Raw genomic sequence first — 56,604 nt, forward strand, 5'->3', positions numbered from 1 at the left:
CAGCGGCCTCGGCGCCGGGCTCACCGCGAACGTCAACATCACCGTGCCGGTGCTCACCCTGATGGGTAAGAGTGAAGAGCCCGGCGAACTCGAAGGCTACGGGCCGATCGACCCCGAAACCGCCCGCAAGCTGGCCGGCACCGCAACAAGCTTCCTGCGCGTCCTCACCCACCCGCACACCGGCATCGTCCTCGACGTCAGCGCCGAACCCTTCCGAGTACCCGCCGCACTAAAGAAATACCTCCGCCTGCGCGACGGAAGCTGCCGCTTCCCCGGCTGCAACCGCTCCGCCGGGCACAGCGACCTCGACCACACCATCGACAAACAATTCGGCGGCCCCACCACCGCCACCAACCTGCACTTCCTCTCCCCCGCCCACCACAACCTCAAACACTTCAGCAACTGGACAGTCACCGCCGACCCCGACGGCACCCTCCACTGGACCAGCCCAGCCGGCAAACACTACGCCACCGACCCCGCCACCCGAATCACCCCACCGCCGCAACAAGCACCACCAACACCCCCACCACCAGCCACGCCACCACCACCCGTACCGGACCCCTGGACCTCCGACAGGGCCGCCTCCGGCTCGGACACCACCGACACCCACCCGTTCTAGCGCCGCGCGGTCACCTGCGCGGCGGGGAATGCCGGGTGCAGAATGCTGACCGGCGGGCGGGGCATCCGCTGAGCCGCTCGTCCGCAACACTATTGCCGAGGGCAGCTACCGGGTGTAGATATGGGGCATGGTCGAATGCCTGCCCCATTTCATCGGATCAAAGTCCATTCCCGGCGCTCAAATTTCGGATCCTCTCGCGGTGTGCAAGATCTGCGGGGGAATCACCTGCAACGAGCACGGCCAGCGCGACCCGGCCGTGCCGGAATTCGTCTGCGTACTTTGCGATATTGCCCCTCTCAATCACAGCGCCGGCGGCGGTGGTGACGGCGGCCAACCATCCTCCTCCAGCCGCTTCGCCTCGTGGGAACAGTTCCTGGAACGGCAGCCATCGTATCCGCAGGACTGGCTGGCCGAGGGCCTGTACCAGTGGACCAACGAACCCGGCCTTCTGATCGAGTACGTGGGACCAGACCCGGCGGCCCAGAAATTGCTCGCGGCAGCCGCCGCACTCGGCTCTCTGTTGGAGATCCCGCCCGAACACCTGCCGCAGCGGGTGGCGCTGATGCTCGGTTTCGGACCCCAGCTGCTGCTATGACCGTTCCGGCCGTCGCGCCCGCCTTCGACTACGAGATCCGCTGCCGCGACGATGTGGCCGAGGGGACCCTCAGTATCCCGGAACGCTCCGACTGGTGGAGCCTCCCGTCCAACGTGAGTTCTGACATCGTTCGAGTGGATGTGGGTGGTCGCGTCGATTTTCTGCGCGCCACCCAGCGAAAGTTCGGCCAGTCGAACGAGGCCTTAGTGGTCTGCGGCACCTCGCACCAGCTGCGCCTGCATCGGCTGCGCACCTCGACCGATGGGCGCCTGGCACTGTTCGGGCTGGCGCTGGCGATCATCGCCGAGGGCATCAAACTGTCCCTCACCATCGGTCAGAGCACTCCGCTCGTGGCCATCGGAGCGGTGGGCGTGAGTGTGCTCAACGTTCAGGCCGTGCTGCTGACCGCGATCGGCCTCGTGCTCGTGGTCTGGAAGCGCGTGCTCGCGGCACGGGGTTGAGAAGCACCCGCCATGAGACGGACAGCCGCTCAGGAGGCCGAGCGGGCTCGCTTCGGCTTCGATTTGGGCTTGGCCCGGTCACGGCTGGCCTCGACGCTGCGCCGCAGTGCTTCCATGAGGTCGAGCACCTCGCCGCCCTCACCTTCGTCGGTCGTTTCACCGAAGGTCACCTCGGTCGACACCGCGTCACCGCTCTTCAGCTTGGCCTCAATTAGCGCCCGCAATTCGTCCTGATAGTCGTCGTTGAAGGCATCCGGTGCAAAATCGGCCGCGAACGACTCAACCAATGCCGCCGACATATCCAGTTCTTTGGCACTGATATTGACCCGCTCGTCGAGGGACGCAAATTTGGCCTCGCGTACCTCGTCGTCCCAGAGCAGGGATTGCAGCATAAGCACGTCGCCGTGCACGCGCAACGCACCCAGCCGGGTCTTCTGCCTCAGGGCAAAGTGCACGATGGCCGTGCGATCGGTGGCTTCCAGCGTGCGCCGCAGCAGCACGTAGGCCTTGGCAGACTTGCCGTCCGGTTCGAGAAAGTAGCTCTTGTCGAGCATGATCGGGTCGATCTGGTCGCTCGGCACGAACTCGACCACGTCGATCTCCTTGCTGTGCTCGGCCGGCAGCGACGCGAAGTCGTCAGCGGTGAGCACCACGGTCTGCTCGCCGTCGTCGAAAGCCTTGTCGATGTGGTCGTACGGAACGACCTTGGCGCAGATCTCACACCGACGTTGGTAGCGGATGCGTCCCCCATCGGCATCGTGCACCTGATGCAGTGACACGTCGTGATCCTCGGTGGCGCTGTACACCTTGACGGGCACATTGACGAGCCCGAAGGTGATCGCACCGGTCCAGATGCTTCTCATGCGACCAGTACACACCCGAATGAGACATTTTTCGCCTAGTAGACCCGGGGTTTCCGCGGCACAGTTGACGCATGAACGCCAGCAGCCAGGTCGTCTCTGTGGAAGGCCACCGCATCACACTCACCCACCTGGACAAGATTTTGTACCCGGAGACCGGCACCACGAAGGCCGACGTGCTGGCCTACTACGCGGCGATCGCCGACGTGCTGATCGCCCACGCGGCGAACCGCCCGGCCACCCGCAAGCGCTGGGTACACGGAATCGGCACCATCGAGCACCCCGGCACGATGTTCTTTCAGAAGAACCTCGAACCGTCAACGCCGAACTGGGTGAAACGGCACGAGATCGCGCACAAAGATCATGTGAACACCTATCCGCTCGTGAACGACCTCGCCACCCTCACCTGGCTCGGGCAGATGAGCGCCCTCGAAATCCACGTGCCGCAGTGGCAGTTCGGCCGCACCGGCACCCCGCGCAATCCCGACCGGCTGGTGCTCGACCTCGACCCGGGCGACGGTGTCGGACTGCTCGAATGCGCCGAGGTGGCGCGGCTGGCCCGAGTGATCCTGCAGCACATGGGATTGCAACCGATGCCGGTGACCAGCGGGAGCAAGGGCATCCACTTGTATGCCGCCCTCGACCTGTCGTACACCTCAGACCAGGTGTCGGCCGTGGCACACGAACTGGCCAGAGCGCTCGAGGCGGACCACCGCGATCTCGTGGTGAGCGACATGAAGAAGACCCTGCGCCCCGGCAAGGTGTTCGTGGACTGGAGCCAAAATAATGCCGCGAAGACCACCATCACACCGTATTCCCTGCGCGGGCGCAGCCACCCGATGGTTGCGACGCCGCGCACCTGGAAGGAGCTGGCCTCGGCCCAGCTCGAGCAGCTCGACTACAGGCAGGTGCTCGCCCGCTTGAAGCGCCGGGATGATCCGCTCGCGCTGCTGTCGGCCGGGTCGTTCGAGCATGCGGCTGGCACAACCAGCGACACGGCGACCCCCGCCCTCGTGACAACGGACCGGCTGACGGTGTACCGCGGCAAGCGCGACGCCGCGAAGACGCCGGAGCCCGTTCCCGCTGCGCCGGCCGTGGCGTCCAACGGCCTGTCATTCGTCATTCAGGAGCACCACGCCCGCAGCCTGCACTGGGATTTTCGACTCGAACACGAGGGGGTGCTCGTGTCGTGGGCGCTGCCCCGCGGCGTGCCCGTCACATCAGCGCAGAACCGGCTGGCGGTACACGTCGAAGATCACCCGCTCGAGTACGGCAGCTTCGAGGGAACTATTCCGGTCGGGGAATATGGTGCCGGCGACGTGTCCATCTGGGACCGCGGCGTGTACGACCTCGAAAAATGGCGCGACGACGAAGTGATCGTCACCCTGCACGGCGAGCCGGACGCCGGGCTCGGCGGCACCGCCCGGTTTGCCCTGATTCGCACGAGTGACAGCCACGGCAGCAGGGCAGCCAACAACTGGCTGATTCACCGCATGAAACCGAGCGTCGGATCCTCGGGCAGCTCACGCACGAATGCCCGCCCGCACGGCGGCCCAGCCGCCGAGATCACTCCCCCGCCACCGAAAAACGCCTACTCTCCCATGCTCGCCGCCGCCGGTTCCGAAGCCGATCTCGGCGACGACCTCGGACTTGGCGAGTGGGCGTTCGAAATGAAGTGGGACGGCATGCGCGCACTCGCCTATGTGTCGCTGGCCGAGCACAACGTTCGCTTGGTCACCCGCAACGGGCACGATGTGACCGCGTCCTATCCCGACCTCGTCGCCGACCTGCTCGCGGCACTGGCGCCAAAAGCGAGCAGCGCAGCACAGAGCAGCGCAGCACAGGACGGCGCAGTGCTCGACAGCGCAGTGCTCGACGGCGAGATCGTGGCCGTCGACAAACGCGGTCGCCCCGACTTCGGCCTGTTGCAGACGCGGATGAAACTCACCGAGGCCCGCGAGGTCGCCTCAGCGGCCCGCACGGCTCCGGTGCAGCTGATGCTCTTCGACCTGCTCGAGCTGAACGGCCGCTCGCTCACCGGATTGACCTACACCGCGCGCCGAAACCTGCTGGAAGCCACGGTGACCGCGACCGGCTCCACGCAGGTACCGCCACGTCTCACCGGCGGCTTCGCCGAAGCCTTTCAGATCAGTCGCCAGCTCGGTTTGGAAGGGGTCATGGCCAAACGGCAGGACGGCCGCTATACGATCGGGCGGCGGTCCAGGGACTGGGTGAAGATCAAACATTTTCGCACCCAGGAAGTAGTCGTCGGCGGCTGGCGACCGGGCCGAGGCAACCGCGCCGGTGCGATCGGATCGCTGCTCCTGGGGATACCCACCGACACGGGCTTGCGTTACATCGGCCGGGTGGGCACGGGGTTCGGCGAACGCGACCTGGCCGACATCCGCTCAAGGCTCACCCGTCTGGTGCGCAAGACCACTCCGTTCAGCGACATCCCGCAAACGGATGCGCAGGGCGCGGTCTGGGTGCGCCCCACCCTCGTCGCCGAGGTCGAGTTCGCCGAGTGGACTGCGACCGGTCGGCTGCGCCAGCCGTCCTGGCGAGGCTGGCGACCCGACAAGGCACCGGGCGACATAACATCCGAATGATGCGGGTACGATCTAGCATTACCCCATGGTGAGTGCTCGACATCCCGAACACGCGGCGATACCACGCGCACAACGCGTCACCCGCCGGTGGCCGCTGATCAGCGGTCTCGGTGCGGTCGCCCTCTCCCTCGGCCTCGGCGTCCTGGTACTGCTGCGCGGCACCGCTGACACCGCCGACGCCGCATCGCTCGCCATCGACCGGTCCTGGCTGGCCTGGATCGACCGGTTTCGCGGCCCGGCCCTGGACTCCGCCGCGCTGGTCTTGAACTATCTCGGCTTCGGGCTTACGGCGTCGCTGCTGATTCCGGCACTGATCGTGGCCGTTCTGCTGCTGGCCCGACGTTTCTGGGCGGTCGGCTTCTATCTCGCGGCGACGATGCTCACCGGCGGAGCCGTTCAGGTGATCAAACGTCTGTTCGCGAGAACCCGCCCGCAGGACATCCTGGTGACCGTCGATTTCGGATCGTTTCCGTCGGGTCACGTGGCGAACGCGGCCGCCATGGCCACCATTTTCGTACTCCTGTTTCCACGGTGGTGGGTCGGGGCGCTCGGAGCCGCCTACACGCTGGCCATGATGATCAGCCGCACCTACCTGGGAGCACACTGGTTGACCGACACGATCGGTGCCCTGCTGCTCGGCACGGGCATTGCCGTTGTAGTCTGGGCGCCGTTGGCGGCAAAACTCGACGGCGAATACCGGCTGCGAGCCGACCGGAGACCGCACTAACCAGACCTCGCTGTTGCACCGAAAGGACGCGCGGATGAATGCCATCCAGCCCACCACGGCGTGGCGCTCACGCTGGAACAAGCTCATCGTCGATCCCCGTCCGCTGTCAGCGGCCGGGCGTCGTCACATGCGGTGGACAGCCGGCGCGCTCGTGGCCGCCGGAATCATTTTGTTCGCCTGCTTGCTCGTTGACGTGCTGCAGCCCGACCGGGCGTCGTTCTACGATTCTCCGGTTCGGGAGTGGCTCGTCGATAACCGGTCGCCGACCCTCACGGTCGTCATGATCGGGCTGGCCATCGTCTTCGGGCCGGTCGCACTGCCGATTATCGTGCTGGTGCTCACCGTGGTCTGGGGTTTCACGGGCAAGCACGCGTGGCGGCCCCTGCTGCTGGCGATCGCCATGCTGACCGGAGTCATTCTGGCTCAGATTCTGGCTCCCCTTATTGCCCGCACCCGCCCGCCGGTCGAGCTGATGCTGTTCGGCGCCGACTACTCCTTCTCATTTCCATCGGGGCATGTTCTCGGCGCGGCCGATTTTGTGCTGGTGCTGACCTACCTGATCGTGTCGCGGAGGCCCAGCCGCCGGGCTGTCGCCATTGGGTTCAGCATCGCGGTGGTCTGCATCGCCCTCGCCGCGATCAGCCGGCTGTATCTCGGCTACCACTGGGCGACGGATGCCCTCGCCTCGCTCTCGATTTCGCTCGTGGTGCTCAGCGCCGTGATCGCCTGGGATACCCGTCACGCTGCCCGCGGTCTACAACCGGGCGCGGCGGGCTCGAACGAAGCAGTAGACGCCGTACGCGATCAGGCCGATGCCGATCAAGATCAGGGCGATCGTTCCGAACGGCAGGGCGGCGAGCGCCTTGAGCGCCCCATCGAGCCCGGTGGATTTACTGGCATCCTGGGTGAGCGCGGCGGCACCGATGAGGATCGCGACGACGGCGAGCGCGACGCCCTTGGCGACATACCCGACGACGCCGAGGGCGATGACCGCGCGCCCGACCGGCCCGCTCGGCACGGCGACGTCTGACCGAAACTTCTGCGCTGCACCCTTGTAGATGAAATACCCGGCAACGCCGAGCACGGCCACCCCGGCCAGGAACAGCACGATTGTGCCGCCGGGTGAGGACAGCAGCGACGCACTGGCGCTCTGGGCGCTGCCGGCCGAACTGGACGAACCGCCCTGAGCAAAGGTCAGGGCGGTGGCTCCGAGCGCGAAGTAGACGATGGCTTTGGCAATATTGGCCAGACGACGCGACCACCTGCGTTTGGGCTCGCCCTGCAGCACGAAGGCGGAGATGAGTAGCCAGAGCCCCAGGGCGAACATTCCGATCACAACGGTCCAGAGCAGAAATACTCCGCCCGGGCTCGACGCCAGTTGCGCGAGCGCCCCGCTTTGATCAGCCGAACCGCTGCCGGCGCCGATCGCCACGGTGATCGCGATCGAACCGATCAGGATGTGCAGCAACCCGTTCACGGCGAATCCCAGCCGGGCCAGCAGTTGCAGAGTGGAACTGTTGCTCGCGTCGCGAGCGATGTGTGTCGCCGATGCATTCATCACGGGCTCAGCATAGGCGCACACACACCGTCCCGCGCAGGACTAGACCGTCCACTGGCACATCACCGGGTGACGTCGTCTCGGAGTGACGGGTCACCGGCCTCGGACGTCTGGGCACCTTCGGCGGCGACACCGGCGATGTTGACCATCCAGTTGGTGCCGAATTTGTCGACCAGCGTGCCGAAGCTGTCACCCCAGGGAGCTTTGTTGAGCGGCATGGTGATGGTGCCTCCCTCGACCAGCTTGTCCCAGTAGCCGGTCAGTTCGGTCTCATCCTCGCCGCTGAGGGAGACCGTCACGCTGCTGCTCGTGGGGAGTTCCATGCTGTTGGGGGTGTCGGAAGCCATCAGCGAGAATCCGCTCGTGGTCGTCAGCTCCGAGTGCATGATCTTGTTCTGTTCGGCCGGATCTTCGCTCGCCTGGTATTCCCCGAAGGTGCTGCGGGTGACCTCGCCGCCGAAGACGCCCTGGTAGAAGTCCATCGCTTCGCGGGCAGTGTCGCGAAAGCCGAGATACGGGTTGAGACGACTGCTCATGGTTGTTCTCCTTCTCATCGGGGCGGGGTTGTGGAGTGGTGCTGTGATTATTGCCCCGATCCAGCAATCTGACGAGTCGTGACAGGCAGCCGTTCCCAGGAGAGCGCTATGGCCGTTCCCTGAACCGACACAGACTGCTCGGCGGGTACAGTGACGGGCATGAAGCTGATCGCCATCGACCCGCCCACCCGCAGCTTTTCGCGCTGGCTCACCGACGAAGAAATCGGCCGGGTGATCGCCCACAAACGCGGCTGGCGGCAGGCGCCCGACGGCAGCGTGCTGGCGGGCAAGATTCGCAAGACCAGAATCAGCGCTTCGCTCGCGCAGCTCGGCGCCACCGCGGTCGCGCGCGGCTGGGCCAGCCGGCCGCGGGTCGAGCCGAGCGACAGCAGCGGCCCCACCCACATGATGTGGGGCATCATCGACGCGCGCACCGACGCCGAGATCGCCGCAGAACTCGGCGGGTAGTTCTCGGGGTACGTCGCGTAGCGTGGATGTATGAGCCTCGACCCCAGTTACATCACACCCGGCAAAGATTTCGACCGCGACACCAATTACATCGAAGACCGCATCACCCAGGACGGCCGGGACGGCTGGCCCGTGGAACCCGGCCGCTACCGTCTGGTCGCCGCCCGCGCCTGCCCGTGGGCCAACCGCACCACGATCGTGCGCCGCCTGCTCGGCCTCGAGGGCGTCATCTCCCTCGGCCTGCCCGGCCCCACCCACGACAAGAACAGCTGGACCTTCGACCTCGACCCGGGTGGCGTGGACCCGGTGCTCGGCATCGAACGCCTACAGCAGGCCTTCTTCGCCCGCTTTCCCGACTATCCGCGGGGCATCACCGTACCGGCGATCGTCGATGTCACCTCGGGTCAGGTCGTCACCAACAACTACCCGCAGATCACCCTCGACTTCGAAACCGAGTGGATCGCGCACCACCGCGCCGGTGCCCCCGACCTCTACCCCCAAGCCCTGCGGGCCGAGATCGGCGAGGTCGCCAACCTCATCTTTCACGACGTCAACAACGGCGTCTACAAGTGCGGCTTCGCCGGCAGCCAGAAATCCTACGAGCGGGCCTACGACGCACTCTTCGCCCGGCTGGACTGGCTTGAAGAACGCCTGGCCGGGCAGCGGTATCTCGTGGGCGACACGATCACCGAGGCGGACATCCGCTTGTTCACCACCCTTGCCCGCTTCGACGCGGTCTATCACGGGCATTTCAAGTGCAATCGCAACAAGCTCAGCGAGATGCCGGTGCTGTGGGCCTACGCGCGCGACCTGTTCCAGACTCCCGGTTTCGGCGACACGATCGATTTCAACCAGATCAAGAAGCACTACTACGTGACCCACGTCGACATCAATCCCAGTGGCATCGTGCCGAAGGGTCCGGATGCTGCGGCTTGGCTGGCACCGCATTCTCGCGCCGATCTCGGTGGCCGTCCGTTCGGCACCGGAACCCCGCCGGAGCCGCCGCTGCCCGCCGAGCGCATCGTGAACTGACGATCGCGCTAGTCGGGCTTTTTGGCGCGGCTGGGCTGCACCCGCGGCGGCTCCCCCGGCATCTTGGGAAAGTCCGGCGGAAACGGCAGCTCGCCGAGGCCGTCGGCCAGATCGCGTTCCCACCACGAATAGAGGGTGTCGATCGAGCCGGGCTGCTCGTGCAGGGCAGCCCACGGGTCGCCCTGCTCCCGCAGCCGGGCCGGCACGGTGAGGATTGTGAACGCGCGCGGATCGGCCTGGGCCAGTTCGCTCCACTCCAGCGGGCAGGACACCGGGGCGTGCGGCAGCGGCCGCGGGCTGTAGGCGCCCGCCATGGTGCGGTCACGGTTGGCCTGGTTGTAGTCGATGAAAATGCGCTCACCGCGCTCTTCCTTCCACCAGTTCGTGGTGACCTGGGTGGGCATCCGTCGCTCCAGCTCGCGCGCTGCGGCGATGACCGCGTGCCGCACGTCGAGAAATTCGCGGATCGGAGTGATCGACGCGAACACGTGCAGCCCGCGGTTGCCGGACGTCTTGACGAACGCGGTCAGACCAGCCTCGGCCAGCAGATCCCTGAGCTCGAACGCGACCGGAATAGTGTCAGCGAAGTCCGTGCCCGGCTGCGGATCGAGGTCGATGCGCAGCTCGTCGGGATTGTCGGCGAGTTCGGCGCGAGACGGCCAGGGGTGGAACACGATCGTGTTCATCTGCACCGCCCACACCGCGGCGGCCGGTTCGTCGATCACGAGCTGCGGATGCGTGCGCCCGCTCGGGTAGACCACCGGCACGGCCCGCACATAGTCGGGTGCGCCCTTCGGCGGGTTCTTCGAGAAGAACTGCTCGCCGTCGATGCCGCCACTGAATCGTTGCAGCGACAGCGGACGATCACCGTTGGCGCGCACGAATTGCTCGCCCACGGCGATGATGTACCGGGCGAGATCGAGTTTGGTGATTCCCGGTTCGGGCCAGAGTACCCGGGCCGGGCTCGACAGGCGCACCGCGCGCGCGCCGTGCGGGCCGTCAACCGTCACAACCTGCGCGTCAGAGCTCATGCGCACACTGTAGTCAGATACGTCAGGAGCGGGTGCCCGGCACGCGTACTCTGAACGAGTGCCTCGAGTCGTGACTGCCCTGCAATGACTCCAGCGCACCCGGGCCGCGGGGCGGCATCCGCTGGTTGGAACGGGCACTCCCACGGCAGCTCCGACTACCGCAAACTGCTCGCGGGACTGTTCTTCGCCGGCATCGCCACCTTCGCCCAGCTGTACTCGCCCCAGGCGGTGCTCGCCCGGATCGCCGACGATATCGGCGTCAGCGCAGCGGATGCCGCTCTCGTCATCTCGGCGTCGACGCTCGGCCTGGCCGTCGGCGTGATTCCCTGGTCGCTCGTGGCCGACCGACTCGGCCGGGTGCGGGCCATGTCGATCGCCGTGATCGCGGCAACGGTGTTCGGGCTGCTCGTGCCCTTCGCTCCCACCTTTTCGCTGCTGCTCACCGGTCGTTTCGTGGAAGGGCTCATGCTCGGCGGCGTACCGGCGATCGCGATCGCGTACCTGAGCGAGGAAATCGAGCCACGGCACGCCGCCCGCGCGGCCGGCACCTACGTTGCCGGAACCTCGATCGGCGGTCTGCTCGGGCGGCTCGTGGCCGGGCCGATCACCGAATTGGCACACTGGCGGGTGGGAGTCTTCGCGGTGGGAGTGCTCTGCGCTGTCGCGGCCGTTCTGTTCATTACGCTGGTTCCTGCACCGCGCGGCTTCGTGCCCCGACGATTCGTGCCGCGGCGGGCACGCGAGCGTGGCAGCGACCCGGGGCTGGTCGATCTGTTACGCGCCAACCTGTCGTCGCCGCGCCTGCTCGCCCTTTATGCCCAGGGGTTTCTGCTGATGGGCGGGTTCGTCGCCCTCTACAACTACCTCGGTTTTCGCCTCGCCCACGACCCGTTCAACCTGCCGCAGGCCCTGATCAGCCTGGTCTTCGTGGCCTACCTGGCCGGCACCTGGTCGTCGGCCCAGGCCGGCATTCTGGCCGCCCGCTTCGGCCGCTGGTGGGTGCTGATCAGTTCTCTCGCGTGCATGACCGCGGGAGTGCTGCTGACCTTGTCAACCGTGCTGGTACTCGTTCTGCTCGGCGTGCTGCTGGCCACGGCCGGGTTCTTCGCCGCCCACGCTGTCGCCTCGGGCTGGACCGGGGCCGAAGCCCGGATCGGTCGCGCCCAGGCATCATCGCTCTACAACCTCGCCTACTACGCCGGGTCGAGCCTGTTCGGGTGGCTCGGCGGCGTGTTCTTCGTGCAGTGGGGGTGGGGCGGAACCGTCGGCATGGTCGCCGGCCTCGCCGTGCTCGCGGCCGTTGTGACCGTTGCCGCACTTCGTCCTCCGCAGAATCCGGCCCACACCACCGGGTTCGCAGGTAGCCGATCTAACATCGGACCATGACTGAGCGAGTACAACCCGACCCCGTGCACCCCGGCCAGGAATCCGTCTGGGATTACCCACGCCCACCCCGCGTCGAGCACACCGGGGAACACGTCACCATCGAACTCGAGGGAGTGACCATCGTCGACACGACCGACGTCGTGCGGGTGCTCGAGACCAGCCATCCGCCGGTCTACTACCTGCCACGAAGCGCCTTCGCTCCGGGGGTGCTGCAGGCCGCACCCGGCCAGAGCTACTGCGAATACAAGGGCGTCGCCGGTTACGCGTCAATCGGCGCGCGCATCCGCTCAGCGTGGTTCTACCCCACTCCGACGCCGGGATATGAATCCCTGGCCGAGCGGGTCGCGATTTATCCGGGAGCGATGGACCGGTGCACCGTCGACGGTGAAACCGTGCGCGCGCAGGAAGGCGACTATTACGGCGGCTGGATCACCGCGAAAATCGTCGGACCGTTCAAAGGGTCAGCGGGCACTATGGGGTGGTAGCGATTCTCGACGAAATTGTTGCACGGACTTGTCCGGGTGCGGGTACCCTCAGACCAGCCAGGCCTAACTGAAGGAGCTGCCGTGAACCGCGACGAGAGTGACGATCAGATTCTCAGGCAGTGGACACGCCGCCTCAGTCAGGCCCTTCAGATTCTGGACCTGGAGGTAGACAACAACCTCGTGCTCAACGTCGCCGACGAAGCCGCCCATGCGGTCAGTCCGATGGCCGCACCCATCACCACCTTCGTCGTCGGCTACGCCGCTGGCTTTGCCGCTGCTCAGTTAGCGCTCGCGTCGCAGACGGCCATCGTTCGGGCAGCGGATGTCGTGATCGCCGTCTGCCGGCAGCCCGCGACCGAGAGTCCCGACGAGGGCGGCTGGGTCAACACCGCCCAGTAGCCCAACGGCGCATTGTCTCAGCCGATCAGGCAGCCGCACGCTCCAATCGAATGATGACGGCCTTCGATACCGGCGTGTTACTGCCGTCCGCGACGCTGTCGAGCGGCACGAGCACGTTCGCCTCCGGATAGTACGCGGCGGCGCAGCCGCGCGGCGTCGGATAGGCCACCAGCCGATAGCCCCGCAAGACCCGGTCGACGTTGTCGCTGAACTCGCTGTGCACATCGACCAGATCCCCGTCGGAAAACCCGAGGGCGATGAGGTCCTTCTTGTTGATGAAGACCACGTGCCGGCCCTTCTTGATCCCACGGTAGCGGTCGTCGAGCCCGTAGATGGTGGTGTTGAACTGATCGTGGCTGCGCAGGGTTTGCAGCACCAGTCGCCCGGGCGGTACCTCGAGGTGCTCGAGCGTATTCGTGGTCAGCATGGCTTTGCCGGTGGGGGTGTTGAAGGTGCGGGAGTCGCGTGGGCCATTCGGCAGCACGAACCCGCCCTCCTGGCGGATGCGTTCGTTGTAGTTCTCGCAGCCGCCGACCACATTGGCGATGTGATCGCGGATGCGGTCGTAGTCGGCTTCGAAACCGGCCCAGTCGACAGCAACCTTGTTCTTCAGCACGGCCTGGGCCAGCCGGGCGATGATCGCGACCTCGGAGAGCAGATTCGGTGACACCGGCTTGAGCTTGCCCCACGACGGGTGCACCGCGCAGACGGAATCCTCCACCGAGACGAACTGCTCCCCGCTGGCCTGGTGGTCGATTTCGGTGCGCCCCAGGGTCGGCAGGATGAGGGCTTCTGCGCCGGTCACGGCATGCGAACGATTGAGCTTGGTCGAGATCTGCACACTCATCTCGGTGCGCGTCATGGCGGCCTCGGCAATGCCGGTGTCACTCATGGCGGCGACGAAGTTGCCGCCGAGCCCGAGCCACACCTTCATCGACCCGTCGCGCATGGCGCGCACCCCGTCGACGGAATCGACGCCGTGCTCGCGGGGCGGGTCGAAGCCGAACTCGGCCTGCAGGGCGTCGAGGAAGGCCGGCGGCATCTGTTCCCAGATGCCCATGGTGCGGTCGCCCTGCACGTTGCTGTGGCCGCGGATCGGGGACGCCCCGGCACCGGGCTTGCCGATGTTGCCGCGCAACAGCAGCAGGTTGATGATTTCCTTGATGGTCTCGACTCCCTTCTTCTGCTGCGTCAGCCCCATCGCCCAGGTGATGATCACGCGATCGGCGTTGATGTATCGCTGCGCAAGTTCGTCGATCTGAGCCGCGCGCAGTCCCGTCGCGGCCAGCACCATCCGCTCGTCGAGGGCGGCCAGATGCTGCCGCAACTCGGGCAGCCCCTGGCAGTGTTCGTCGAGAAAGGACTGGTCGAGCACGGTTCCCGGCGCGGCAGCCTCGGCGTCAAGCACCCGTTTGGAGACGGCCTGCAGCAGGGCCATGTCGCCGCCGATGCGAATCTGCAGAAACTGGTCGGCAATGTCGGTGCCGTGGCCGATGATTCCGCGCACCCGCTGCGGGTTCTTATAGCGGCGCAGGCCCGCCTCCGGCAGCGGATTGACGGCGACGATCCGGGCGCCGGCGTCCTTGGCTTCTTCAAGCGCGGTAAGCATGCGCGGGTGATTGGTGCCAGGGTTTTGCCCCATGATGATGATCAGGTCGGCCTTCGCGAAGTCGTCGTAGCTGACCGTGCTCTTGCCGATGCCCACGGTCTGGCCCATGGCCCAGCCGGTGGATTCGTGACACATATTAGAACAGTCCGGCAGGTTGTTGGTGCCGTAGGCCCGCACGAACAGTTGGTAGGCGAAGGCGGCCTCGTTGGAGGCGCGACCGCTGGTGTAGAAGGCGGCCTGGTCGGGCGAGTCGAGCCCGTTGAGCTGGGCGGCGATCACGCGAAAGGCCTCTGGCCAGCTGACCGGCTGGTAGTGCTCGCTGCCGGCCGGCTTGTAGACAGGTTCGACCAGCCGGCCCTGCATACCGAGCCAGTATTCGCTCTTCTCCCGCAGGTCGGCAAGCGAATGCTCGGCCCAGAAACTGGTCGGGATGGTGATCGGGGTCGCCTCCCAGGTGACGGCCTTGGCGCCGTTCTCACAGAATTCGAAGGCTTTGCGCGTGCCCGGGTCGGGCCAGGCGCAGCTCATGCAGTCGAAACCGTCTTTCTGGTTCATCGACAGCAGGGCGCGCATCCCCCGCAGGGCACCCATCTGGGTGAGCGCCGGGTCCATGGAGTGCAGCACCCCGGGCACGCCGGCGGCCCAGGCCTTGGAATGAGTGACCTCGATGTCATCATCGGTGACGTCTTTGATCGGGGGTTCACTACTCATTCTGATCTCCGTTGCTCTGGTGCCGGCCGCGCGCTCGTCGCTGGCACGATACACCGACTGGAGCGGGAGCATCCGGTGCGACAGGAATCTCTTTTATACCCCCATGGGTATAGTCTGGGGACTCCTCCCCAACGAAAGGCACCCAAAATGTGCAGAGCCATCACCTGCAAGACCTGTCAGAAGACCACCTGGGCCGGGTGCGGCCAGCACGTCGACCAGGTCATGAAGGGCGTGCCGCGCAACCAGCGTTGTGAGGGTCACGTAAAGGAGAAATCCACCGGCGGATTCTTCGCCCGCCTGCTCGGTCGGTAGGGCAGGCCGGCCTCATCCGGTCATCTGTGCACGCAACACGCCGTCTACCCCGATAAGAGCGTCGGTACACTGAACACAGTCAGGAGCCGGCCGCATTCGACGTTCGCCTGACTTTGGTTGGGGGCGCGGATGAGCAGCAGGGCACGCACGACAGCGCGGAGGCCACTGCTCTCCAACTTCGTCTGCAAAACGGTCATGGCCCTCACCGGCCTGATCTTCTCGGCGTTCGTGCTCGTGCACATGGTCGGCAACCTCAAGGTGTACCTGGGCGGCGAACATTTCAACGATTACGCTCACTGGCTGCGGGAGGCGTTCGAACCGGTACTCCCTTACGAGGGATTGCTCTGGGTACTGCGCCTCGCCCTGCTCGCCAGCCTCGCCGGGCACGTCGCCTGCGCGGCGCTGCTCTGGCGTCGCGCCCGTGTCGCCCGCGGCCCGGTACGCCGACGACACGCGGGGTGGCGTTCTTTCACAGCACGCACCATGCCGGTGACCGGCCTCGTGCTGCTGTTCTTCGTGATCTTTCACGTGCTCGACCTGACCACCGGCACCGCGCCAGCCGCGAGCGGGGGGTTCGAAGCGGCGACCGTGAACACGAGTCACGCCTACGAAAATCTCGTGGCCAGCTTTCAACGCCCGCTGGCCGGTCTGTTCTACGCTCTCGCCATGATCGTGCTCGGCCTGCACGTGGCCCACGGCCTCTGGGCCGCAGCCAATGACCTCGGCGCGACCGGCCGGCGATTTCGCCAGGTGGCCGTCGTCGTCTCTGGCGTCGTGGCCCTGGTGATCATGCTCGGCAATATTTCGATCCCCATTTTCGTGCTGATCGGAGTACTGAAATGACCGCTCCACGCCCAACGGGTGCCGCTGCACCGGCTCTCACGCCGGCTCTCACGCCGGCTCTCACGCCGGACGACGTTCGCACGATCGGCGACGCGATCTCCGGCGGCCAGCCATCGCAGAGCGGACCAGACGCCTGGGCGGAACGCAAGCTGCACTACAAGCTCGTCTCGCCGCTGAACCGACGAAAATTCCGGATCATCGTGGTGGGCACCGGACTCGCCGGAGCGGCCTGCGCGGCCGCCCTCGGCGAGCAGGGCTACGACGTGCACGCCTTCACCTTTCACGACTCGCCCCGCCGCGCGCACAGCGTGGCCGCTCAGGGCGGCATCAACGCGGCCCGCGCCCGCAAGGTCGACAACGACAGCCTCGCCCGTTTCGTGAAAGACACCGTCAAGGGCGGCGACTTTCGCGCCCGCGAGGCCGACTGCTGGCGCCTCGCCGAGGAAAGCGTGCGCGTGATCGACCACCTCGACGCCATCGGCGCCCCGTTCGCCCGGGAGTACGGCGGCCAGCTGGCCACCCGTTCCTTCGGCGGCGTGCAGGTGTCACGCACCTATTACACCCGCGGGCAGACCGGGCAGCAGCTCGAAGTCGCCGCCTCGCAGGCACTGCTGCGTCAAGTCGCCGCCGGCACCGTCACGCTGCACACCCGCAGCGAGATGCTCGACCTCATCGTCGACGACGATGCCGCGGACAGCGCGGGCACGGGCGGTGCCGCCCGCGGCATCGTCGTGCGCGACCTGATCACCGGCCGCATCTGGTCGCAAACCGGCCACGCGGTCGTGCTCGCGACCGGCGGTTACGGCAACGCCTTCTTCAAGTCCACCCTCGCCAAGAACTCGAACGTTTCGGCCGCCTGGCGCGCGCACCGCCGCGGGGCCCTGTTCGCGTCGCCATCGTTCTTGCAGTTTCACCCGACGGCGCTGCCGCTCGGCTCGGACTGGCAATCCAAGACCATCCTGATGAGCGAATCGCTGCGCAACGACGGCCGCATCTGGGTTCCGGTGCAGCCGAATGACTCGCGCGCGGCGAACGACATTCCCGAAGCCGAACGCGACTACTACCTCGAACGCCGCTATCCCGCCTACGGCAATCTCGCCCCGCGCGATGTAGCCAGTCGCGCCGCCCGCGACGAGATCGAAGCCGGTCGCGGCGTGGGGCCCCTGCGAAACAGCGTCTACCTTGACTTTCGCGACCCGCTGGCCCGCCTCGGCCGCCCAGTGCTCGCCGAACGCTACGGCAACCTGTTCGAGATGTACGCCGACGCCACTGGCGACAGCCCCTATGACGTACCGATGCGCATCGCGCCGGGCGCGCACTTCGCGATGGGCGGGCTGTGGTCGGACTACGACCTCATGACCAGCATCCCCGGCCTGTTCGTGGGCGGCGAAGCCGGCTGGGCTTACCACGGCGCCAACCGGCTCGGAGCGAACTCGCTGCTCTCCGCCAACGTCGACGGCTGGTTCACCCTGCCGTACTCCATTCCCAACTATCTGGCGCCACTGCTCGGCACCCCGGTTCTCGCCGACGACGATCCGATGGTTCTGCGTGCGGTCTCCGAAACGCGGGCCGGCGTCGAGACGCTGGCCGCGTCGCCGGGCACGCAGGGACCCGACCGATTCCATCGGCGGCTGGGTGAGATTTTGTACGCGCACTGCGGGGTCAGCCGGTCGGCGGCGGGGCTGGCGGAGGGCATCCGCTTGATTCGGGAGCTGCGCAGCGATTTTCGCAACGACCTCCGCGTCGCGGGCAGTGCCGACGGCTTCAACCAGGAGCTCGAACGCGCCGGACGGGTGGCCGACTTCATCGACCTGGCCGAGTTGATGTGCATCGACGCGCTCGACCGCGACGAATCCTGCGGCGCACACTTTCGCATCGAGCACCAGCTCGGCGACGGCGAGGCCGCCCGGGACGACGAGAACTGGTCGTTCGTCTCGGCCTGGGAACGTGGGGCGACCGGCTCGTACCGACGCCATCAGGAACCCCTGCACTTCGAATCGGTTCAGCCGGAGACAAGGAACTACAAGACCTCGTGAAGCTCACCCTGAAAATTTGGCGCCAGGATTCGGCGCAGGCGGCCGGCCGGTTCGAAAGCTACTCGCTCGACGGTGCGGGCGAGGAGTTCACCCTGCTCGAAGCCCTCGACAAACTCAACGACACGCTCGTCGAGACCGGCCAGGTGCCGGTCTCGTTCGACTCCGACTGCCGCGAGGGAATCTGCGGCTCCTGCGGCGTGACCGTCGACGGCGTTCCGCACGGACCGATCGCGAATACCCCGTCGTGCCGGCAGCACCTGCGCAGCTTCACCGACGGCAGCACCGTCACGCTCGAGCCCTTTCGCTCCGGCGCTTTTCCCGTGGTGCGGGACCTCGCCGTCGACCGATCCGGACTCGACCGCATCATCGAGGGCGGCGGGTACGTCTCGATCGACGCCGGCACGGCAACGGATGCCGACGCCCACCAGGTCAGCCACGAAACGGCAGAAGCCGCCCTCGATTTCGCGGCCTGCATCGGCTGCGGGGCCTGCGTCGCCGCCTGCCCGAACGGCTCGGCGAGCCTGTTCACGGGCGCCAAGCTCATGCACCTCACCCTGCTGCCGACGACCCGTCAGGAGCGAGGCCAGCGCGCCGTCGGCATGACCGAGGCGATGGATGAAGAGTTCGGACCCTGCTCGGTCATCGGGGAATGCGTGGAGGTCTGCCCGGCCGGCATCCCGTTGACGGCGATCGCCGGCCTCAACCGCGAAAAGCTACGCTCGGTGCTGCGCGGCAAGGCGTCGTAAACGTTTCACCAGAGCCCGAGCACCTTCATCCACAGGCTTGCCGAGACCGTCCAGATGGCGATCAGCACGACGCTCATGATGAACCCCACCCGGAACCACTCCGAGGTCTTGACGTAGCCGGAACCGTAGATGACTCCGGCCGGGCCCGAGGCGTAGTGCGTGATCGCTCCGAACAGGTTGCCGATGAAGCCGAGCGTCAGCGCGGCGAACATCGGCGGGGCGCCGGACGCGATGGCTGCGCCGAGGAAGATCGCGTACATCGCCACAATCTGCGCCGTGTTCGACGCGAAGAAGTAGTGCGCGTAGAAGTAGGCGAGGGTGAGAATAGCGAAGGCGAGCATCCACGGCAGGCCTCCCACGGCGACGGCTACGGCGTCGCCGATCCAGCCGATGACGCCAAGCGCGTTGAGTTGGTCGGCCATGCCGACGAGCACGGAGAAGAAGATCAGCGTGCTCCAGGCTGAGACGTTCTCGGCCATGTCCTTCCAGGTCAGCACGCGGGTGACCAAGAGGATGCCGATGCCCACGAAAGCCGCGGCCGTCGCGCTGATGCCGAGCATACTCCCGAGCACCCAGAGCACGAGCAGCAGTACGAAGGTGCCGGTCATGACCAGCTCGCCGCGCGACATCCGTCCCATTTCGGCCAGTTCTTTACGAGCATAGGCGGGCGCTTCGGGCGTTTTGGTGATCGTCGGGCCGTAGACCTTGGACATCACCCAGGGCACGGCAACGAGGCTGAGCAGCCCGGGAACGAGGGCGGCAAGCGCCCAGTTGCCCCAGGTCACGTCGATGCCGAGATCGATCGCGGCCTGCTGGGCGATGGGGTTGCCGGCCATGGCGGTGATGAACATCGCCGAGGTGACGGCGTTGACCTGCACCGAGGTGAAGGCCAGATAGGAGCCGAGCTTGCGCCTCGAAGCGTCGGTGTCGGGCGTCGACCCCTGCTCGCGGCTGAGCGAGGCGATGATCGGGTAGAGCACTCCCCCATTGCGGGCCGTGTTCGACGGCGTCGCCGGAGCGAGGACGAGGTCGGTCAGGGCCAGGCCGTAGCTCAGTCCGAGGCTGGAAGCGCCGAGCTTGGAAATGAACCACAGGGCGATGCGGCGGCCGAGGCCGGTGAGCAGAAATCCCTCAGCGATGAAGAAGGCGGCCACGATCAGCCAGATCGTGGGGTTGGAGAAACCCTTGAGCGCCTCGGTGGCCGGGTCCATGGTGCCTGTGATCATGGCCAGCGCCAGCCCGAGCAGCGCAACGGATGGCGTGGGCAGCGGCTGCAGGATCAGCCCCAAAATTGTGCCGACGAAGATCGCCAGCATGTGCATGCCGCGAGCGTCGACGCCGTCGGGCGGCGGCACCAGATAGATCGCGAGCGTGACGAGAAGGATCGCTGCGACCTTGACGATCACAGTGCGTCGGCCGGGCGCCTCCGTGGCGACCGATGTGACGGTTGATTCGGTACTCATGATGTCTCCACGGTTGCTCGGCGCCTCCGACCAGTCGACCCGGCCGAAGCGGAACTCGTGGACGCGCGGGATCGTTCCCGCGTGACGTCACGCTTGCAATTTTAGCGTCATCGCCGCAAACCCGTCGACGACTACACTCGTTGCAATGACTCCTGATCAACTTTCCGAGGCAGCGACGAACGCACGTCGTTCTGTGCCGCGACTGCTGGGGCGGCTGGCCCTCGGGGGCTTCCTGCTGCTGGCCGGAATCAGCCATCTCACCTTCAATCGGGAGGCATTTCAGGCGCAGGTTCCCTCCTGGGTGCCCCTCGACTCGGACCTCGTCGTCGTACTCTCCGGAATCGCCGAAATCACCCTTGGACTCGCACTCGTCGCGCTGCAGCGGTGGCGGGTGGCTGTCGGCTGGACCGTGGCCGCATTCTTCGTGGCCATCTTTCCCGGCAACATCTCGCAATTCGTCTCGGCGACCGACTCGTTCGGGTTGAACTCGGATCTGTCTCGGGGCATCCGCCTCGCCTTTCAACCACTGCTCGTACTGTGGGCACTGTGGTCCACTGGTGCCTGGCGAGCCTGGCGCGGCAGCCGGCACCGTGAATCGGGTGCGACGCCTAGAGCGAAGTAGTGACGGGGCTTGAGCGCAACCACATGCCCGACGTGGGGTGAAACGGTAGCAGGACGTGCAGGAGGAGCCCGGACAGGGCGGTGAAGGCCATTGCTCCGATCGCGCCGAAATTCGTGGACTGTGCGTCGACGTCGCCCCCGGCCAGCGTCGTCAGCGTCCAGCCGAGCGCCCACAGCGCGGCCACGCCGATGGACCACAACCACCGTCGCCGGGCGCGGTGCGGTAGCGCGACAGCCTGAGCCGCACCGAGCACGAGTCCGGTGATCGCTCCCATCAGGGCCAGCTCGACCAACGTCGTGCGATAGTTGACGACGGTCGAGCCGAACAGCAGCCCGAGGCCCATGCCGATCCCGGTCAGGGGAATCCAGATCAGCGGATCGAGACGACGCCGACTGACCAGCACCTGTCCGACGCCGATGACGACCCCGCAGACCGCGCCGCCGATCAGCGCCGACACGGGATTGCTGACCCGCCCACCGACCGCCGTGCCCGCCAGGCCCGCTATCGGAAAAGCAAGGAACCCGATCAGCCAGAGCAGCCAGGTGGAGAGAAAGGTGGGGTTACGAAAGCTGGGATTACGGTGGAGGCGCCGCGTGCTGGTCACGATTCTGCTCCAGTCCCAAACGCCGGTCGGTGGGGTGCTCCGGTCGGCCAGAAGATCTGAAGTCCGACACACAGACATGGTACGCCCAGGCCAGTGCACCGCGACAGCTGGTAGGCACACCCGGCAACGACCCCGCAGCAGGGCCGGCGCCACCACTACTGGGCTGGAGTGCCCATGTCTTCGGACCACACGGCAGTCGCCCCGCTGTGACCGATCAGGATGGCCTGCACCATTGTGCCCGACGAAGCCCCAAGCGCCGCAACGGCGATGGCGATGGCAACCCACTGCGGCGCACGGGTCGTTGGTGCCTTCTTGAGGTTCCACCAGAACAGCACCGCGGCGATGAGGACCATTCCGATCACCCAGGGCAGCATTCCTTCGGCCAGGTCAGCGTGAGTTTCAATGAGGGCGCTCTCGGAAACCCGTTCTTCCAGGGCCTCCCCCGATTCGGTCGACAACGGCACGAGCACGAGCGCAGCCAGGGTCAGCCCGAGCGGCAGGAGCTTGGCCCAACGGCGAAAGCGCGGCCAGAATGCTGCCAAAAGCAGGATCAGCGCCGCGGTCGGAACCACGACCTCGGTCGCGTGCACGATAAGCGGATGCATGGGCAGACCGAAAAATGTGTCAAGCATGGTTATCTCCACAGGTAAGTCGTCTCGGCGCAGGTTCTTCAGATCAAACGTGCGTCTCTACATCGATGCTAGAGACGGGGGTCTGCCATCGCTATGTAGGACAGCCTGCGCTAAGCGGAGGCGGCGTCCCCGCCAGGTGCGGATGTCGCGACCATCTACTCCTGCTAAGTACCGCTAAGCCGCGGCTTGCGGCGACGCCAACGGCGTGATGTAGGAGTAGCCGCTGGCGGTGTTCTTGGTGATCGACAGCACGAGCTGCATGTGTGGCTCGAGCGCGGTGACCTTGTCGAGGGGCGCGCCGACGATGAGCTGAAAGCCGAGCCCCTTCCACGCGGCGACGGCCCGGCCGGCGAACTCGGCGTCGGATTTCACGAAGCCCTCGTCGAGGAACACTGGGGCGAAGCGCGGCCGGGTGCGGCTTTCATCGCCGAGCTGAAAGCGCAGGGCTGCACCGACGACGAACGCCACGAGTTCCTGCGACTCGCCACCGCTCTTGCCGCCGAGCGAGGAGTAGGTGCTGACTTCCACGCCCTCCGGCGTCACCCGCACCGCGGTGATCTCCACGTGAGCGCGCACGTCGAGCAGCAGCTCGCGCTGCGCGGTACTGGAGCCGGTCAGGCCGTCGGGTCGACGGATCAGAATCATGAACTGCTGCAGCCGGGTGAACCGGTCTTCCGTTTCATCGTCGGTGAGCTGTTCCGTCGACCCCGAGGAGAGCGCCTTGAGCTCCTTGCGAAACGCGGTCGCGTCATCGCGGTGCAGGCGGCGCAGCGAAATTTGCAAGCGGTCGCGGGTCGCACCGAACGGAAGTGTTGCGAGGATTTCATTGATTGGCCGCAGGCGGTCTTCGATCTCCTCGATCGCCGTGTTGAACGCGCCGGTGAGCGGCACGAGGTCCTGCCCGCTCCACGTTTCCAGATGACGTTTCCATTCCTGACGCCGCTCCGACAAGCCGAGGGTGCGGATGGCATCGAGGATGTCGGTATAGCTCGTGACCGATTCAAGCGCGACGCCGATGTTCGGGTCGGGCCAGCGGGCCTGGTAGCTCTCGAAGATGCCGATCATGGTGGCTCGGTCGCGTGCGGCGAGGCCCCGATCCTGCGCCGATTGGGCGATGAGTCTTTCACGCAGGCGCTTCAGGCCGCCGGGAAAGCCGGCGAGATCGTTCTGGTCGGTGACGAGTGCGAACTGCTCGCTGAGGTGTGCGGAATGCTCCTCGGACAGGGTCAGAGTCGCACCCCGTTCAATCTGCTCGAGCCGGTCGGTCACCGTGTCCTGCGCGTCGACAAGGGCGCCCTGCTCGTCACCCAGCGCCGCGCCGGTCTGCTCGGTCAGGTGCTTGAGCTTCTGGGCGGCGTCGAGTTCCAGCAGGAGCCGGCCCTCTTCGTCACTGAGGGCTCGCAGGATGTCGCTGCCGGCCAGCATCCGCTCTTGTTCGGACTGCTTCGCGAGAATGCGTGCCGCGGCGGCTGCAACGTCGATTGATGACCAGTCGGTGTCGAGAATGTGCTGGTGAGCGGCTTGACGCCCCCGCAGCTCACCGAGTTGCTCGGCAATAGCGGATGCCCGCCCCGCGGCAGCGTCGGCCACCAGCGCCTGCGCACTCAACTCCGCCGCAATGTCGTCGAGTCGGGCGCGGCTGGAAAACCCAATGATCGATTTCTGGCCCGCGTTCGCACCGTGCGCGCCGCGGGAACCGTTGCGGGTCTGCCCGCTCGGGGTCACCCGTGCGCCGGACCAACCGGATTCAGCCGGGCCCCCCAGGTCGGACGGGCCGGGCACACACAGGGCGTCGAGGTTCGATGACCTGAGGCGCGCCTGCACCCAGCTGCTGAACGGCGAGTTTTTCACGTCGAGCTTGCCCGACACGTAGCGGGAGTCTCCGGCGCGGTGCTGGTGCGGCTGCAGCGCCACGCCCTCGAAGTGGATGCGCAGCGGCAGCTGCAGCGGATCGATCGCCGCGCTCAGCTGCGCGAGCCGGGTTTCATCGACGAGCAGCACCCGTACGACCGACGCCAGGGTCACCTCTGCGGCCTGCCGCCACTGCTCCTCGCCGGCGGCGAGGTCGATCAATTCGGCCAGGAACGGCAGTTCCTCGGGCGGAATTGCCGCGGCCTCGGCGATCATCAGCCGGGCGTTGTGCAGGGCGAACGGCACCAGGCTCTCCCGCCCGGTCAGAAACACCCGTTCCTGCTTGAGTGAGCGGATGCCCTCCTCCACCGGGTATAACTCACGTTGCAGCGCCGAGCGAGTCGCTTCCAGTGCCGTCTCGGCGGCCGTGAACCCGGTAGCAAACAGGTCAGCGCCCTGCTGGGCGGCTGCAAACGCCGCGGCGGAATCGATCGGCGCGGAATCGATCGACGCCGCCAGCGAACGCACCCGGGCATCGAAAGCAGTGCGCTCACGAGCCACCTGGTCGTGCTGCTCGCCCAGCTGCACGAGTTCGGCCTGCAGCCGTTCGAGCACGTCGCCGCCATTATCGCGCTGCTGCTGTTGCAGCTGGGCGACCCGGGTCTTCAGCGCCGTTTCGGTGTCGCGGGCCTTGGCCCTGGCGGTCTCGTTCTCACGGCGGGCGGCCCGGTTGGTGTCGGCGGCGTTCTCCAGCAGGGTGTGCTCGGCCATCAGCTGCCAGAGCACGAAGGGGGTGTTCCCTGGCCGGTGCACCCCGAACGTGTCGACCAGGTCGGCCTGGGCGGTCGCGGCCTCGTAGGACTGGTGGAGCTGGGGCAGGCGTTCGAGCACCTGGGCCTTCTGCGCCTCGGTGACCATGGCGCCGTAGGAACGTTCGAGATCTTCGAAGTGGTCGACCGCCTTGTCGGCGGCGGCGAAGGTCGCGGGCTCTTCGAGCACCATCGACTTGTACAGGCCGTCGACCGTTTTGACCTGCTGGCCGGCCTGGATGCGGGCGAGCAGGCGCAGGGCCTTACCGCCCTCGCCGTTCGCGCCGATGCCGAGCCGGGTGTACAGGGTCTGGGCGAAGGCCGCGTAGGTGTCGAACACGTCGAGGCCGTCGAACCGGGACTTGAGTGCACGTTTATCGAACCGACTCTCGGCGCAGGAGGCGAGGTCGCGCAGGTCCAGGCTCCCGTCGGTCGTGGCCATTTTCATGGTGACGTCGGCGAATTTGTGGGTGCCGCGCGGCACGAAGTAGGCCCGCAGCACGGTGAATCGGCGTTCGTTGTCATCAATAAAGGTGAGAGCGACGGCTCCCCAGGTGGCTTCGTGCGCACCCCGCAGCACCTGGTCGGTCAGTTCACCCGTGCCGGCTTCCCGGTTGGTGTCGGTCTTTCCGCGCAGGTAGGTCATCAGGTTGCGCTGGTCGACGCTTCGGGCGCGCCCCGAGCCGGCATCGTTGGAGGCCCCGTTGAACGGAGTGTCGGAGGGCATCATGAGAGCGAGATAGGCGTCGAGCAGGCTGCTCTTGCCCGTGCCGGACGCACCGGAGACGAGGGTGGCCTGCCGGGCAAAGTCGATCTCATGGTGGCCGTGAAAACCGCCCCAGTTGACCAACTGCATCGATTCGGCCCGCCACTGGGTGGTGCCCTCGGTAGCGCCGTCGATGTAGAACAGCGGGGAATCGTTCATACCAGGGGCTCCAAAAGGGTTTCTTCGCGGTTTTCAGCGCTGTTTTCTTCGCGCAGCCAGTCGAGCAGCTCACCGAGGCGTTCCACCGACAAGAGCACCTCAATCACCGCCGAGATGCGAAACCGGTCCGGATCACTGGTTTTCAGCAGCACCCGCGCCTTGGCCAGGCTGTCGACCGCGGCCGCTGCCTTGCGGGCGTCTCCGGAAAGGTCAGTGGCGTACTCGGGGCGAAAGTGCGCGACGTTCTCGACCAGGTTGTCGCGGTCGACCAGCACGATCTCCTGGCCGTTGGCTCGTTCGCTGCGAAAACGCTGTCGCAGCAGCACGAGCAGAATGGTCTCTTCGCGGGTGTAGGCCACGTCGTGCAACAGTGTGGGAAACCGTTCGCCGCCCTCAGCGATGGCTTGTCGCTTGAACGCGACCTCGTAGTGCCGGTCGACGTGCAGGTCGAGAAAGACGTCGTTGAGGCGCGATTTGAGCAGGCTCTGCGACTTGAGCAGGGTCTGCCATTCGGCCGGCTGCAGGGCCGCCGAGATGTAGCGGTGCTTCAGCAGCAGCACGAGGGTGCGGCGTTGCTCCGCGCTGAGCCCGCCCTCGTCTCCCTCGAACAGGGACAGGCTCGCCGGTTCGCTGTCGATACCGGTGTACTCGACCACATCGCCGTCGGTCATGTCGTCAGTCATATTGCCGGTCAGGTCGTCATTCATGCTCGGAACCCAAATTCTGGGCGGCCAGGGCCGCCATGTCGTCGTTGGTCAGGGTGCGGCGCGGCAGGTCGAAAACCCGCACCGAGCCATCCGGTCGCACCGTTTCGAAGCTCTCAAGGCCGGGCTGAACGGCGGGCACGCCCAGCTGGGCGGCCAGTTGCAGCAGGCCGAGAATCTCGACCGGCCGGCGCAGGCTGGCGTCGAGCGCGTTGAACGCGCTGCCAACGGATGCGGCCTCCCCCGCCCCGGAAGCCGCCCCGGATCCCGCCGCGAACGCCGCCACCAGCGCGTCGCGCAGTTCTTCGAGCAGCGGCCCGCCCTGCTGACGCAGGTCGCCGAGGCTCGGCCCGGCCGGTGCAGCAGAGGACACATCGACCAGCGCCGGCGGACCCCGGTGAGCGACCGGGTCGTAGAAGCGCTCACGCAGATGCTCGACCTCGAGTCGGCCGGGCATGAGTTCGGCGGTGACCGTGGAGCGCGGGCCGGCGGTCAGCATCCAGGTGGCCAGTTCGCGGTTGATATCGCGCAGCACGTGTTCGAGCTCGCGGTCTTTCACCACGTCATGGTTGACGATGTGCTCGCGCAGGGTGGTGGTGAGCCCCTTGCGCTGGGTCAGCACGTCGTCGATGCCCTTGCGCAGCAGGGTCACGGTACTCATGAAGCTGCGGCGCTCGTTCAGGCTCAGTTCGAGGGCGAACGGGTGCAGCAAAATCGTCTCGAGGTCGGCTTTGAGCCCCTGTATGAGGGTGTCGTTGCGCAGCAGCGTGAACGCGCCCTCGAAGGCGCGACCCTCAGCGGTCGACGACATGAGGGCATCCGTTTTGGCGAGGTAGTCGTCGAGGACCTCGCTGATCGGGCGTTGCTCACCGCGAAAGTCGTTGATGATTTGTCGGTGCATGGCCGCGACCGACTCTTCGACGCGTTTGAAGTCGCTCGGCAGCTGCGCGATGAGGTCGATGAGGTTGGCGTAGCCCTCGTGCATCTGTTCGTTCGAGGCGGCCGCAATCAAGCCTCCGTCGGCGAGGCGGTCACGTTCGCTGGTCAGTTCATCGATCTGCTGGTCGAGGCGGCGCACCCGCTCCTCGCGATCGGGGTTGGCCTCGGTGGCGCGGTGCCGCACCGTGTCGACGATCGTGGCGAGGCGGGATTCGCTGATCAGCGCCCGATCGCCGGCGAGACCGTCGACCAGCAGCAGGGCTTCGAGGGCGTGGCTGGTGAGTGAGTAGTGCTCGTCACTTCCCTCATCGCCGTCGCGGAGCTCGCGGTACAGCCAGAGGTCGTTCATCCACTGCACGCAGAGGGCCCGGCCGGTTTTCTCGGGGGCGTCGATGCCGGTGCTGCGGAGGTCGGCGAGGTAGGCATCCACCTGGGTGTGCAGCAACTCGCAGGGAACGCTGCGGCGATCACGGCTGAACGAACTCTTGAACACCGCGAGCACGAACGGCGCCCATTTGCGGTCGAGCAGGCGCAGGGTGGGTTTGTCGAAGGCTTCGCGCACCCGCGCCAATTCGCCCGCAATATCACTCAATAGCTGGTTCCTCTCCAGCTCTCCACTTTAACCGACTGGCCGGGTGCCCCCGTACGGTGGCCAACCCAAATACGTCGGGCCGCCAATGTGCAACTTTGTGTCGCAGAATTTCTTTGGGTGAACAAGAAAGCGGCGAGCGGGCGACCCGAGCGAGACGCCTGCGGCAGAGTTTCGCCATGACTACTCCAGCAGAGGCCAACCAGAACCCGACCCGCCAGCACGCCACTCGTCAACTGCATCTAAACGCGTTCCTCATGAGCACAGGCCACCACGAGGCATCCTGGCGGCTGCCGGAAAGCAACGGCCTGGCCGGCACTGACGTCGCGCACTTTCAACGTCTCGCACGAATCGCCGAAGCTGGCCGGTTCGATTCGATCTTCTTCGCCGACTCCCCGGTGTTGGGGGGCGACGTGGGGCGCCGTCCCTCCGCCACGCTCGAACCCACCGTGCTGCTGACCGCGATCGCCGCAGTCACCGAGCACATCGGCCTGATCGCCACGGCGAGCACCACGTACAACGACCCGTACAATCTGGCCCGCCGGTTCGCCTCGATCGACCATGTGAGCGGTGGCAGAGCCGGATGGAACGTGGTGACCACAGCCGGTGACGAGGCGGCGAAGAACTTCTCGCAGCCCGGCCAACTCGCCCATTTCAGCCGGTACGAGCGGGCGTCGGAGTTTCTCGACGTGGCGCAGAAACTTTGGGACAGCTGGGACGACGACGCCACCGTCGTCGACAAGGCTTCGGGCGTTTGGGCCGACCACGACAGGGTGCACGCCATCAACCACGAGGGTGAACATTTCCAGGTGCAGGGCGCGCTCACCGTGCCACGGTCGCCGCAGGGCCATCCGCTCATCGTGCAGGCGGGTTCCTCGGAAGACGGTAAGAATTTCGCCGCCGAGCATGCCGAAGCCGTGTTCGTCGCCCACCAAACGCTCCAAGATGCGCAGGCGTTCTACGCCGACCTCAAACAGCGCACGAGAGACCTCGGCCGCGACCCGGAGAGCATCAAGATTCTGCCCGGCATCGTGCCGATCATTGCAGCCACCGAAGCGGAGGCTCGCCTGCTCGAGCAGCAGCTTGAAGATCTGATCCAGCCGGAATTCGCCCGCCAGCGGCTGGCGAGCCTGCTCGGTCGTTCGCCCGCGTCGCTCCCGCTCGATGAGCAGCTGCCGGCTGATCTGCCCCACGAAGACGCCATCGAGGGGGCGAAGAGTCGCTACACCCTCGTCGTTGAACTGGCGCGCCGGGAACACCTCACCGTGCGCCAGCTAATCGGCCGGCTCGGCGGCGGCCGCGGACACCTCGTGGCCGTCGGAACGGCAACGCAGATCGCCGACACGATCCAGACCTGGTTTGAATCGAAAGCGGCCGACGGCTTCAACATCATGCCCGCCGTGCTGCCGTCCGGGTTGCAAACCTTCGTCGAACAGGTCCTACCGATTCTGCGTGCGCGCGGCCTGTTCCGCACCGAGTACGCCGGCAGCACCCTGCGTGAACACTATGGACTCCCCCGCCCGCAGAGCCGCTTCGCCGTCGAGCGCTCGCTGCTCGGCGCATCCGCCTGACCCGCCAGAAAAGGACTGATCATGAATCGAAAACCCCTCACCACCCTCGGCACCGCCATCCTCGTCGCCCTGGCTGCGCCGCTTTTCACCAGCGGATGCTCCGGCTCCGCCGCCGCCGACACCGAGATCACCACCATCCGCTACCAGGGCGCGCCCAACACCGTGAGCCTGATCGAGTTGGCCGGGGAACTCGGCTACCTCGGCGACCTCGATCTCGACTGGGTGAGCAACACCACGAGCGGGCCGCAGAGCATCCAGTCGGTCGCCACCGACGAGACCGACATCGGCGGTGCCTTCTCCGGCGCCGTCGTGAACCTGATCGAAGCCGGCGCCCTGGTCACGGCGGTCATCAACTATTACGGCGAAGACGAGAAGACCTTTACCGGCTACTACGTGCTCGAGGACAGCCCGATCCACACGGCACGCGACCTGATCGGCAAGAAAATCGGCGTGAACACGCTCGGAGCCCACCACGAAGCCGTGATCAGGACCTACCTGCAGGCCAGCGGCCTCAGCCCGAACGAGATCGCCCGGGTGGAACTCGTCGTCGTCCCGCCCAACGACACCGAACTGGCCGTGCGCCGAGGTCAGCTCGACGTCGGAACCCTCGGCGGGGTCTTGCAGGACAACGCACTCGCCGTCGGCGGCGTGCGTGCGCTGTTCACCGACATCGGAGTGGTGGGCGGTGCCTTCGACGCCGGCCAGTACGTGCTGCGCAACGATTTCATCGACGCGAACCCCGCTACCTCGAAGAAGCTCGTCACCGGCATCGCCCAGGCGATCGAGTGGCAACGCAAAACTCCCGTCGACGAGGTGATCGCCACCTTCACGAAGATCATCGACGAACGCGGCCGCAACGAGAACACATCGACACTCAAGTATTGGAAGAGCGTAGGGATCGCCCGCACCGGCGGCGAAATCACCAACCAAGACTTCACCCGGTGGGCCGGCTGGCTCAAGGAATCGGGTGCCGTCACCACCAGGCTCACCCCGAGCGACTATTACACCAACGAGTTAAACGGTCTGCTCGATGCTGGACAGGAGTAGACCATGAGTCCCAAAATCAGCCTGCGGGGTGTGAGCAAGGAGTTTCGCATCCGCCCGTCGAAGGACCAGCCGCAGGGCGCCGTGCTTACCGCCCTCGACAATGTCAGCCTCGACGTTTCCGCAGGGGAGTTCCTCACGCTGGTGGGACCGAGCGGCTCCGGCAAGACCACCCTTCTCGACATTCTCGCCGGCCTGTCCCGACCGTCGTCCGGCAGCGTGTTCGTCGACGGCGCCCCGATCACCGGCTCTGGCCGCGACCGTGCCGTCGTGTTCCAGCAGTACGCTCTGTTCCCCTGGCGCACCGCAGCGGCCAACGTGACTTTCGGGCTCGAGGGGCATCGGCCGGGCGTACCTCGGCTCTCGAAGCGGCAACGCGTCGACAAGGCAAGCGAGTACCTCGACCTCGTGGGACTCACCGGTTTCGAAGACCGCTACCCGCACGAGCTCTCCGGCGGCATGAAGCAGCGCGTCGCCATTGCCCGCAGCCTCGCCTACGAACCCGACATCCTGCTCATGGATGAACCTTTCGCCGCGCTCGACGCCCAGACCCGGGAGCAGCTGCAGGGCGAGCTGCTGCGCATCTGGAAGGCCACCGGCAAGACAATCGTCTTCATCACGCACGGCATCGAAGAGGCCGTGTACCTGGGCCAGCGGGTCGCGGTGCTCAGCGCACGCCCCGGTCGGCTCAAACAGATCGTCGACATCGACCTCGGCGAGCGCAGCACCACCGAGGATGTGCGATCGAGCCCGGCCTTCGTCGCCCATCGCCATGAGATCTGGTCGCTGCTGCACGATGAAACTCGCGCAGCCCAGGATGCCGGCCACCACAAGATCCTGCCCGACGGTACGGCACCCGACGAGCAGAGCCAGCAGAAGGTAGCAGCCCGATGACCGCGACACTGGTTCGCGAGCGCCCTACCAACGTGACGGATGCTGCGGGCACACGCCCGCTGCCCGCGGGCGACGTACGTCCGACCAGTGCGGCCCTGCTCACGTTTACGCGGCGTGCCCTGTGGAAGTCGGGGGCGATCGGGCTCTTCCTGCTGTTGTGGGAATTCGGGCCGATCTACCTCGCCGACGAGACCACCCGGGTGTTCATGCCGCCGCTGCACGAGGTACTGGCCGCCGGGGCCAGCCTTCTCGCCAACGGGCAGCTGCAGGAACACTTGGCTGCGAGCCTCACCCGGTCCATCACCGGGTTTACTGTGGCCGTGGCGTCGGCGATTTCGCTCGGCCTGCTCGTGGCCTGGTACCGCGCTCTCGACAGTTTTCTCACCCCGCTGCTCGAGCTGTTTCGCAACACGGCCGCGCTCGCGCTGCTGCCGGTGTTCATTCTGCTGCTCGGCATTGGCGAACTGTCGAAGATCAGCATCGTGGCCTTCGCAGCGTTCTTCCCGGTGCTTCTCAACACCATCGCCGGGGTGCGCACGGTCGACCCGCTGCTCATTCGCGCGGCGCGGTCGCTCGGGCTTTCGAACTTTCGGCTGTTCCAGAAGGTGATCCTCCCCTCGGCAGTGCCCACAATCTTTACGGGCATTCGCATGGCCGGAACCTCCTCCATTCTCGTGCTGATCGCCGCCGAGATGGTGGGAGCGAAGGCTGGGCTCGGGTATCTGATCGTGAATGCGCAGAGCAGCTTTCTCATTCCCGACATGTATGCCGGCATCCTCACGGTGTCGCTGCTCGGCCTCACGGTGAACTTTCTGCTGGTCGGCCTTGAACAGCACTTCTCCCGCTGGCGCACCGCCGTCGGCGCCCAGTCCCTCTGAACCAACCTGCCCCCGGTACTACCAATGTAAGGAGATCCCATGCCCGTCATCACCGAAACCCTCTGGGCGGTGCACTCCAACGACTATGACTACTCGGTGCCGAAGAACCTCGAGCACGACAATACCGAGGTGCGCCGTGCGGAGTTCACCCGGGTGAAGTACGAGTCGGCACACCCCGTGGTGCGCGTGCACCCGCTGACCGGCGAACGCGGTCTGGTCATCGGCGGTTTCGCGCAGCGACTGCAGATCGTTGGGCTCTCCACTACGGAGTCCCGCAACTTTCTGCGACTGCTGCAGGGTGATTCGTCACAGTACTCGGAGACCGTGGCGCTCGCTGCCTGACGTTCAGGACCGGTCGGTGGCGCGTAGGGTAATTCACCCCCTGCGCGCCACTTTTTTCGGCACCTTTACGCTGTGCGTCGGTGAGCGTCGCGGTAAGTCTCCCGACCCGGCCGCATTCGGGCGCTCGGCCTAGCTTTCAGTCATGACGAATCACACCCTGCCCCTCCGGTTTGAGCACGATGGCACTATCGTTCTCGGAGCGATGGTGCGCACCCTGGGTGCCTTCCCCTCCGGCTGGCGATATCCCGGCGCGCATCGCGACCCGGCGGCCGATCCGAAGGCGCTCAAACGCGTCGGCCGAGCCGCCGAGAAGGCGGGCCTCGACTACATCTTTCTCGGCGACTGGCTGTCGACCGACACGGACCTTGAATTCTCCGATCCGCACCTTCTGTCGCGGGTCGACCCGATGAGTACCGCCGCGTTTCTGGCGGCCTTCACCCACCACATCGGCATTATCGGCACCGTCAGTACCGTGCACTCCGAGCCCTACGCCGTGGCCAGGGCGGCCGCCTCGATCGATCGCCTGAGTGGGGGCAGGTTTGCGCTGAACCTCACCCTGACGACCGATCCGCGCGGCGAGGCCAATTTCGGCCGGGCCGGAGTCACTCCGGAGTTCGACCGCTTCGATGTGGCCAAGGAGTTCGTGGCGGTGCTGCGTGGCCTGTGGGACACCTGGGACGACGATGCCTTCACCCGGGACGCGTCGGGCGGATCACTCATCAACCGTGAGCTTATTTCCAGCCTCAACCACATTGGGCAGTCCTATGCGGTCGCCGGCCCGCTCAATGTGCAGCGGCCCGTTCAGGGGCACGTGCCGATCATGCATTCGGGAACCTCACATCGAGCCCAGGAATTTGCCGCCGAGTTCGCCGATATCTACCTCGTGGCACCGGCCGACCAGGCAGAAGCCGTTCGCCTCTATGACACGACGAAGCGTCGGGCCGTGTCTTTCGGGCGACGCGCAGCCGATCTCACGATTATCGCGCCGATCCTGCCGATCATCGGGGTCACCCGCACCGCCGCGCACGCGGTCTATGACCGTCTGGTTGAGCTCTTCCAGGTGCACGACGGCAGCGCCACGGCCGAGAAACTCGACCTTCCGGCCAATCGCAACGTTCAGACGCTGCTGCGCATCGTCGGTCTGCCGCTCACGATGCGCAGCTTCGACGAGAGTGTCAGCGCGAGCACGGCTGCACGTTTCAATAGGCTCGGCGACAGGCTGATCAACCTTGTGACCGAGCGCTCCGGCCGCACTGTTGGGGGCACTCGACCGGTGACCTACCGACATTTGCTCGTGGCCCACCTCATTCGCTCGCCGATCATTGTGGGCGACGCCGTCGACATCGCCGACTACATCGAATGCTGGTATCGCGCCGGAGCCGTCGACGGGTTCAGCGTGCTCAGCGCCTTTCTGCACGAGCAGTTCGAGTTGTTCGCGAGTCTCGTGGTGCCAGAGTTGCGCCGCCGCGGCCTCGTGCGGGAGGCGTACACGACAACGACGCTCCGCGGCCATCTCGGCTCGAGCGTTCCGGCCCGGCGCGTGCCCTCCGACCACCTCATCGCCTAAGGAAGCCCATGGTTACCCAGACCCTCATGCCCGCTGACGCGAACGAAACCGTTGAGCAGTCATTCATTCGCGCGTTTCGCAGCCACCCGGGAGGCGTCGTCGTCATCACCGCTGTCAGTCCCGACGGCGCTCCGGCGGGGTTTACCGCTACCTCGCTCGTGTCGCTCTCGGCCTATCCCCCGAGAGCGACTTTCAATATCGTGAAGTCGGCGTCGAGCTGGCCGGCGGTCACCGACGGCGCACTGCTCGCCGTTCATTTTCTGGCCGAGTCCTCGTCGGAACTGGCCCAGCGCTTCGCCGGACCGGCCGCCAACCGGTTCACCGGTGATCACTGGTACAGCAACGATCTCGGACTGCCAATTCTGCGCGATGCCATCGGGGTGCTGGTCACCCGGGTGAGCACGGTCGTGCCAATCGACCTGAATGCGGTCGTGGTGCTCGACATTCAGCAGGGTCGGTTCAGCGACAACTACCCGCCCCTGCTCTACCACAACCGGCACTTCGGCACCGTCGCGGTGCAGCCGGAAGACGTCATCTGACGCCTCGTTAACGGAGTACACTCAGAAATGCCTTGACTCCGTTATCGAGTCGGGCGCCAGATCGACAGCGAAATCGGGTGAGCAGCGGATGCGATCGGATCGACATATAGACGCCTCACCCAGCGCAGGCACGCCGGGCACGACGGGCCGCCGCGAACGCAACAAGGAAGCCAAACAGGCCCGCATCTTTGCGGCCGCCGCCGAACTGTTCGCCGAACACGGCTTCGCCGCCGTGACGACACAGCAGATCGCCGAACGGGCCGATGTGGCCAACGGCACCCTGTTTCGCTACGCGTCGACCAAGTCCGAGCTGCTCCTGATGGTCTGCAACGACGATTTTCGCCGCAACCTCGATCGCGGTCTGGTGAACGTTTCTGCTGATGAATCGGGCGCCACCGAACCGGCGCGGCGCATCCTGACGCTGCTCACCCCCCTGATCGTGGCCGGGCGGCGCAGCGACGCCAACACCGCCGCCTATCAACGCGAGATTCTGTTCGGAGAACCGAGCGAGCGCTATCGCACCGAGGCCCTCGTTCTTGTGGCTGAGTTGCAGAGCGCGATCGCCGGCATCCTCGCGGATGCCCCTGCCCAAACCCCGCTCGCAGCCAGCGCGCCTCCAACCGTGAACGACCCCACGTTCGCCGCCCGCGCCGTGTCCAACGTGCTGCACCTCGAGCTCGCTCGGGCCGCCCTGTCGGGAACGCCTCTCCCCGCCTTTCTCGCCGCTCTGACCAGCCAGATTGACCTCATCACTCGGGGATACCTCGCACCGCGCCCGCCGGGATAGCTCTCGATGCGCCCCCACCGGCTCCGCACGATAATCAGCACCACGATAAGGGACAAACCATGACCAAATTGACCAACATCACCGTTCTCGGAACCGGCGTTCTCGGCTCCCAGATCGCCTACCAGACCGCGTTCCACGGCTTCAAAGTGGTCGCCTACGACATCACCGACGCCGTGCTCGAAACAGCGAGGGCGCGTTTTCGCACCCTCGCCGACACCTATACGTCCGACGTTGCCGGTGGCGCTGACGGGCGCGCCGAGCAGGCCCTCGACAACATCACCTATTCCAGCGACCTCGCCGCAGCCGTACACGACGCCGATCTGGTCATCGAGGCCATTCCCGAGAACCTCGCAATCAAGGAAGACACCTACAACCGTCTCGGCGCCCTCGCCCCGGCGAAAACGATCTTCGCGACGAACTCGTCGACGCTGCTGCCGAGCGACCTCATGGGGTTCACCGGCCGCCCCGACCGCTTTCTCGCACTGCACTTCGCCAACCACGTCTGGGTGCATAACACCGCCGAGGTCATGGGCACGGCGCTGACCGATCCGGATGTCTACGCCACCGTCGCCGAGTTCGCCGGAGATATCGGAATGGTTCCGATCGAGATTAAGAAGGAGAAGGCCGGATACCTGCTGAACAGCCTGCTCATTCCACTGCTCGACGCGGCCGCCGACCTGCTCGTGGACGGCATCGCCGAACCCGAGATGATCGACAAGACCTGGCGCATCGGCACCGGCGCCCCGGCCGGACCGTTCCAAATCTTCGATATCGTCGGGCTCACCACCGCTTACAACATCTCGTCAACGGCCGGTCCCAAGCAGCAGCTATTCGCCGCGTACCTCAAGAAGAACTACATCGACCAGGGCAAGCTGGGCATCAGCACCGGCGAAGGTTTCTACCGCTACGCGAATTAGCCCGGGTGCGCCGGTGACCGTTTGAACGTGCGGAGCTTTCGCCCTGCACGGGGGCGAGCTTCCGGCGGTGACCGGCGCTGTCCGATGGTGCGGGTGAGCGGTGGCCTATTCTCCGCGGTTTCGTACCTGGTCAGTTCGATGCGTGGCCGAGCGGGGCGTCGCCGACCAGGTACAACCGCTGCGTGGCCCGGGTCATCGCAACGTAGAGGGCTCCGGCCCCGCGCTCAGAGGCCGCGAGGATGGCCGCTGGGTCGACGACGACGACCGCGTCGAACTCGAGTCCCTTGGCGTCCTGCGGAGTGAGCAGCGCAATCTCCCGGCTCAGGCCGAGCGCCCCGACACCGAGCAGGTCGCCGAACTCAGCCCGCAGCGTCGTTTCAAGGGCGTCGAGCGCGGCGTCGACGACGATCACGGCGAGGGTGCCACCGACACCCAAGGCGCGGTCGCGGCGCACCGCGGTTGCGGCATCCGCTACCGTGTCGACCGGCCACTCACTCGAGCGCACCGTTCGCGACCGGGTGATTTGCAGGCGATGCGACAGTGCCACCGTCTCGGCCGCCGTGGCGATCTGGCTCGGAGTTCGATAGTTCACGGTGAGTTCTTCGAGCCGCCAGCGGTCGGCCTCCGGCGAACCGTCGAGCACGGGCTGTAACGCTTCCTTCCAGCTGGCGGATGCCGCAGCGCTCGCCGCCTGCGCAATGTCACCGACGATCGTGAACGACCGACGTGGTCCGCGCCGCAGCACCAGCCGCCACTGCATGGGCGAGAGTTCCTGGGCTTCGTCGATGACGACGTGGCCGTAGGTCCAGCTGCGATCCCGCGCGGCACGCTCACTGGTCGTGGCCCGCTCCTCGAGTTCGGCGAAGCTGGCGGCGAGCTCCTTCGCGTTGACGAGGCCCTTCACCTGCATGTTCTCGATGGCCGTCTCGGCGTTCTCCACATCGCGCCCCCGCTGTTCTTTGAGCGCGCGCTTCTTGGCCTGATCGACCGCGTTGTACTCACCGAGCAGCTCGGCCGCTTCGTCAAGCAGCGGAATGTCAGCGATCGTGAACTCCGCGTCGCGCGGGCGGGCCAGCAGCTTGCGTTGGGCATACCGCCAGCGCGGAGTCAGCTCGGCCAGCCAGTGCGGCCGGGCGTAAAGGTCTTGCACCAGTTTCTGCGGGGTCAGCGGCAGCCAGGCGGTGTTGAGCGCCACCCGCACATCATCGGCCAGGCGCAGATCCTCGCGCAGCATGGGTAGGTCGGTGTCGTCCATCGACCGGCCCTGCTTCTGCAGCTGTTCGAGCCAGACCCGGGACAGCGCGTTGATGGCGGTCTTCACGAATGTGACCCTGGCCTCGTTGTGGGTCTTGCCGGTGCCGCGAGCGCGCGCGATCGCGTGCGCCACGAGTTCCGGCTGCAGCACGATGCGGTCGCCGTTCACCACGAGTACCTGCGGGGCCGAGGGGGTGCGCTGCCGGGAATGCACCGCTCGGGCGATGAGGTCGGCCATGAAGGCCTGGCCTTTGAGGGCCGCAACGGCCGGGGCGTCCTCTCTGGTCGCTTCAACGCCGGGAAAGAGCTGCCCGACCGAGGCGAGAACCACGCCGGTCTCACCGAGCGAGGGCAGCACGGCCTCTATGTACTGCAGAAACGAACGCGACGGGCCGATGATGAGCACGCCACTGTCCCGCAGGCGATCCCGGTGCGTGTAGAGCAGGTAGGCAGCGCGGTGCAGTGCCACTGCGGTTTTTCCCGTGCCCGGACCGCCCTGCACGACCAGAACACCGGCCAGCTCCGAGCGGATGATGCGGTCCTGCTCGGCCTGGATGGTCGAGACGATATCGGACATGTGCCCGGTGCGCTGCGCGGTGAGCGCTGCGAGCAGGGCGCCCTCGCCCTGGTGAGTCGTGGCCGACGGATCGGCGAGCAGGGCCGCGTCGAGAATTTCGTCTTCGATGCGGATGATGCTTCGCCCCTTGGACAGCAGGTGCCGGCGGGCTCTGGCGCCGAGCGGCGTGGCGGCGGTGGCCTGGTAGAAGGCACTCGCTTGCGGCACCCGCCAGTCCAGCAACAGCGGCTTGTGGTCTTCGTCGCGCAGGCCGACCCGGCCGATATAGCGGTAGACCGAATCCCCCGAACCGTCGGGCACAGTCTCCAGCCGGCCGAAGGCCAACCGGTCGTCCACCTCGCGCAGCTGCACGATGCGGTCCTCATAGAGCCGGGCGAAGGTGTCGCGTTCGCTGCGAGACTGGTGGTTGCCGCCGACGTCGAGGCGGCGCACCTCTTTCAGCTGTCCCTCGGCCTCTTTCTGCAGCGCGTCCAGCCGCGCATACAGCGCCCGGACATAGTCCTGTTCCCGCACAAGCTCCTGGTCGATCACGCACGCACCCCTTAAACCGAAGCCCCTAGTTTACTCGCCGACGGCATCGGCCTTGCTGTGTATTAAGCCGCTCGGGTATGCCAGCCGGCACGCGTCGTTCCGGCGGTCGCCGTGGCAACGCGGGCAAGCATTCCTTATCCAAGAACTCGATGCGAGCTGGACGCCTCAGGTCACGGCCCTGGAAGCTCTGAACTACGCCGACTACCCCTACACGCCAGCGACAGAAGTGCCGCACCACGACGAGTCTGACGTGCGCGAACTCTGGCAGTCCGGCTGCCGTTTCCGCCAATTCTGCGCTCGAGCGCAATCTGGACTGTGGGAGTGATTTCTCGTGGCGACGTTGGTGACTACGCTGTGTCGCAGTGCGCTCCTGTCGAGTGCTCTGCTCTTATTGGTCGCGTTCAGAAGGGCTGGCGGCCACGTCCGCGTGTGCGGGCAAGCCCGAACCGGCCGGACTCGACTCGGTTGAGGGAGCTGTGACCGCGGCGATGGCGACGCCGACGAGCGCGACTGCGCCGCCGAGTGCGGTGATCGCGTTGAATGATTCGCCAAGTAAAAGGGCGAAGAGGTAACCGAGTGCCGGAATTGCTGCGGTGAGCACGCCGGTGACCGCGGCGGGAAGGCGTTCGGCGCCGTAGTTAAAGAGAACGAGAGTCGGCGCGGTGATTACGACACCGAGGACCAGCAGCCCCCCGAGGCCTCCCCATCCGCTCGGGACGGCGGCCGCGCCGGCCGCCGTCTCTGCGACGAGCCAGGGGACCATAATCGCCGTACCCCACACGGCGGTCGCCGTCGCCAGCACGAGTGGATCAACGGCCCCGGCCGGCTGTCGACCCACGGCGGCCCGTTGTTGGGGCTCGGCGGGTGCACCCTTGCGGAGGAGCACTGTATAGAGTGCGTAGCTGGCCAGACCGGTGAGGCAGAGCAGCACACCGATGTCCAAAGTGAGGCCAGCACCCGCCACGATAACGACGCCGGCTGTCGCGAGCGCTAGTCCGACGATCGTGCGGGGAGCCACGCGCTCCTTCAGGATGAATAGACCGAGCAGGGCGGTCAGCGCGGGCAGCGCCGCGTTGCTGAGAGCGGCCGTGCCGGGCGTAGTGAACTCAAGACCGATGTTGGTCAGCGAGTAATATATCGAAACTCCGAGGAGCCCCAGCAGAATGGTGCGCGGGTCTCGGAGGGTACGCGCGAACAGTGGCCGGCGTGCGGCAAGGGGCACAAGGACGATCAGCCCGATCCCGAACCGGCCGACCGAGAGCACGGCTGGCGACGCCGTTTTCAATACCTCGCCGCTGATTCCGAAGCTCGTCGACCACAGCAACACGGCGATTCCGACGGCTACCAAAGGAAGGCGTCGATGAAGTGCGGTTTTGACCATGCTCGCAGTCTATTTCCGGACCAACGCCTACCCTGGTGCACGCTCGTCGCTGCGAACCTCAGTGGATCAAAGACGTCAACGGCAGTGACTCCGGTTGAGTGCCCAAGCTCGGAACGAGCATCACCCGAGACAGCCCCGTCCCGGTGCTCAGTTCTCGTAGCGATCCCGTTGCCATCCACGTTTTGACCTGACGCAACTGCCTACGGGTGCGCGAAGGGCTCGATCGATACCCCCGGCGTTGGAGCACGGAACCCGGGGGTGTCGCAAGACACTTCAACGAGGTATATCCAGTTGTCGCCGTCGAACCCACCCGTCACTCGCAGTTGGTCGCTGTCAACCAGTCCAGCGAGCTGGGCCCCGTAGGTGAACGAGTCGTAATCCGGGTCGAAACTGGTGGCAGGAAAGGTTGACGTCCAGACCCGCGCGTAGCGTTCAGCGGTAGTCAACCAGTCCTCGTCCATATCGAACCAGGAGCTTTTTGCGAGAAAGGCGACTTCGTAGCCGTCTGACCTCGTCTCCCAGTGCGGGGTACCGCTCAAGTCCTCGGACTCGGTCCAGCAGGCGGACTCTGGTGGCGCGGCGCGCTGCACGTCCCACGTTCCCTCGAAGGCATCGAAGGTGGGATGGATGGAGCCCGCGATGGTGTCGGTGATGCTCGACCACTCGGTGAGCCTGCCGCCGGACGCAGCGGTCGGCGACACCTGGGCATCCGTGGGCTGGGAACCGCAGCCGGTAGCGCCCAACAGGAAGATTGAGACCATTGGGAGAACGAGGGCGGTGCTTCGGATGCGGGCCATGCCTTCACCCTAAGACCAGCGTTGCTACGGCGAGTCGGGCGCAGCTCTGACTGAATTCGTTCGGACGAGTGATCCGCTGCGACCGGCCACCGGCAGCATCCGTTTCGGTGTCAAAGTTTGTGTCGAATGTTTACGTGCGTGTTCGCTTATTCGCGCCGGCGGGAACAAGCTGTGGTCATGTCAGTCATCACGGTCGCACCGCTGGAGCATATCCGGCGCGAGCGCAGCAGCATCAAGTGGACTCGGTTTCCCGCCGACGTGCTTCCCTTGTTCGTTGCCGAGATGGATTACCCCCTGGCCCCGGAGATCATTGCAACTCTGGTCGAGCGTGTGCAGGCGTCGGATACCGGCTACCTGGACGGACCCGGCCCGCTCGCCCCGGCCTTCGCCGCATTCGCCCTGAAACGCTGGGGCTGGACCGTCGACCCGAGCCACGTGCACCTCGCAACCGACGTGAGCGTCGGCATCGTCGAGGCGCTCCGCCTCGCCGTACCGCCCGGCGGTCGGGTTGCGATCACACCGCCGGTCTATCCGCCCTTCTACGAACTCGTCGAGGAGGCCCTGGCTACCGTCATCGCGACCCCGCTGATCGAGCACGGTGACACCTGGTTGTTTGACTTCGCCGCGCTGGAGAGCAGCTTCGCTGCCGGCATCGATGCCTTTCTCCTGTGCAACCCGCACAACCCGCACGGGATCGTCTGGGCCCCCGACACACTCGAAACGCTCGCCCGGCTCGCTGCTCGCTATGACGTCTTCGTGATCTCCGACGAGATCCATGCCCCACTCACCTACCCCGGCGCCACCTTCACTCCGTTCGCCCCGCTCGCCCTCGCCGCTGGTGCCCGGGCGGTCACCGTGACCAGCGCAAGCAAGGGCTGGAACGTGGCCGGACTCAAGTGCGCCATCGTGATCGCGGCCGATGACGCCACCAACGATCTGCTGGGCCTTCTGCCCGAGGAAGTCGCCTGTCGCACCAGCATCCTCGGCCTGCACGCGAACATCGCCGCGTTCGGTTGTACCGACTGGCTTGACAATGCCATCGATCAAATTGTCGCCAACGATCTACTGCTCTCTGAACTTCTCCGCGAACACCTGCCCGCCGTGATCTATCACCGGCCGCGCGCCAGCTATCTTGCCTGGATGGATCTTCGCCACGTCGGACTGGGGGACAACCCCTATCAGCGCATTCTCGACGACGCCCGCGTCGCCCTCAACAGCGGCGAGTCGTTCGGGCTCGGCGGAGCGGGTTTTGCCCGCCTCAACCTGGCCTGCTCCCCCGACACCCTGCGCGAGGCCGTCGTGCGCATCGCGGCGCTCGTCGCGCGGGAAACCGCCGATACACCGACGGCCGTTTGATGACCACCCGCGCACCAGCGGATGCCCCGCTCCAGCCGCATATTGACGCAACAGGAAGTTCCATGGTCACGCCCGCACCAGCATCCGCTTCGATTCTGAATTCCGACGCTTCCGATGTTGTCGACCCGATCACCGACTGGGACGGCTTCAGCTTCAACACCCGCCAGGTGCACGTCGGCGAATACGCCGACGAGAACCGCGGTGCGCGCATTCCGCCGCTCACCCTGAGCGCCGGCTACGTCTTCGACTCCTTCGACGACGGGGCCGCACGTTTCAACGGCGCCTCGCGCGAACCCATCTACTCTCGGCAGGGCAACCCCACGAACGCGGTCGCCGAGCAGCGTCTGGCATCGCTCGAGGGCGGCACCGCCTGCGTGGCCGTTTCGAGCGGGCAGGCCGCGATCAGCGCCGCCCTGTTCGCCCTGGCCGAGTCGGGCGAGCACATCGTCTCGACCGCGAGCATCTACGGCGGCACCCGCATCCTGCTCGGCCGCAGCTTTCGCCGCATGGGCATCGAGGTCGACTACGTCTGGGACACCGACTCCGACGAAGCCTGGGACGCCGTGATTCGGCCCGAGACCAAAGCCATCTTCACCGAAACCATCCCGAACCCGCGCAACGACGTCGTCGACATTGCCCGCATCGCCGCCGTCGCCCGCCGCCACGGCATCCCGCTCGTCGTCGACAACACCGTCGCCACACCGTACCTGATTCGCCCGTTCGAGCACGGCGCCGACATCGTCGTGCACTCCACCACGAAGTTTCTCAGCGGCCACGGCGCCGGAGTGTCCGGCGCTATCGTCGACGGCGGAACCTTCGACTGGGCGGCGAGTTCACGCCGCTACCCGCTGTTGACTGAGTCGCTGCGCACCGGCCTGCCCTCACTTCTCGACCGCTTCGGGCCGGCCGCCTACGCCCAATACGTGCGGGAGGCCGTCGTCAACGATGTCGGCCCCTCGCTCTCACCGTTCAACGGTTTTCTGCTGCACCAGGGCATCGAAACCCTGTCGCTGCGCATGGAACGCCACGTCGACAACTCCATTGCCATCGCGCACTGGCTCGAAGAACAGCCCGAGGTCGAGGTCGTCGACTACGCCGGCCTGCCGAGCAGCCCGCTGCACGAGATCGCGCAGCGCTACTACAACGGACGAACCGGATCGGTCTTCGCCGTCACCGTCAAGGGCGGCACCCAGGGTGCCCGCGCCTTCACCAACGGACTGCGCGTGTTCAGCCGCATGACCGGAATCGGCGACACCCGCTCAATGGTGCTGCATCCGCTCTCCACGACGCATGCTTCGTTCGCCCCCGACCTGAACGCCCGCCTCGGCATCACCGCCGGGATGCTGCGCCTGTCAGTCGGCATCGAAGCGCTCGATGATCTGTTGCTCGACCTCCGCGGCGGGCTCGACCGAGTCGCCGGCATCCTCTAAACGCTAGGTACCCTGAAGTAATGAAGCTCACCGCGCCAACTTTCACCCCGCCCAGACGCACCTTCGCCACGCTGGGCGCGCTCGTGCTGCTCGCCGCCCTGAGCGGATGCGCCACCACTGCCACCGGCGCTGGCGCCGGTTCGTCAGCATCCGCTACTACCGCGGCGTCCCCGGCCGATTGCACCGGCGTCACCGTTGTCGTCGACTTCGGCACGCTCGACGCCGATACCGTCACCGACTGTGTCGCCGCGACCGAGGCGATTGCCGCGAGCGAATCCCTCGCCACGATCGGCGTCACGACGGAGGGCAGCGTGGAATACGGCGACCAGATCGTCTGCCGCGTCAATGACCGCCCGGCCGCCGACGAAACCGTCGTGGTCGAGGGCCAGGAGTCGTTCACCGAAACCTGTTCCTCGATGCCGCCGGCCTACGCCTACTGGGCTCTCTGGGTGAAGGCCAGCCCCGACGCTGACTGGGACTACGCCATGGAAGGGCTCGGCACGCTCGAGGTCGAACCCGGCCAGTCCGTCGGCCTCGTCTACACCACCGGCACCGAAACTCCCACGCCCGGCAGCTAGTGTTTCGCCTGCGCCTGGCCCCGCTGCGCGCGGCAGTCATGCTCGCCGTCGGCTTCGTGCTGCTGCGGGTCGTCTACCGGGTGGTGTTCGGCGGCGCCGGAGCCGGCCTCGGGCCGGTGCTGCTCGACCTTCCCCGGCTGCAGCTCGACGCACCATTCAGCCACATCACCCTGCTGGGCCCGATCACCCTGCTCGGTCTTGGCAACGCGGCGCTCAGCGCCCTGCCGATCTCCGCCGTCATCGTGTTCTTCGGGCTGCTCAACGCCATCATCAACGTGCAGGCTCTGTTCGCCCGCGGTGCCGGCCGCGGGCCGCTGCGGGCGATTTCCCGTTCGCTCGTGATCGCCTGGGCCACCTTTCCGGCCCTCCTGGAGTCGGTGCGGCGCGTGCGGGTGGCCCGCGCCCTGCGCGGTGAGCGCTCGATCGCGTCCCTGCTCGTGCCGGTTTTTGAGCAGACCATCGAGCGCGCGCTCGCGTTGGCAGCGTCGATGGAGACCCGAGGATTCGCGGCCGCCCGCGTCGTTCCCGGCGTGTGCGAGGCACCGGTAGTCTTAGCCGATGCCGGTTTAAATTTCAGAGGCGACTGGCATCTCGACGATCTCAACGTTACGCTGGCGCCGGGTTCCCTAACGGTGATCGTCGGCGCGACCGGATCGGGAAAGACCAGCCTGCTGCACAGCATGAGCGGCCTGTTCCAGCACTTCTATGACGGCGTGCAGCACGGCAGCATTGACATTGCCGGGGCCGACCGGGCCGCGACTCCCCCGCGCGACACCGCCGGTTGTGTCGGGCTTGTCGCGCAGAACGTGCGCCTCGGCTTTGCCGCCGAAACAGTGCACGACGAGATCGGTTTCGCTTTGGCCGTGCGCAATGTGGCACCATCGATCGTGCACGCCCGGGTGCTCGAGCTTGCCGCGCGACTGCAGCTTGAACATCTGGTCGACCGCCCGATCGAGCAGCTCTCGGCCGGTGAAGCCAGCCTCGTCGCGATCGCCGCCGCCCTCGTCAACCATCCCATCCTGCTGCTCGTCGACGAGCCCCTCGCCGACCTCGACACGAATGCCCGTGAGCGGGTCTGCACCGTGCTCGGCCAACTGGCCCACGAGGCCGGCGTCTGCGTCGTCATCGCCGAACACAATACGAGCGAGTTCGCCCTGGTAGCGGATGCCTGGCTGCAGATTCGAGGCAGCCGCCTGCACGAGGTCCCCCTCGAACAGGTCCTCACGACGGATGATACCGAAGATACCGCACCGAAATCGAACGCGAGCGCGTCTGCGGTGCCGCTTGCGAGCATCCGTCGGCTGAGCGTGCGGCACAAAGACCACCTGGCCGTCGACGCCGTGTCCTTCAACGTGCCGGCCGGCGAGCTCATCGCGCTGCGCGGCAGCAACGGCGCCGGCAAAAGCAGCCTGCTGCGGGCGATCGCGCTGCCGACGGCGGCTGACACCGTGATCGTCGCCGGGCACGATGTCCATTCTTTGAAGCGGCGAACCCGCCGCCAGGCGGTGGCTCTCGTGCCCGAGAACTTTGATGACCTGCTGTTTGCCATCACCGTGGCCGAGGAGTGTCGCCGCGCCGATAGCGGGCTGACCGGCGCTGACACGGCACAGACCTTTGCGCGTCTGCTCGGCTTCGACACTGCAGCGGATGCCACGCCCCTGTTCGAGCGCCACCCGCGCGACCTTTCGGCCGGCGAACGGCTCTGCCTCGTGATGGCCATTCAGCTCGCGGCCCGGCCGGCCCTGTTGCTCGTCGACGAACCCACCCGCGGCCTCGACCACCGGGCGCGCTCCCTCGTAAGCGCTGCGCTTTTCACGGCGGCCGGTCACAGTGCCGCGGTCATCTTCGCCACCCACGACGACGACTTTGCGCAGAGCCTGGCCTCCCGCACCCTGCGCATGCACGCCGGGCGCCTCACCGCTCCCATCGGAGTGCTCTCGTGAGCGTTGTCGTATCGCCGCGCCGCAGCATCCGCTTTACGGCCTGGACTCTCACGGGCGGCAGCGTTCTCGCCGCGGCCGCATTCGCCTGGCCGTTCTTCGTCGGAGCGGTTCCGGCCGACGCGCAGGTCGCGGTTCCGATCGTGGCCTTTGCGCTGATTCCGGCGCTCATCGTGGGCCTCGTCCTCACCCTCGACCGGGAGATGTACACGGCCAAGACCGTGGCGCTGCTCGGTGTGCTCTCGGCCGTCGGCGCCGCGGTGCGCATCGCGGGTGCCGGTGTCGGCGGAGTCGAGGCGGTCTTTGTACTGCTGATTCTGGCCGGTCGGGTCTACGGCGCCCGGTTCGGTTTTCTGCTCGGACTGCTCACCATCGCGGTATCCTCGCTGCTCTGGGGCGGCTTCGGCCCGTGGACTCCGTTCCAGATGTTCGCCTGCGGCTGGGTCGGAGCCGGCGCTGGGCTCCTTCCCCGCTGGTCAATCACCACGGTGCAGCGGTGGCGCATCCGCTGTGAAATCGCCCTTCTGGCCGGCTACGGCGTGGTCGCCTCGTACCTGTTCGGGCTCGCGATGAACCTCTGGTTCTGGCCGTTCGCCGTCGGCAGCGGCAGCGGCATCTCCTACGAGGCCGCCGCCGACCCCGGTCAGAACCTGGCCTCGTTCGCGCTTTACTCGCTCGTCACCTCAACCCTCACCTGGGACACCGTGCGCGCCATCACCACGGTCGTCGGCATCGTCCTAATCGGCCCGGCCGTGCTCGCCGCCCTCCGCCGAGCCCGCCTGGGACCGCGCCGTTGACTCGGCATCCGTTTCACGCCGCGCGCGAGCTGCGCCGGTGCGCGCGAGGCAGAACTCGCGCGCACTGGCGGAAGTCCAGCTGCACGCGATGCGCTGGAGTTCCGGCCAAACCGGAACTCCAGCGCATCGGCGCAACTCCCCCGGGGCCTGCCCGCTACACCGAGAAGTACTTCGCTTCCGGGTGGTGGAACACGAACGCGTCGGTCGACTGCTCGGGGTGCAGCTGCAGCTCTTCCGACAGCACCACTCCCATGCGCTCCGGCTTCAGCAGCTCGACCACCTTGCGGCGATCCTCCATCTCGGGGCAGGCCGGATAGCCGAGCGAGAACCGCGCACCGCGATACTCGAGCTTGAACATGCCGGCGATATCGCTCGGGTCTTCGCCGCCCACACCGAATTCCAAGCGGATGCGCGAGTGCCAGTACTCGGCCAGCGCCTCGGTGAGCTGCATGGTCAGTCCGTTGAGTTCCATATAGTCGCGGTACTGGTTCGCGGCGAACATTTTGGCCGTCACTGAGTCCACGTTCGCGCCGGCGGTGACCAGCTGGAGGGCGACGACATCCGTTTGCCCGGTGTCCCTGGAACGCACAAAGTCGGCCAGGCACAGGTGCTTGTCACGCCGTTGTCGGGGGAAGTTGAACCGCAGGCGGTCGGTACCGAGCTCGCCGCCACTACCGCCGTCGGGGGCGAGCAACCCGGCCTGACCGACCAGACCGGCGGGGTCGTCGCCGTGGTGCAGCACGACCATGTCGTCGCCCTCGGCGACCACGGGAAAGTAGCCGTAGGCCACGGAGGCGTCGAGCATGCCCTCGCCCAGGATGCGGTCGAGCCAGTAGCGCAGGCGAGGCCGGCCGACAGTGTCGACCAGTTCCTGATAGCTGGCGCCGTCTTCGGCCCGGCTGGGCTTGAGCCCCCACTGCCCCATGAACGTGGCGCGTTCGTCGAGAAACGCCGAGAAATCGGCCAGCGCCACACCCTTGACGATGCGGGTGCCCCAGAACGGCGGTACCGGAATCGGGTTATTGCTCGCGACCTCGGAACGCCCGGGCATCTCTTCGGGTTCGGTGAGGGTGAGCAGGCTCTTCTTATGGATGCGCTTCTTCAGCGGCGGCAGCCCGACCGCACGGGGGTCGGCGCCACGGGCGATGGCCACGAGCGGTTCCATCAGGGCGAGACCCTCGAAGGCGTCCCGGGCGTAGCGCACCTGCCCGGCGAAGACGCTGTCCAGGTCGTCCTCGACATAGGAACGGGTGAGGGCGGCGCCACCGAGCAGGATGGGCCATTTGCCGGCGAGTCCGCGGGATTCGAGTTCGAGCAGGTTCTCCTTCATCACGACGGTGGATTTCACGAGCAGCCCGCTCATGCCGATGACGTCGGCGTTGTTCTCTTCGGCGACGCGAATGAACTCAGCGATCGGCTGTTTGATGCCGATGTTGATCACGTCGTAGCCGTTGTTGGTGAGGATGATGTCGACGAGGTTCTTGCCGATGTCGTGCACGTCGCCGCGCACGGTGCCGAGCACGATCGTGCCCTTGCCGGCCGCTTCGGATTTTTCCATGTGCGGCTCCAGCAGGGCGACGGCGGCCTTCATGACCTCCGCGGATTGCAGCACGAACGGCAGCTGCATCTCGCCGCTGCCGAAGCGGGCACCGACGACCTGCATGCCAACGAGCAGGTGCACGTTGACGATGTCGAGGGCGCTGAGCCCGCTGGCCCGGGCGAGGTCGAGGTCGGCTTCCAGGCCCTTGGCCTCGCCGTCGATGATGCGTCGCTCCAGCCGCTCACCCACCGGCAGGGCGGCCAGTTCGGCCGCGCGCTCATCTTTCAGGGCGGCCGAGTCGACGCCGGCGAACAGATCGAGCAGCGCCACGAGCGGGTCGTAGGTGAGGGTACCTTCGGCGTCGTATTCGCGGCGGTCCCAGACCAGGTCGAGCGCCACCTTGCGGCGGTCGTCTGGCACAGAGGCGAGCGGCACGATCTTGGCGGAGTTGACGATAGCGGAGTCGAGTCCCGCCTCGGTGGCTTCGTGCAGAAACACCGAGTTGAGCACCGAACGGGCGGCGGGATTGAGCCCGAACGACACGTTCGAGACGCCGAGGGTGGTGTGGATACCGGGGTACTTCGCCTTGATCTGCCGGATCGCCTCGATGGTCTCGATGCCGTCGCGACGGGTTTCCTCCTGCCCGGTCGCGATGGGAAAGGTCAGCGCGTCGACGATGATGTCCTCGACCCGCATGCCCCACACGTTGACGAGAGTGTCGACCAGCCGGGTGGCGATGCGCACCTTGTGTTCGGCGGTGCGGGCCTGTCCCTCTTCGTCGATGGTCAGCGCGATCACGGCGGCGCCGTGCTCCTTCACGAGCGGCATGATGCGGCCAAACCGCGACGTGGGGCCCTCACCGTCTTCAAAGTTCACCGAGTTGACGACCGGGCGCCCGCCGATGAGTTCCATGCCGGCCTGCAGCACGGCCGGCTCCGTGGAGTCGACGACGAGCGGGAGGGTCGAGGCGCTCGCGAGCCTGGAGACGACCTGTTTCATATCGGCGACACCGTCACGGCCGACGTAGTCGATGCAGACGTCGAGCAGGTGGGCGCCGTCGCGCACCTGGCTGCGGGCGATGTCGACGCAGTCGTCCCAGTTCTCAGCGAGCATGGCATCGCGAAAGGCGCGCGAGCCGTTGGCGTTGGTGCGCTCGCCGATGGCCAGAAAGGCACTGTCCTGGTCAAAGCTGACGTGCTGATAGAGGCTGGCGACGCCGGCATCCGCTTCGAGAACGCGGGGTTTCACGGTGACGCCCCGCAACCGTTCGACCACGGCGGTCATGTGCGCGGGAGTCGTGCCGCAGCATCCGCCGACCAGGCCCAACCCGAACTCCTTCACGAACTGTTCGTGCGCCGCAGCCAGCTGGTCGGGGGTCAGCGGATAGCTCGCGCCGGTCTTGGTCAGCTGCGGCAGGCCGGCGTTGGGCATACAGATCACAGGCACGCGCGAGAACTTACTGAGGTGGCGCAGGTGCTCGCTCATCTCGGTCGGTCCGGTGGCGCAGTTCAGGCCGATCGCGTCGATTCCGAGAGGCTCGAGCGCGGTCAGCGCGGCCCCGATCTCGCTGCCCATCAGCATGGTTCCGGTGGTCTCCACCGTCACCTCGACGAAAATGGGCAAGCGGATGCCGGTCTCGGCAATAGCCTGCTTGCATCCGTTCACCGCGCTCTTGGTCTGCAGCAGGTCCTGCGAGGTCTCGATGAGAAACGCGTCGGCGCCGCCGCGGATGAGGCCGAGCGCCTGCTCGGCGAAGGTGGCCTTGAGGTTGGCGTAGCTGGTGTGGCCGAGGCTCGGCAGTTTCGTGCCGGGGCCCATCGAGCCGAGCACCCAGCGCATCCGGCCGTCGCGGGCTTCGAACTTTTCGGCACTGGTGCGGGCGATCTCGGCGCCGAGCCAGGCGAGTTCCTCGATGCGGTCTTCGATGCCGTAGTCCGACAAGTTTGACCAGTTCGCTCCGAAGGTGTTGGTTTCGATGGCGTCGATGCCCGTCTCGAGGTAGACATCGTGGATGGCCGCGATGATGTCGGGGCGGCTCACGTTGAGGATCTCGTTGCAGCCCTCGAGCTGCTGGTAGTCGTCGAGAGAAGGATTGTGCTCCTGCAGCATGGTGCCCATGGCGCCGTCGGCGATCACCACGGAGTTCGTCACGGCATGCAGCAGGGCCTGGGATCGAGCCGGGAGAGCCGCTTCGACGGGTGATTCGGCGGCAGTTGTTCGCTCGGGCTCTTGGTCGGTGCTCATTGGCTCAGCTTAACGGCGGGTGCAAACGGTCGGTCGCGCCGAAGTAACGTTTCTTAGCCTTCAGCGGATGCGCGCGGCTTTCGGGCCGGAGTACCGCCGCAACTCGGCGCCCCGTGGGGCGCCGAGTGTCGTGCAGGCCGCGTGGCACGCGGCGACTGCCCGATGAGTGACGAAGGACCCCGTGCCAGGCACAGAGATCAGAGCCCCCGCATTATTCGTCACTCACGAGCGTCGCCGCAGCCGCTTCCCCCCGGAAGCCACGTTAGACATGTCTATCCTAACCCTATTTGTGAGGCCGGTACAGACATCCGCTCCGGCCGTACTCGCCGAGCGGTAGGATGAACGGGGCAAATAGGGGGTATCGATGGACTACGCGTCACGCCAGAAACAAGCACACACCATGGTGGCCGCGCTAAACCTGCCCCGACCCCTCACGGCCGACTTGCTGCACCAGCACATGGAAACGATGCGTGGCAAGAAGATCGTGGTGCAGACCGCGACCCCGCGCATGCTTGAGGCTGGGCTGTGTGGGCTCTGGATCGCCGTAGCCGGGGAAAGCTTTGAGCGCATCCACCATGCACCGACCAGCTCGGTGGTGCACCGCCAGCAATTCATCAATCACGAATTCGGCCACATGATCCTCGACCAGGAACAAGAATTGATCTCTGCGGAACGGGTGGCTCTGCTGGCCCCGCTGATTCCTCTGGATGCCATCGCCTACGCACTGTCTCGCAGCCAGTTCACCGACGAGCAGGAGGCTCTCGCCGAGGCCATCGGCGATCAACTGGCCCTCATGATGCTGCACGACGGGCCAGAAGCGGCCCACGGCACTCAAACCGGATTCGGACGCGTGCTCTAGTGCAAGCACTAATACTGATAACGGCGTCTGCAGTCCTGTGGATAGCAGCAGCGTTTTGTGTCCCCTCTGTTTTAAAAGGACGTCGGCGTCCACTATTTTGGTTCCTGGCCACCTTCGCTCTAACCATGAGCCTCCAACCCAAGCCCGTCTACGACGCTATGGATGCCTTACTGGGCGGTGTCAACGCGACGTACTTCATTTTTCATGCGCTGGCTATCGCCACGGTGGGCTTGGCGGATGTGATGGTTCAACAAGCGGTTACAGCGTCTGAAATCGCACGCAGGCGGAAAATAATCACGGCCGTGGTTGCGGGTCTGATCGTCTTCGTTCAGGCCCTCCTCTTCTTCGGCAGCGACTGGCATCTGACGAACAACATTTCCCAGTCGTTTATTGCCGAATGGTCCTACACCGCCTACGCGGCGACAACGTGGGTCACCATCGCATTCTTTTCCATCTCGGTGCTGTCCGCCAGCGTGGCCGACCTGCGGGCACAGACCAGAAGCGCCACTCGCGTGGCACTGATAATTTTGAGCCTCGGTTGCCTATGCATTCTCGCTTATACAATCAACAGCCTCATCGGTGCGACCCAGACGACGCTCGACCCGACATTCGTTCTGCCAGATTGGCGTGAATCCGTGCAGAAATTCGTGTTGCTCCTTGCACCACTCAGCATGGGCGTCGGCCTCGGATTGACCGCCGCCGTCGATGCGCTGGCCGCCGCCAAGAAGAATTTTCGCGACCGGGTGTTGCTCTGGCAGATCACTCCGCTGTGGCAGCGCCTCCTCGCCGACAATCCCGAGCTCAGCATCGAACGCAAGCTCTCCCCCCGACAACTGCTCACCGTGCGCAATCCCGGAGTGCACCTCTATCGGCGGCACGTCGAAATTCGCGACAGCCTGCTGTTGCGCTCCGGGCAGACCGTGACCGCCGACGAACTGGTCATAATCGATCGGGCCGAAGCGCGCACCCAGGCCCGAACCACTACTCTGGCGGGAGTCGCCAAATGAGCGCCGCGCGAGGCGCCGGCGAGGTGAGCCCGCAGCTGGAATTGGCACGCAAGCTCAATCTGCTGCTCGACGTCGTCGTGGCCGAGGGCAACACGCCATACACCTATCGCCAGATCGAAGCGGGCTTGAACGAACGCGGCCTGACCCTCTCGCGAGCACGCTGGGCCTACATGATCACCGGCGAAGGCCCCCTCGTCACCGATCAGGCACTGCTCACCGGCATCGCCGAGTTCTTCCGCATCCCCCCGGAATACATGCTCGGCGACGGCGACCTGCCGGAACGCGTCGACGCTCAACTTGAGTTCGTGAAGAGCCTGCGCGTTCAACGTGTGGTGAGCTTCGCGGCGAGGATGCTCGGGGATGTTTCCCCAGAAACCCTTCGGTCCATCACCGAGCTGCTCGAAACCGAGACCATGGAACCCGCCGATGGGTCGACCTCCGGCCCGCCCGCCTAACCGAACCGGATCGGGGAGCCGGCGCGCCGCGGTCACTGCCGACGAGCACCTGACTAACGGGCGGTACCGCCGGCGATCGTGTACGACCACAGCTCGCTGCTCACACCGACGGGACGCGCGGCCGGTTCGCCTTCCTTCGGCGTCTCACTGCGGTGGCCGTGAGCGAACGACGGCGAACTCACCCAGGCTTGGAACGACTCCTCGTCGGCCCAGCGGGTCACGACGAGCCAGGTCAGGCGGTCATCGGTGGGCTTGAGTAGTTCGAAGCCCTCGAAACCGGGGCGGTCGTCGACGGCGCCGGCGCGCGCGGCGAATCGCTGGGCAAGCTCGTCGCCGCCGTCGCTCGGCACGGTGATGGCGTTGATTTTGATGATCGTCATGGGGCTGCTTCCTGTTGACACGCTCGAAGGTAACTCCACCATGCTGCCACTTTCCGCTGCGCGGACGCGCCATTCCCCGTCACGACAGCTCTAACCGGCCGGGTTCCCTATGCTGCAGGGCCAATGCTTATGCTGGAGACACTATGCGACTTCTCCTGATCCGCCATGGCCAGACTCCCGGCAACGTTCTCGGGCGGCTCGACACCGAGCATCCCGGTCCGGGGTTGACCGATCTCGGTCTGCGTCAGGCCGCCGCCATTCCCGATGCCCTGCGCTCCGACCCCATCGACGCCATTTTTGTGTCGACGCTGCTGCGCACTCACCTGACGGCGCATCCGCTCGCCGCCGATCGCGGACTCGACGTGCAGGTCGCGACCGGGCTGCACGAGATCGAAGCGGGGTCACTCGAAGGGCTGCGCGATCGGGCATCCGTTCGCACCTATCTGCAAACCGCGGTGGCCTGGGGTTCCGGTGATCTCGACCAGCGGATGCCCGGCGCTCAAGACGGTCATGACTTCTTTCGACGGTTCGACGCCGACATCGCTGTGGCAGCCGCGACCGCGGACGTCGCTGCTGTGTTCAGCCACGGCGCGGCCATCCGAGTGTGGACCGCAGCCCGCGCGCAGAACGTGCCGGCGACCTTTGCCGGCGAGAACGAACTCGACAACACCGGCGTGGTCGAGCTGACCGGCTCACCCGAGGAGGGCTGGACCCTGCTGTCCTGGGCCGGTCTGCCGGTGGGCGGGATGGCCCTGGCCGACCTGACGGCGGCCGACCCGCTCGGCGAGCCACTCGCCGAGCCGTGATTTTCAGCCCGATTTAAACGATTCAACGGCTCAAAACTCACGGCTCGACGCCGACCGGCGCGCTACTCCAGCTTGGCGCGGGGCACCCTGGGCCGCACGAGCGCATGGCTGTCGCGCAGCAACTGCTCGACGAGCTCGGCGGGTACCTGGCCGCCGAGCTCGACCGTGATCCAGTGCTTCTTGTTCAGGTGATAGCCCGGCGTGATCCAAAGCGGGAACTCCTCGCGCAGGGCGCGACTCTCCTCCGGATCGCACTTGAGCGACACCGTCAGCGGCTCGCTCGCCAGCGCCGCGAGGGCAAAAATCTTGCCGTTTCCGCTGGTCTTGAACACGCTCGTCTCCTCACCGAACGGAAACGTTTCGATCGCTTGCGGCAGGCTCAGGCAGAGGTCGACGAGCGCGTCGGGGGTCATGTTGCCAGCTCAGGCAGCGACGAGGCTCATAGCATCGGCGGTCAGTTCCACCGAGCGCAGGCGGCCAGCGATGAACGGCGACTGGTGGGCGAGAATGAGTTCGTCGGCTCCGGTTCCCGCGGCGAATTCCTCGAGATAGGCGCGCACCTCTTCGGCCGTGCCGACCGCGGAATAACGCATCATATTGGCGATATTGCGGCCCTCCGGCGTGGTCAGAAAGACGTCGATCTGGTCGTCGCTGTACTCTGGGGTCGCCGGGCCGCGGGAGAGCATGCCGCGTACCCGGGTGCGGCGGGTGGTCTCGAACTGGTGCACGGCATCCGCTTTATCATCGGCCGCGATCACGTTGGCGGCCACGATGAGGTGCGGGGCGGCGAGCTGCTCCGACGGAGTGAAGTCGCGGCGGTAGAGCGCGATGGCGTCGTGCAGCGCATCGGGTGCGAAGTGCGACGCGAAGGCGTAGGGCAGTCCGAGGGCGGCGGCGAGTCCGGCACCGAACAGCGACGACCCCAGAATGTACAGCGGAACATTGGTGCCGGCGCCGGGAACGGCCTGCACGCCGGGCACGATCGATTGGCCGCGCAGGTAGGCCTGCAGCTCCATGACGTCCTGCGGAAACTGGTCGGAAGCGCGCGGGTCGCGGCGCATCGCTCGAGCGGTGTTCTGGTCGCTGCCGGGTGCCCGCCCGAGGCCCAGATCGATGCGGTCGGGGTAGAGCTCGGCGAGGGTGCCGTACTGCTCGGCGATCACGAGGGGAGAGTGGTTGGGCAGCATGACGCCCCCGGATCCCAGTCGGATCGTGGCGGTCTGCCCGGCGACGTGGCCGATCAGAATGCTCGTTGCCGACGATCCGATGGTCGGCATGTTGTGGTGCTCGGCATACCAGACGCGCGCGTACCCGTGTTTTTCGGCCTTTTGCGCGAGCGCGACACTCGCCGCGAAGCTCTCCCGAGCGGTCTGCCCGGGGGCAATCGGAGCGAGGTCAAGGATGGAGAGCGGAATAGTCATACTGGGGGCAACACCGTCACGCCGAATTCGTTACCGCAAGCCGCCAACGAACGAGAAATTGCCCGGCTCAGCCGCGCTCGGCCAACCGGCCGACACCGGGGAGGAAACGACCGGCGCGCGCACCGTAGGAGCGGTATTCGGGGTGCTCAGCCACGAGCATCCGCTCTTCCCACCGCGTCTTCACCGACAGCAGTGCGACCAGCGCGATCCACACCACCACATGCCAAGCGGATGCCCCCACCAGCACGAGCGCGACACCGCCGGTCATGAGTCCCGCATAAATGGGGCTGCGCATGAGCCCGTAGACGCCCGAAGTGATCAGCGGGGCGCGCTCGCGGGGAATCGGGCTCGCGGTCAATGCCGGCCCGAGTCCTACGACACCGAGCACCGCGAGTGCCGCGCCGACCAGCCCCAACGCGATCGCGGCCACGATGACGCCGATGCCGGTCGACCAGAGCGAGCCGTGCGGCAAAAATACCAATGCCCCGAGCAACAGAAATTGCCCGGCGACCAGGCTGAGCGCGAGTGCACGTTTCATAGTTTGAGGGTAC

The 56,604-nt window shown here is 66.2% G+C and carries 51 protein-coding genes and 2 pseudogenes; 34 read left to right on the forward strand and 19 right to left on the reverse strand.

What is annotated here, in order from left to right; genetic code table 11:
- The 3 genes from BMW72_RS19520 to BMW72_RS13160 all read left to right on the forward strand — a co-directional run.
- Positions 1–619 (forward strand): HNH endonuclease signature motif containing protein (locus BMW72_RS19520; protein WP_139175916.1); only part of this gene is annotated, 619 nt, incomplete at its 5' end.
- A 127-nt stretch (positions 620–746) separates the two neighbouring features.
- Complete coding sequence (locus BMW72_RS13155) at positions 747–1,214, forward strand: hypothetical protein (protein ID WP_092111287.1); 468 nt, start codon at positions 747–749, stop codon at positions 1,212–1,214.
- The gene (locus tag BMW72_RS13160) at positions 1,211–1,675 is read left to right on the forward strand and encodes a hypothetical protein (protein WP_092111289.1); all 465 of its coding nucleotides are present in this window, start codon (positions 1,211–1,213) and stop codon (positions 1,673–1,675) included. The genes BMW72_RS13155 and BMW72_RS13160 overlap by 4 nt, the downstream gene beginning before the upstream one ends.
- Positions 1,676–1,704: 29 nt before the next feature.
- Here the strand turns inward: BMW72_RS13160 and ku are convergent, their stop codons facing one another.
- Positions 1,705–2,538, reverse strand: coding sequence for a non-homologous end joining protein Ku (gene ku, locus BMW72_RS13165; RefSeq protein WP_092111291.1), 834 nt, complete (start codon positions 2,536–2,538; stop codon positions 1,705–1,707).
- Between the two features lie 71 nt (positions 2,539–2,609).
- Between ku and BMW72_RS13170 the strand changes: the two genes are divergently transcribed.
- From BMW72_RS13170 to BMW72_RS19525, 3 genes and pseudogenes are all read left to right on the forward strand, one after another.
- On the forward strand, positions 2,610–5,144 hold the full coding sequence (locus BMW72_RS13170) for an ATP-dependent DNA ligase (protein WP_092111293.1): 2,535 nt from the start codon (positions 2,610–2,612) through the stop codon (positions 5,142–5,144).
- 25 nt (positions 5,145–5,169) lie between these two features.
- Positions 5,170–5,871, forward strand: a complete 702-nt coding sequence (locus BMW72_RS13175; protein WP_092111295.1) for a phosphatase PAP2 family protein — start codon at positions 5,170–5,172, stop codon at positions 5,869–5,871.
- Between the two features lie 280 nt (positions 5,872–6,151).
- Positions 6,152–6,592: pseudogene (locus BMW72_RS19525) on the forward strand (phosphatase PAP2 family protein); the annotation flags it as partial.
- Between the two features lie 33 nt (positions 6,593–6,625).
- Here BMW72_RS19525 and BMW72_RS13185 read toward each other — a convergent pair.
- Complete coding sequence (locus tag BMW72_RS13185) at positions 6,626–7,429, reverse strand: DUF1206 domain-containing protein (protein ID WP_092111297.1); 804 nt, start codon at positions 7,427–7,429, stop codon at positions 6,626–6,628.
- A 62-nt stretch (positions 7,430–7,491) separates the two neighbouring features.
- On the reverse strand, positions 7,492–7,965 hold the full coding sequence (locus tag BMW72_RS13190) for a VOC family protein (RefSeq protein ID WP_092111299.1): 474 nt from the start codon (positions 7,963–7,965) through the stop codon (positions 7,492–7,494).
- Between the two features lie 159 nt (positions 7,966–8,124).
- On the opposite strand from BMW72_RS13190, the gene BMW72_RS13195 reads away from it, so the two are divergent.
- Together BMW72_RS13195 and BMW72_RS13200 are read left to right on the forward strand one after the other, a co-directional pair.
- Entirely contained in the window at positions 8,125–8,433 is a 309-nt protein-coding gene (locus BMW72_RS13195; protein WP_092111301.1) for a hypothetical protein, read from the forward strand.
- Positions 8,434–8,463: 30 nt separating this feature from the next.
- Positions 8,464–9,465 carry a glutathione S-transferase family protein gene (locus BMW72_RS13200; protein WP_092111303.1) on the forward strand — a complete coding sequence of 334 codons (1,002 nt, stop codon included), beginning with the start codon at positions 8,464–8,466 and terminating at the stop codon, positions 9,463–9,465.
- An 8-nt stretch (positions 9,466–9,473) separates the two neighbouring features.
- On the opposite strand, the gene ligD is transcribed toward BMW72_RS13200, so the two are convergent.
- Positions 9,474–10,496: a non-homologous end-joining DNA ligase gene (ligD, locus tag BMW72_RS13205; protein WP_092111305.1), complete on the reverse strand. Its 1,023-nt coding sequence runs from the start codon at positions 10,494–10,496 to the stop codon at positions 9,474–9,476.
- 84 nt (positions 10,497–10,580) lie between these two features.
- Between ligD and BMW72_RS13210 the strand changes: the two genes are divergently transcribed.
- From BMW72_RS13210 to BMW72_RS13220, 3 genes are all read left to right on the forward strand, one after another.
- The gene (locus tag BMW72_RS13210; protein WP_092111306.1) at positions 10,581–11,882 is read left to right on the forward strand and encodes an MFS transporter; all 1,302 of its coding nucleotides are present in this window, start codon (positions 10,581–10,583) and stop codon (positions 11,880–11,882) included.
- Positions 11,879–12,367 (forward strand): DUF427 domain-containing protein, encoded by a 489-nt coding sequence (locus BMW72_RS13215; protein WP_092111307.1) that lies wholly within the window; start codon positions 11,879–11,881, stop codon positions 12,365–12,367. The genes BMW72_RS13210 and BMW72_RS13215 overlap by 4 nt, the downstream gene beginning before the upstream one ends.
- Before the next feature lie 81 nt (positions 12,368–12,448).
- Positions 12,449–12,766 carry a DUF6457 domain-containing protein gene (locus BMW72_RS13220; RefSeq protein WP_092111309.1) on the forward strand — a complete coding sequence of 106 codons (318 nt, stop codon included), beginning with the start codon at positions 12,449–12,451 and terminating at the stop codon, positions 12,764–12,766.
- A 25-nt stretch (positions 12,767–12,791) separates the two neighbouring features.
- Here the strand turns inward: BMW72_RS13220 and BMW72_RS13225 are convergent, their stop codons facing one another.
- Positions 12,792–15,086 (reverse strand): FdhF/YdeP family oxidoreductase, encoded by a 2,295-nt coding sequence (locus tag BMW72_RS13225; protein ID WP_092111311.1) that lies wholly within the window; start codon positions 15,084–15,086, stop codon positions 12,792–12,794.
- 147 nt (positions 15,087–15,233) lie between these two features.
- Between BMW72_RS13225 and BMW72_RS18800 the strand changes: the two genes are divergently transcribed.
- The 4 genes from BMW72_RS18800 (at position 15,234) to BMW72_RS13245 (ending at position 19,023) form a co-directional block, all read left to right on the forward strand.
- Entirely contained in the window at positions 15,234–15,398 is a 165-nt protein-coding gene (locus BMW72_RS18800; protein WP_092111313.1) for a hypothetical protein, read from the forward strand.
- A gap of 129 nt (positions 15,399–15,527) precedes the next feature.
- Positions 15,528–16,241, forward strand: a complete 714-nt coding sequence (locus BMW72_RS13235) for a succinate dehydrogenase cytochrome b subunit (RefSeq protein ID WP_092111315.1) — start codon at positions 15,528–15,530, stop codon at positions 16,239–16,241.
- Complete coding sequence (locus BMW72_RS13240) at positions 16,238–18,277, forward strand: fumarate reductase/succinate dehydrogenase flavoprotein subunit (protein ID WP_092111317.1); 2,040 nt, start codon at positions 16,238–16,240, stop codon at positions 18,275–18,277. Before BMW72_RS13235 ends, BMW72_RS13240 begins: the two co-directional genes overlap by 4 nt.
- Positions 18,274–19,023 carry a succinate dehydrogenase/fumarate reductase iron-sulfur subunit gene (locus BMW72_RS13245; protein WP_092111319.1) on the forward strand — a complete coding sequence of 250 codons (750 nt, stop codon included), beginning with the start codon at positions 18,274–18,276 and terminating at the stop codon, positions 19,021–19,023. Before BMW72_RS13240 ends, BMW72_RS13245 begins: the two co-directional genes overlap by 4 nt.
- 5 nt (positions 19,024–19,028) lie before the next feature.
- On the opposite strand, the gene BMW72_RS13250 is transcribed toward BMW72_RS13245, so the two are convergent.
- Complete coding sequence (locus tag BMW72_RS13250; protein WP_092111321.1) at positions 19,029–20,486, reverse strand: DASS family sodium-coupled anion symporter; 1,458 nt, start codon at positions 20,484–20,486, stop codon at positions 19,029–19,031.
- A 145-nt stretch (positions 20,487–20,631) separates the two neighbouring features.
- On the opposite strand from BMW72_RS13250, the gene BMW72_RS13255 reads away from it, so the two are divergent.
- The gene (locus tag BMW72_RS13255; protein WP_092111328.1) at positions 20,632–21,108 is read left to right on the forward strand and encodes a DoxX family protein; all 477 of its coding nucleotides are present in this window, start codon (positions 20,632–20,634) and stop codon (positions 21,106–21,108) included.
- Here the strand turns inward: BMW72_RS13255 and BMW72_RS13260 are convergent.
- The 5 genes from BMW72_RS13260 to BMW72_RS13280 all read right to left on the reverse strand — a co-directional run bounded on the left by BMW72_RS13260 (position 21,095) and on the right by BMW72_RS13280 (position 28,164).
- Entirely contained in the window at positions 21,095–21,712 is a 618-nt protein-coding gene (locus BMW72_RS13260; protein WP_092111330.1) for a hypothetical protein, read from the reverse strand. The genes BMW72_RS13255 and BMW72_RS13260 overlap by 14 nt on opposite strands.
- A gap of 155 nt (positions 21,713–21,867) precedes the next feature.
- The gene (locus tag BMW72_RS13265) at positions 21,868–22,344 is read right to left on the reverse strand and encodes a DUF2231 domain-containing protein (RefSeq protein ID WP_198410991.1); all 477 of its coding nucleotides are present in this window, start codon (positions 22,342–22,344) and stop codon (positions 21,868–21,870) included.
- A gap of 174 nt (positions 22,345–22,518) precedes the next feature.
- On the reverse strand, positions 22,519–25,929 hold the full coding sequence (locus BMW72_RS13270) for an ATP-binding protein (protein ID WP_092111334.1): 3,411 nt from the start codon (positions 25,927–25,929) through the stop codon (positions 22,519–22,521).
- Positions 25,926–26,636 carry a DUF4194 domain-containing protein gene (locus tag BMW72_RS13275; RefSeq protein WP_092111336.1) on the reverse strand — a complete coding sequence of 237 codons (711 nt, stop codon included), beginning with the start codon at positions 26,634–26,636 and terminating at the stop codon, positions 25,926–25,928. Before BMW72_RS13275 ends, BMW72_RS13270 begins: the two co-directional genes overlap by 4 nt.
- Positions 26,629–28,164: a DUF3375 family protein gene (locus BMW72_RS13280; RefSeq protein WP_166787687.1), complete on the reverse strand. Its 1,536-nt coding sequence runs from the start codon at positions 28,162–28,164 to the stop codon at positions 26,629–26,631. Before BMW72_RS13280 ends, BMW72_RS13275 begins: the two co-directional genes overlap by 8 nt.
- A 176-nt stretch (positions 28,165–28,340) precedes the next feature.
- On the opposite strand from BMW72_RS13280, the gene BMW72_RS13285 reads away from it, so the two are divergent.
- The 9 genes and pseudogenes from BMW72_RS13285 to BMW72_RS13325 all read left to right on the forward strand — a co-directional run bounded on the left by BMW72_RS13285 (position 28,341) and on the right by BMW72_RS13325 (position 36,700).
- Complete coding sequence (locus BMW72_RS13285; RefSeq protein WP_092111339.1) at positions 28,341–29,732, forward strand: LLM class flavin-dependent oxidoreductase; 1,392 nt, start codon at positions 28,341–28,343, stop codon at positions 29,730–29,732.
- Between the two features lie 21 nt (positions 29,733–29,753).
- The gene (locus BMW72_RS13290) at positions 29,754–30,779 is read left to right on the forward strand and encodes an ABC transporter substrate-binding protein (RefSeq protein ID WP_092111341.1); all 1,026 of its coding nucleotides are present in this window, start codon (positions 29,754–29,756) and stop codon (positions 30,777–30,779) included.
- Positions 30,780–30,782: 3 nt separating this feature from the next.
- Complete coding sequence (locus BMW72_RS13295; protein WP_092111343.1) at positions 30,783–31,670, forward strand: ABC transporter ATP-binding protein; 888 nt, start codon at positions 30,783–30,785, stop codon at positions 31,668–31,670.
- The gene (locus BMW72_RS13300) at positions 31,667–32,548 is read left to right on the forward strand and encodes an ABC transporter permease (RefSeq protein WP_092111345.1); all 882 of its coding nucleotides are present in this window, start codon (positions 31,667–31,669) and stop codon (positions 32,546–32,548) included. Before BMW72_RS13295 ends, BMW72_RS13300 begins: the two co-directional genes overlap by 4 nt.
- A gap of 54 nt (positions 32,549–32,602) precedes the next feature.
- Positions 32,603–32,845, forward strand: a pseudogene (locus BMW72_RS13305) (TauD/TfdA dioxygenase family protein); the annotation flags it as partial.
- 187 nt (positions 32,846–33,032) lie between these two features.
- Positions 33,033–34,457, forward strand: a complete 1,425-nt coding sequence (locus BMW72_RS13310; protein ID WP_092111347.1) for an NtaA/DmoA family FMN-dependent monooxygenase — start codon at positions 33,033–33,035, stop codon at positions 34,455–34,457.
- Between the two features lie 8 nt (positions 34,458–34,465).
- The gene (locus BMW72_RS13315) at positions 34,466–34,996 is read left to right on the forward strand and encodes a flavin reductase family protein (protein WP_092111349.1); all 531 of its coding nucleotides are present in this window, start codon (positions 34,466–34,468) and stop codon (positions 34,994–34,996) included.
- Positions 34,997–35,084: 88 nt separating this feature from the next.
- On the forward strand, positions 35,085–35,783 hold the full coding sequence (locus BMW72_RS13320; RefSeq protein ID WP_166787686.1) for a TetR/AcrR family transcriptional regulator: 699 nt from the start codon (positions 35,085–35,087) through the stop codon (positions 35,781–35,783).
- A gap of 59 nt (positions 35,784–35,842) precedes the next feature.
- Complete coding sequence (locus BMW72_RS13325) at positions 35,843–36,700, forward strand: 3-hydroxyacyl-CoA dehydrogenase (RefSeq protein ID WP_092111353.1); 858 nt, start codon at positions 35,843–35,845, stop codon at positions 36,698–36,700.
- 130 nt (positions 36,701–36,830) lie between these two features.
- On the opposite strand, the gene BMW72_RS13330 is transcribed toward BMW72_RS13325, so the two are convergent.
- From BMW72_RS13330 to BMW72_RS13340, 3 genes are all read right to left on the reverse strand, one after another.
- A complete protein-coding gene (locus BMW72_RS13330) occupies positions 36,831–39,062 on the reverse strand; it encodes a HelD family protein (protein ID WP_092111355.1) in 2,232 nt (743 codons plus the stop codon).
- 388 nt (positions 39,063–39,450) lie between these two features.
- Positions 39,451–40,443 carry a DMT family transporter gene (locus tag BMW72_RS13335; RefSeq protein WP_092111357.1) on the reverse strand — a complete coding sequence of 331 codons (993 nt, stop codon included), beginning with the start codon at positions 40,441–40,443 and terminating at the stop codon, positions 39,451–39,453.
- A gap of 200 nt (positions 40,444–40,643) precedes the next feature.
- A complete protein-coding gene (locus tag BMW72_RS13340) occupies positions 40,644–41,240 on the reverse strand; it encodes a hypothetical protein (RefSeq protein WP_092111359.1) in 597 nt (198 codons plus the stop codon).
- A 177-nt stretch (positions 41,241–41,417) separates the two neighbouring features.
- Between BMW72_RS13340 and BMW72_RS13345 the strand changes: the two genes are divergently transcribed.
- From BMW72_RS13345 to BMW72_RS13365, 5 genes are read left to right on the forward strand one after another with little or no spacing between them, the layout of a single operon-like run.
- Positions 41,418–42,596: a MalY/PatB family protein gene (locus tag BMW72_RS13345; protein ID WP_092111362.1), complete on the forward strand. Its 1,179-nt coding sequence runs from the start codon at positions 41,418–41,420 to the stop codon at positions 42,594–42,596.
- On the forward strand, positions 42,596–44,026 hold the full coding sequence (locus BMW72_RS13350; RefSeq protein WP_241983831.1) for an O-acetylhomoserine aminocarboxypropyltransferase/cysteine synthase family protein: 1,431 nt from the start codon (positions 42,596–42,598) through the stop codon (positions 44,024–44,026). The genes BMW72_RS13345 and BMW72_RS13350 overlap by 1 nt, the downstream gene beginning before the upstream one ends.
- A gap of 20 nt (positions 44,027–44,046) precedes the next feature.
- Positions 44,047–44,604 (forward strand): hypothetical protein, encoded by a 558-nt coding sequence (locus BMW72_RS13355; RefSeq protein WP_092111367.1) that lies wholly within the window; start codon positions 44,047–44,049, stop codon positions 44,602–44,604.
- The gene (locus BMW72_RS13360) at positions 44,604–46,547 is read left to right on the forward strand and encodes an ATP-binding cassette domain-containing protein (RefSeq protein WP_092111369.1); all 1,944 of its coding nucleotides are present in this window, start codon (positions 44,604–44,606) and stop codon (positions 46,545–46,547) included. Before BMW72_RS13355 ends, BMW72_RS13360 begins: the two co-directional genes overlap by 1 nt.
- Positions 46,544–47,341 (forward strand): ECF transporter S component, encoded by a 798-nt coding sequence (locus tag BMW72_RS13365; RefSeq protein ID WP_092111371.1) that lies wholly within the window; start codon positions 46,544–46,546, stop codon positions 47,339–47,341. Before BMW72_RS13360 ends, BMW72_RS13365 begins: the two co-directional genes overlap by 4 nt.
- Positions 47,342–47,495: 154 nt before the next feature.
- Here the strand turns inward: BMW72_RS13365 and metH are convergent, their stop codons facing one another.
- The gene (gene metH / locus BMW72_RS13370) at positions 47,496–51,125 is read right to left on the reverse strand and encodes a methionine synthase (protein WP_092111373.1); all 3,630 of its coding nucleotides are present in this window, start codon (positions 51,123–51,125) and stop codon (positions 47,496–47,498) included.
- 364 nt (positions 51,126–51,489) lie between these two features.
- Between metH and BMW72_RS13375 the strand changes: the two genes are divergently transcribed.
- From BMW72_RS13375 to BMW72_RS13385, 3 genes are all read left to right on the forward strand, one after another.
- On the forward strand, positions 51,490–51,984 hold the full coding sequence (locus BMW72_RS13375) for a hypothetical protein (RefSeq protein WP_134361437.1): 495 nt from the start codon (positions 51,490–51,492) through the stop codon (positions 51,982–51,984).
- A gap of 125 nt (positions 51,985–52,109) precedes the next feature.
- Positions 52,110–52,991 carry a DUF6545 domain-containing protein gene (locus BMW72_RS13380; protein WP_134450329.1) on the forward strand — a complete coding sequence of 294 codons (882 nt, stop codon included), beginning with the start codon at positions 52,110–52,112 and terminating at the stop codon, positions 52,989–52,991.
- Positions 52,988–53,446: a hypothetical protein gene (locus BMW72_RS13385; protein ID WP_092111379.1), complete on the forward strand. Its 459-nt coding sequence runs from the start codon at positions 52,988–52,990 to the stop codon at positions 53,444–53,446. Before BMW72_RS13380 ends, BMW72_RS13385 begins: the two co-directional genes overlap by 4 nt.
- Positions 53,447–53,499: 53 nt before the next feature.
- Here BMW72_RS13385 and BMW72_RS13390 read toward each other — a convergent pair whose 3' ends face one another.
- Positions 53,500–53,826, reverse strand: coding sequence for an antibiotic biosynthesis monooxygenase family protein (locus tag BMW72_RS13390; RefSeq protein WP_092111381.1), 327 nt, complete (start codon positions 53,824–53,826; stop codon positions 53,500–53,502).
- A gap of 143 nt (positions 53,827–53,969) precedes the next feature.
- On the opposite strand from BMW72_RS13390, the gene BMW72_RS13395 reads away from it, so the two are divergent.
- Entirely contained in the window at positions 53,970–54,632 is a 663-nt protein-coding gene (locus BMW72_RS13395; protein WP_092111383.1) for a histidine phosphatase family protein, read from the forward strand.
- A gap of 62 nt (positions 54,633–54,694) precedes the next feature.
- On the opposite strand, the gene BMW72_RS13400 is transcribed toward BMW72_RS13395, so the two are convergent.
- The 3 genes from BMW72_RS13400 to BMW72_RS13410 all read right to left on the reverse strand — a co-directional run bounded on the left by BMW72_RS13400 (position 54,695) and on the right by BMW72_RS13410 (position 56,591).
- Entirely contained in the window at positions 54,695–55,045 is a 351-nt protein-coding gene (locus tag BMW72_RS13400) for an MmcQ/YjbR family DNA-binding protein (protein ID WP_092111385.1), read from the reverse strand.
- A 9-nt stretch (positions 55,046–55,054) separates the two neighbouring features.
- The gene (locus BMW72_RS13405) at positions 55,055–56,053 is read right to left on the reverse strand and encodes an LLM class flavin-dependent oxidoreductase (protein ID WP_092111387.1); all 999 of its coding nucleotides are present in this window, start codon (positions 56,051–56,053) and stop codon (positions 55,055–55,057) included.
- 67 nt (positions 56,054–56,120) lie between these two features.
- Positions 56,121–56,591, reverse strand: a complete 471-nt coding sequence (locus tag BMW72_RS13410; protein WP_166787685.1) for a methyltransferase family protein — start codon at positions 56,589–56,591, stop codon at positions 56,121–56,123.
- Positions 56,592–56,604: the final 13 nt, after the last annotated feature.

Origin of the sequence: Cryobacterium luteum, from assembly GCF_900110125.1 — a bacterium.
GTDB classification, from domain to species: Bacteria; Actinomycetota; Actinomycetes; order Actinomycetales; family Microbacteriaceae; genus Cryobacterium; species Cryobacterium luteum.

Bases quoted from the DNA above. Each gene is read 5' to 3' on its own strand.
- BMW72_RS13375 (WP_134361437.1), top strand. From the start codon at position 51,490: ATGGACTACGCGTCACGCCAGAAACAAGCACACACCATGGTGGCCGCG.
- BMW72_RS13155 (WP_092111287.1), top strand. From the start codon at position 747: ATGGTCGAATGCCTGCCCCATTTCATCGGATCAAAGTCCATTCCCGGC.
- BMW72_RS13240 (WP_092111317.1), top strand. From the start codon at position 16,238: ATGACCGCTCCACGCCCAACGGGTGCCGCTGCACCGGCTCTCACGCCG.
- BMW72_RS13315 (WP_092111349.1), top strand. From the start codon at position 34,466: ATGGTTACCCAGACCCTCATGCCCGCTGACGCGAACGAAACCGTTGAG.
- BMW72_RS13395 (WP_092111383.1), top strand. From the start codon at position 53,970: ATGCGACTTCTCCTGATCCGCCATGGCCAGACTCCCGGCAACGTTCTC.
- BMW72_RS13270 (WP_092111334.1), bottom strand. From the start codon at position 25,929: ATGAACGATTCCCCGCTGTTCTACATCGACGGCGCTACCGAGGGCACC.
- BMW72_RS13405 (WP_092111387.1), bottom strand. From the start codon at position 56,053: ATGACTATTCCGCTCTCCATCCTTGACCTCGCTCCGATTGCCCCCGGG.
- BMW72_RS13225 (WP_092111311.1), bottom strand. From the start codon at position 15,086: ATGAGTAGTGAACCCCCGATCAAAGACGTCACCGATGATGACATCGAG.
- BMW72_RS13295 (WP_092111343.1), top strand. From the start codon at position 30,783: ATGAGTCCCAAAATCAGCCTGCGGGGTGTGAGCAAGGAGTTTCGCATC.
- BMW72_RS13310 (WP_092111347.1), top strand. From the start codon at position 33,033: ATGACGAATCACACCCTGCCCCTCCGGTTTGAGCACGATGGCACTATC.
- BMW72_RS13235 (WP_092111315.1), top strand. From the start codon at position 15,528: ATGAGCAGCAGGGCACGCACGACAGCGCGGAGGCCACTGCTCTCCAAC.
- BMW72_RS13300 (WP_092111345.1), top strand. From the start codon at position 31,667: ATGACCGCGACACTGGTTCGCGAGCGCCCTACCAACGTGACGGATGCT.
- BMW72_RS13185 (WP_092111297.1), bottom strand. From the start codon at position 7,429: ATGAATGCATCGGCGACACACATCGCTCGCGACGCGAGCAACAGTTCC.
- BMW72_RS13350 (WP_241983831.1), top strand. From the start codon at position 42,596: ATGACCACCCGCGCACCAGCGGATGCCCCGCTCCAGCCGCATATTGAC.
- BMW72_RS13175 (WP_092111295.1), top strand. From the start codon at position 5,170: ATGGTGAGTGCTCGACATCCCGAACACGCGGCGATACCACGCGCACAA.
- BMW72_RS13325 (WP_092111353.1), top strand. From the start codon at position 35,843: ATGACCAAATTGACCAACATCACCGTTCTCGGAACCGGCGTTCTCGGC.
- metH (WP_092111373.1), bottom strand. From the start codon at position 51,125: ATGAGCACCGACCAAGAGCCCGAGCGAACAACTGCCGCCGAATCACCC.
- ku (WP_092111291.1), bottom strand. From the start codon at position 2,538: ATGAGAAGCATCTGGACCGGTGCGATCACCTTCGGGCTCGTCAATGTG.
- BMW72_RS13410 (WP_166787685.1), bottom strand. From the start codon at position 56,591: ATGAAACGTGCACTCGCGCTCAGCCTGGTCGCCGGGCAATTTCTGTTG.
- BMW72_RS13275 (WP_092111336.1), bottom strand. From the start codon at position 26,636: ATGAATGACGACCTGACCGGCAATATGACTGACGACATGACCGACGGC.
- BMW72_RS18800 (WP_092111313.1), top strand. From the start codon at position 15,234: ATGTGCAGAGCCATCACCTGCAAGACCTGTCAGAAGACCACCTGGGCC.
- BMW72_RS13160 (WP_092111289.1), top strand. From the start codon at position 1,211: ATGACCGTTCCGGCCGTCGCGCCCGCCTTCGACTACGAGATCCGCTGC.
- BMW72_RS13195 (WP_092111301.1), top strand. From the start codon at position 8,125: ATGAAGCTGATCGCCATCGACCCGCCCACCCGCAGCTTTTCGCGCTGG.
- BMW72_RS13285 (WP_092111339.1), top strand. From the start codon at position 28,341: ATGACTACTCCAGCAGAGGCCAACCAGAACCCGACCCGCCAGCACGCC.
- BMW72_RS13265 (WP_198410991.1), bottom strand. From the start codon at position 22,344: ATGCTTGACACATTTTTCGGTCTGCCCATGCATCCGCTTATCGTGCAC.
- BMW72_RS13290 (WP_092111341.1), top strand. From the start codon at position 29,754: ATGAATCGAAAACCCCTCACCACCCTCGGCACCGCCATCCTCGTCGCC.
- BMW72_RS13215 (WP_092111307.1), top strand. From the start codon at position 11,879: ATGACTGAGCGAGTACAACCCGACCCCGTGCACCCCGGCCAGGAATCC.
- BMW72_RS13345 (WP_092111362.1), top strand. From the start codon at position 41,418: ATGTCAGTCATCACGGTCGCACCGCTGGAGCATATCCGGCGCGAGCGC.
- BMW72_RS13200 (WP_092111303.1), top strand. From the start codon at position 8,464: ATGAGCCTCGACCCCAGTTACATCACACCCGGCAAAGATTTCGACCGC.
- BMW72_RS13250 (WP_092111321.1), bottom strand. From the start codon at position 20,486: ATGAGTACCGAATCAACCGTCACATCGGTCGCCACGGAGGCGCCCGGC.
- BMW72_RS13390 (WP_092111381.1), bottom strand. From the start codon at position 53,826: ATGACGATCATCAAAATCAACGCCATCACCGTGCCGAGCGACGGCGGC.
- BMW72_RS13210 (WP_092111306.1), top strand. From the start codon at position 10,581: ATGACTCCAGCGCACCCGGGCCGCGGGGCGGCATCCGCTGGTTGGAAC.
- BMW72_RS13380 (WP_134450329.1), top strand. From the start codon at position 52,110: ATGAGCCTCCAACCCAAGCCCGTCTACGACGCTATGGATGCCTTACTG.
- BMW72_RS13340 (WP_092111359.1), bottom strand. From the start codon at position 41,240: ATGGCCCGCATCCGAAGCACCGCCCTCGTTCTCCCAATGGTCTCAATC.
- BMW72_RS13190 (WP_092111299.1), bottom strand. From the start codon at position 7,965: ATGAGCAGTCGTCTCAACCCGTATCTCGGCTTTCGCGACACTGCCCGC.
- BMW72_RS13400 (WP_092111385.1), bottom strand. From the start codon at position 55,045: ATGACCCCCGACGCGCTCGTCGACCTCTGCCTGAGCCTGCCGCAAGCG.
- BMW72_RS13335 (WP_092111357.1), bottom strand. From the start codon at position 40,443: ATGGTCAAAACCGCACTTCATCGACGCCTTCCTTTGGTAGCCGTCGGA.
- BMW72_RS13385 (WP_092111379.1), top strand. From the start codon at position 52,988: ATGAGCGCCGCGCGAGGCGCCGGCGAGGTGAGCCCGCAGCTGGAATTG.
- ligD (WP_092111305.1), bottom strand. From the start codon at position 10,496: ATGAGCTCTGACGCGCAGGTTGTGACGGTTGACGGCCCGCACGGCGCG.
- BMW72_RS13170 (WP_092111293.1), top strand. From the start codon at position 2,610: ATGAACGCCAGCAGCCAGGTCGTCTCTGTGGAAGGCCACCGCATCACA.
- BMW72_RS13255 (WP_092111328.1), top strand. From the start codon at position 20,632: ATGACTCCTGATCAACTTTCCGAGGCAGCGACGAACGCACGTCGTTCT.
- BMW72_RS13355 (WP_092111367.1), top strand. From the start codon at position 44,047: ATGAAGCTCACCGCGCCAACTTTCACCCCGCCCAGACGCACCTTCGCC.
- BMW72_RS13320 (WP_166787686.1), top strand. From the start codon at position 35,085: ATGCGATCGGATCGACATATAGACGCCTCACCCAGCGCAGGCACGCCG.